The 56,907-nt window shown below is 60.3% G+C and carries 50 protein-coding genes and 4 tRNA genes (2 of these 54 cut by a window edge); 17 read left to right on the forward strand and 37 right to left on the reverse strand.

The genetic code is table 11. From position 1 onward, the window contains the following. Positions 1–1,751 carry the 3' portion of a zinc/cadmium/mercury/lead-transporting ATPase gene (locus ACTJJ6_RS13215; protein WP_016929477.1) on the forward strand. The gene continues 568 nt to the left of window position 1, outside the view, so only the last 1,751 of its 2,319 coding nucleotides appear in the window; its start codon lies beyond the left edge, outside the window; the stop codon is at positions 1,749–1,751. Between the two features lie 80 nt (positions 1,752–1,831). Here ACTJJ6_RS13215 and tusA read toward each other — a convergent pair whose 3' ends face one another. Continuing rightward, positions 1,832–2,077: a sulfurtransferase TusA gene (gene tusA, locus ACTJJ6_RS13220; protein WP_025304890.1), complete on the reverse strand. Its 246-nt coding sequence runs from the start codon at positions 2,075–2,077 to the stop codon at positions 1,832–1,834. Positions 2,078–2,297: 220 nt separating this feature from the next. On the opposite strand from tusA, the gene ACTJJ6_RS13225 reads away from it, so the two are divergent. From ACTJJ6_RS13225 to ACTJJ6_RS13235, 3 genes are all read left to right on the forward strand, one after another. Then, complete coding sequence (locus ACTJJ6_RS13225; protein WP_016929479.1) at positions 2,298–2,957, forward strand: 7-cyano-7-deazaguanine/7-aminomethyl-7-deazaguanine transporter; 660 nt, start codon at positions 2,298–2,300, stop codon at positions 2,955–2,957. 41 nt (positions 2,958–2,998) lie between these two features. After that, the gene (locus ACTJJ6_RS13230; protein WP_049299804.1) at positions 2,999–3,433 is read left to right on the forward strand and encodes a GNAT family N-acetyltransferase; all 435 of its coding nucleotides are present in this window, start codon (positions 2,999–3,001) and stop codon (positions 3,431–3,433) included. 80 nt (positions 3,434–3,513) lie between these two features. Next, complete coding sequence (locus ACTJJ6_RS13235; protein ID WP_016929481.1) at positions 3,514–4,077, forward strand: DcrB family lipoprotein; 564 nt, start codon at positions 3,514–3,516, stop codon at positions 4,075–4,077. Positions 4,078–4,110: 33 nt separating this feature from the next. Here ACTJJ6_RS13235 and glpC read toward each other — a convergent pair whose 3' ends face one another. From glpC to glpA, 3 genes are read right to left on the reverse strand one after another with little or no spacing between them, the layout of a single operon-like run. After that, entirely contained in the window at positions 4,111–5,310 is a 1,200-nt protein-coding gene (gene glpC / locus ACTJJ6_RS13240; protein WP_049299803.1) for an anaerobic glycerol-3-phosphate dehydrogenase subunit GlpC, read from the reverse strand. Next, on the reverse strand, positions 5,307–6,575 hold the full coding sequence (gene glpB, locus ACTJJ6_RS13245) for a glycerol-3-phosphate dehydrogenase subunit GlpB (RefSeq protein WP_049299802.1): 1,269 nt from the start codon (positions 6,573–6,575) through the stop codon (positions 5,307–5,309). Before glpB ends, glpC begins: the two co-directional genes overlap by 4 nt. Continuing rightward, positions 6,565–8,214: an anaerobic glycerol-3-phosphate dehydrogenase subunit A gene (gene glpA / locus ACTJJ6_RS13250; RefSeq protein ID WP_016929484.1), complete on the reverse strand. Its 1,650-nt coding sequence runs from the start codon at positions 8,212–8,214 to the stop codon at positions 6,565–6,567. Before glpA ends, glpB begins: the two co-directional genes overlap by 11 nt. A 364-nt stretch (positions 8,215–8,578) precedes the next feature. Between glpA and glpT the strand changes: the two genes are divergently transcribed. Then, the gene (gene glpT, locus ACTJJ6_RS13255; RefSeq protein WP_004934295.1) at positions 8,579–9,934 is read left to right on the forward strand and encodes a glycerol-3-phosphate transporter; all 1,356 of its coding nucleotides are present in this window, start codon (positions 8,579–8,581) and stop codon (positions 9,932–9,934) included. 82 nt (positions 9,935–10,016) lie between these two features. Then, the gene (glpQ, locus tag ACTJJ6_RS13260) at positions 10,017–11,096 is read left to right on the forward strand and encodes a glycerophosphodiester phosphodiesterase (RefSeq protein ID WP_015376272.1); all 1,080 of its coding nucleotides are present in this window, start codon (positions 10,017–10,019) and stop codon (positions 11,094–11,096) included. 43 nt (positions 11,097–11,139) lie between these two features. Here the strand turns inward: glpQ and yigL are convergent, their stop codons facing one another. Together yigL and pldB are read right to left on the reverse strand one after the other, a co-directional pair. Continuing rightward, positions 11,140–11,937: a sugar/pyridoxal phosphate phosphatase YigL gene (gene yigL / locus ACTJJ6_RS13265; RefSeq protein WP_440804283.1), complete on the reverse strand. Its 798-nt coding sequence runs from the start codon at positions 11,935–11,937 to the stop codon at positions 11,140–11,142. A 4-nt stretch (positions 11,938–11,941) separates the two neighbouring features. Beyond that, the gene (gene pldB, locus ACTJJ6_RS13270; RefSeq protein ID WP_016929485.1) at positions 11,942–12,985 is read right to left on the reverse strand and encodes a lysophospholipase L2; all 1,044 of its coding nucleotides are present in this window, start codon (positions 12,983–12,985) and stop codon (positions 11,942–11,944) included. Between the two features lie 148 nt (positions 12,986–13,133). Between pldB and rhtB the strand changes: the two genes are divergently transcribed. After that, positions 13,134–13,754, forward strand: a complete 621-nt coding sequence (gene rhtB / locus ACTJJ6_RS13275) for a homoserine/homoserine lactone efflux protein (RefSeq protein ID WP_004934282.1) — start codon at positions 13,134–13,136, stop codon at positions 13,752–13,754. Positions 13,755–13,801: 47 nt separating this feature from the next. Here the strand turns inward: rhtB and rhtC are convergent, their stop codons facing one another. From rhtC to pldA, 3 genes are read right to left on the reverse strand one after another with little or no spacing between them, the layout of a single operon-like run. Next, complete coding sequence (rhtC, locus tag ACTJJ6_RS13280; protein WP_016929486.1) at positions 13,802–14,422, reverse strand: threonine export protein RhtC; 621 nt, start codon at positions 14,420–14,422, stop codon at positions 13,802–13,804. A gap of 12 nt (positions 14,423–14,434) precedes the next feature. Continuing rightward, positions 14,435–16,267, reverse strand: a complete 1,833-nt coding sequence (gene recQ, locus ACTJJ6_RS13285; RefSeq protein WP_028127631.1) for an ATP-dependent DNA helicase RecQ — start codon at positions 16,265–16,267, stop codon at positions 14,435–14,437. 43 nt (positions 16,268–16,310) lie between these two features. Further along, positions 16,311–17,189, reverse strand: coding sequence for a phospholipase A (gene pldA / locus ACTJJ6_RS13290; RefSeq protein ID WP_016929488.1), 879 nt, complete (start codon positions 17,187–17,189; stop codon positions 16,311–16,313). Between the two features lie 203 nt (positions 17,190–17,392). Here pldA and ACTJJ6_RS13295 point away from each other — a divergent pair, with 203 nt between their 5' ends. Continuing rightward, the gene (locus ACTJJ6_RS13295) at positions 17,393–17,863 is read left to right on the forward strand and encodes a thioesterase family protein (protein WP_016929489.1); all 471 of its coding nucleotides are present in this window, start codon (positions 17,393–17,395) and stop codon (positions 17,861–17,863) included. Between the two features lie 66 nt (positions 17,864–17,929). After that, on the forward strand, positions 17,930–18,817 hold the full coding sequence (gene rarD / locus ACTJJ6_RS13300) for an EamA family transporter RarD (protein WP_016929490.1): 888 nt from the start codon (positions 17,930–17,932) through the stop codon (positions 18,815–18,817). 16 nt (positions 18,818–18,833) lie between these two features. Here the strand turns inward: rarD and corA are convergent, their stop codons facing one another. Next, positions 18,834–19,784, reverse strand: a complete 951-nt coding sequence (gene corA, locus ACTJJ6_RS13305) for a magnesium/cobalt transporter CorA (protein ID WP_004934262.1) — start codon at positions 19,782–19,784, stop codon at positions 18,834–18,836. A gap of 444 nt (positions 19,785–20,228) precedes the next feature. Here corA and ACTJJ6_RS13310 point away from each other — a divergent pair, with 444 nt between their 5' ends. Continuing rightward, complete coding sequence (locus ACTJJ6_RS13310; protein ID WP_016929492.1) at positions 20,229–20,702, forward strand: WbuC family cupin fold metalloprotein; 474 nt, start codon at positions 20,229–20,231, stop codon at positions 20,700–20,702. 46 nt (positions 20,703–20,748) lie between these two features. Here the strand turns inward: ACTJJ6_RS13310 and uvrD are convergent, their stop codons facing one another. From uvrD to lptM, 6 genes are all read right to left on the reverse strand, one after another. Next, positions 20,749–22,911: a DNA helicase II gene (gene uvrD / locus ACTJJ6_RS13315; RefSeq protein WP_025304874.1), complete on the reverse strand. Its 2,163-nt coding sequence runs from the start codon at positions 22,909–22,911 to the stop codon at positions 20,749–20,751. A 78-nt stretch (positions 22,912–22,989) separates the two neighbouring features. Continuing rightward, entirely contained in the window at positions 22,990–23,706 is a 717-nt protein-coding gene (gene yigB / locus ACTJJ6_RS13320) for a 5-amino-6-(5-phospho-D-ribitylamino)uracil phosphatase YigB (RefSeq protein WP_016929494.1), read from the reverse strand. After that, the gene (gene xerC, locus ACTJJ6_RS13325) at positions 23,706–24,617 is read right to left on the reverse strand and encodes a tyrosine recombinase XerC (protein WP_097102996.1); all 912 of its coding nucleotides are present in this window, start codon (positions 24,615–24,617) and stop codon (positions 23,706–23,708) included. Before xerC ends, yigB begins: the two co-directional genes overlap by 1 nt. Then, the gene (locus ACTJJ6_RS13330; RefSeq protein ID WP_004934247.1) at positions 24,614–25,327 is read right to left on the reverse strand and encodes a DUF484 domain-containing protein; all 714 of its coding nucleotides are present in this window, start codon (positions 25,325–25,327) and stop codon (positions 24,614–24,616) included. The genes xerC and ACTJJ6_RS13330 overlap by 4 nt, the downstream gene beginning before the upstream one ends. Beyond that, the gene (gene dapF, locus ACTJJ6_RS13335) at positions 25,324–26,148 is read right to left on the reverse strand and encodes a diaminopimelate epimerase (RefSeq protein WP_004934244.1); all 825 of its coding nucleotides are present in this window, start codon (positions 26,146–26,148) and stop codon (positions 25,324–25,326) included. The genes ACTJJ6_RS13330 and dapF overlap by 4 nt, the downstream gene beginning before the upstream one ends. 71 nt (positions 26,149–26,219) lie before the next feature. Beyond that, a complete protein-coding gene (gene lptM, locus ACTJJ6_RS13340; RefSeq protein WP_004934241.1) occupies positions 26,220–26,426 on the reverse strand; it encodes an LPS translocon maturation chaperone LptM in 207 nt (68 codons plus the stop codon). Between the two features lie 78 nt (positions 26,427–26,504). On the opposite strand from lptM, the gene cyaY reads away from it, so the two are divergent. After that, positions 26,505–26,825: an iron donor protein CyaY gene (gene cyaY, locus ACTJJ6_RS13345; RefSeq protein ID WP_004934237.1), complete on the forward strand. Its 321-nt coding sequence runs from the start codon at positions 26,505–26,507 to the stop codon at positions 26,823–26,825. A gap of 36 nt (positions 26,826–26,861) precedes the next feature. Here cyaY and ACTJJ6_RS13350 read toward each other — a convergent pair whose 3' ends face one another. After that, positions 26,862–29,414, reverse strand: coding sequence for a class I adenylate cyclase (locus ACTJJ6_RS13350; RefSeq protein ID WP_004934235.1), 2,553 nt, complete (start codon positions 29,412–29,414; stop codon positions 26,862–26,864). Between the two features lie 316 nt (positions 29,415–29,730). On the opposite strand from ACTJJ6_RS13350, the gene hemC reads away from it, so the two are divergent. The 4 genes from hemC to hemY are packed head-to-tail and all read left to right on the forward strand — an operon-like array spanning position 29,731 to position 33,756. Continuing rightward, positions 29,731–30,672 carry a hydroxymethylbilane synthase gene (hemC, locus tag ACTJJ6_RS13355; RefSeq protein WP_004934233.1) on the forward strand — a complete coding sequence of 314 codons (942 nt, stop codon included), beginning with the start codon at positions 29,731–29,733 and terminating at the stop codon, positions 30,670–30,672. Further along, positions 30,669–31,409 carry a uroporphyrinogen-III synthase gene (hemD, locus tag ACTJJ6_RS13360; RefSeq protein WP_033639013.1) on the forward strand — a complete coding sequence of 247 codons (741 nt, stop codon included), beginning with the start codon at positions 30,669–30,671 and terminating at the stop codon, positions 31,407–31,409. Before hemC ends, hemD begins: the two co-directional genes overlap by 4 nt. A 22-nt stretch (positions 31,410–31,431) precedes the next feature. Further along, positions 31,432–32,556 carry a uroporphyrinogen-III C-methyltransferase gene (gene hemX / locus ACTJJ6_RS13365; protein ID WP_097102998.1) on the forward strand — a complete coding sequence of 375 codons (1,125 nt, stop codon included), beginning with the start codon at positions 31,432–31,434 and terminating at the stop codon, positions 32,554–32,556. Between the two features lie 3 nt (positions 32,557–32,559). After that, positions 32,560–33,756: a protoheme IX biogenesis protein HemY gene (gene hemY / locus ACTJJ6_RS13370; RefSeq protein WP_004934228.1), complete on the forward strand. Its 1,197-nt coding sequence runs from the start codon at positions 32,560–32,562 to the stop codon at positions 33,754–33,756. 719 nt (positions 33,757–34,475) lie between these two features. Here hemY and ACTJJ6_RS13375 read toward each other — a convergent pair. The 19 genes from ACTJJ6_RS13375 to trxA form a co-directional block, all read right to left on the reverse strand. After that, a tRNA-Pro gene (locus tag ACTJJ6_RS13375) sits at positions 34,476–34,552 on the reverse strand. A gap of 74 nt (positions 34,553–34,626) precedes the next feature. Next, positions 34,627–34,713, reverse strand: a tRNA-Leu gene (locus tag ACTJJ6_RS13380). Between the two features lie 41 nt (positions 34,714–34,754). Further along, positions 34,755–34,830, reverse strand: a tRNA-His gene (locus tag ACTJJ6_RS13385). A 63-nt stretch (positions 34,831–34,893) separates the two neighbouring features. Beyond that, positions 34,894–34,970 (reverse strand) — tRNA-Arg (locus tag ACTJJ6_RS13390). A 135-nt stretch (positions 34,971–35,105) separates the two neighbouring features. Beyond that, complete coding sequence (gene thrP / locus ACTJJ6_RS13395; RefSeq protein WP_004934226.1) at positions 35,106–36,509, reverse strand: bifunctional threonine/serine APC transporter ThrP; 1,404 nt, start codon at positions 36,507–36,509, stop codon at positions 35,106–35,108. Positions 36,510–36,874: 365 nt separating this feature from the next. After that, complete coding sequence (gene wecG / locus ACTJJ6_RS13400) at positions 36,875–37,615, reverse strand: lipopolysaccharide N-acetylmannosaminouronosyltransferase (protein WP_048796346.1); 741 nt, start codon at positions 37,613–37,615, stop codon at positions 36,875–36,877. A gap of 14 nt (positions 37,616–37,629) precedes the next feature. After that, entirely contained in the window at positions 37,630–38,997 is a 1,368-nt protein-coding gene (wzyE, locus tag ACTJJ6_RS13405; protein WP_016929500.1) for an ECA oligosaccharide polymerase, read from the reverse strand. Continuing rightward, complete coding sequence (locus tag ACTJJ6_RS13410; RefSeq protein ID WP_016929501.1) at positions 38,994–40,079, reverse strand: TDP-N-acetylfucosamine:lipid II N-acetylfucosaminyltransferase; 1,086 nt, start codon at positions 40,077–40,079, stop codon at positions 38,994–38,996. The genes wzyE and ACTJJ6_RS13410 overlap by 4 nt, the downstream gene beginning before the upstream one ends. Then, positions 40,076–41,326, reverse strand: coding sequence for a lipid III flippase WzxE (wzxE, locus tag ACTJJ6_RS13415; protein ID WP_016929502.1), 1,251 nt, complete (start codon positions 41,324–41,326; stop codon positions 40,076–40,078). The genes ACTJJ6_RS13410 and wzxE overlap by 4 nt, the downstream gene beginning before the upstream one ends. Before the next feature lies 1 nt (position 41,327). Next, the gene (gene rffA / locus ACTJJ6_RS13420; RefSeq protein WP_033634227.1) at positions 41,328–42,458 is read right to left on the reverse strand and encodes a dTDP-4-amino-4,6-dideoxygalactose transaminase; all 1,131 of its coding nucleotides are present in this window, start codon (positions 42,456–42,458) and stop codon (positions 41,328–41,330) included. Then, positions 42,445–43,176 carry a dTDP-4-amino-4,6-dideoxy-D-galactose acyltransferase gene (gene rffC, locus ACTJJ6_RS13425; protein WP_016929504.1) on the reverse strand — a complete coding sequence of 244 codons (732 nt, stop codon included), beginning with the start codon at positions 43,174–43,176 and terminating at the stop codon, positions 42,445–42,447. Before rffC ends, rffA begins: the two co-directional genes overlap by 14 nt. Further along, positions 43,154–44,035, reverse strand: coding sequence for a glucose-1-phosphate thymidylyltransferase RfbA (rfbA, locus tag ACTJJ6_RS13430; RefSeq protein ID WP_016929505.1), 882 nt, complete (start codon positions 44,033–44,035; stop codon positions 43,154–43,156). Before rfbA ends, rffC begins: the two co-directional genes overlap by 23 nt. 48 nt (positions 44,036–44,083) lie before the next feature. Then, positions 44,084–45,151, reverse strand: coding sequence for a dTDP-glucose 4,6-dehydratase (gene rffG, locus ACTJJ6_RS13435; protein ID WP_049300314.1), 1,068 nt, complete (start codon positions 45,149–45,151; stop codon positions 44,084–44,086). Then, on the reverse strand, positions 45,148–46,410 hold the full coding sequence (wecC, locus tag ACTJJ6_RS13440; protein ID WP_016929507.1) for a UDP-N-acetyl-D-mannosamine dehydrogenase: 1,263 nt from the start codon (positions 46,408–46,410) through the stop codon (positions 45,148–45,150). Before wecC ends, rffG begins: the two co-directional genes overlap by 4 nt. Continuing rightward, positions 46,407–47,537 carry a non-hydrolyzing UDP-N-acetylglucosamine 2-epimerase gene (wecB, locus tag ACTJJ6_RS13445; RefSeq protein ID WP_028127626.1) on the reverse strand — a complete coding sequence of 377 codons (1,131 nt, stop codon included), beginning with the start codon at positions 47,535–47,537 and terminating at the stop codon, positions 46,407–46,409. Before wecB ends, wecC begins: the two co-directional genes overlap by 4 nt. An 85-nt stretch (positions 47,538–47,622) precedes the next feature. Continuing rightward, a complete protein-coding gene (wzzE, locus tag ACTJJ6_RS13450; protein ID WP_016929509.1) occupies positions 47,623–48,675 on the reverse strand; it encodes an ECA polysaccharide chain length modulation protein in 1,053 nt (350 codons plus the stop codon). Between the two features lie 20 nt (positions 48,676–48,695). Next, positions 48,696–49,793, reverse strand: coding sequence for a UDP-N-acetylglucosamine--undecaprenyl-phosphate N-acetylglucosaminephosphotransferase (gene wecA, locus ACTJJ6_RS13455; protein ID WP_028127624.1), 1,098 nt, complete (start codon positions 49,791–49,793; stop codon positions 48,696–48,698). A 289-nt stretch (positions 49,794–50,082) separates the two neighbouring features. Beyond that, on the reverse strand, positions 50,083–51,342 hold the full coding sequence (rho, locus tag ACTJJ6_RS13460; protein WP_004934188.1) for a transcription termination factor Rho: 1,260 nt from the start codon (positions 51,340–51,342) through the stop codon (positions 50,083–50,085). 400 nt (positions 51,343–51,742) lie between these two features. Beyond that, a complete protein-coding gene (trxA, locus tag ACTJJ6_RS13465; protein ID WP_004934187.1) occupies positions 51,743–52,069 on the reverse strand; it encodes a thioredoxin TrxA in 327 nt (108 codons plus the stop codon). Positions 52,070–52,200: 131 nt separating this feature from the next. Here trxA and rhlB point away from each other — a divergent pair, with 131 nt between their 5' ends. Then, the gene (gene rhlB, locus ACTJJ6_RS13470; RefSeq protein ID WP_015376249.1) at positions 52,201–53,487 is read left to right on the forward strand and encodes an ATP-dependent RNA helicase RhlB; all 1,287 of its coding nucleotides are present in this window, start codon (positions 52,201–52,203) and stop codon (positions 53,485–53,487) included. A 5-nt stretch (positions 53,488–53,492) separates the two neighbouring features. Continuing rightward, positions 53,493–54,989: an exopolyphosphatase gene (gene ppx, locus ACTJJ6_RS13475; RefSeq protein ID WP_016929512.1), complete on the forward strand. Its 1,497-nt coding sequence runs from the start codon at positions 53,493–53,495 to the stop codon at positions 54,987–54,989. 32 nt (positions 54,990–55,021) lie between these two features. Here ppx and rep read toward each other — a convergent pair whose 3' ends face one another. Then, on the reverse strand, positions 55,022–56,907 hold the 3' portion of the coding sequence (gene rep / locus ACTJJ6_RS13480; RefSeq protein ID WP_004934177.1) for a DNA helicase Rep. 139 nt of this gene lie beyond the right edge of the window; 1,886 of the gene's 2,025 nt are visible here — the last part of the coding sequence; the start codon falls outside the window, past its right edge — the gene reads right to left on this strand; it ends in the stop codon at positions 55,022–55,024.

Below are 56,907 nucleotides of genomic sequence, written 5' to 3' on the forward strand. Positions count from 1 at the left end.
CCTTTATCGCCACCACGCTGGTCGGGTTGGCGCCGGTCGCCGCCAAGGCGCTGCGTTTGATTCGTTCCGGTACGCCGTTCGCCATCGAAACGCTGATGAGCGTGGCGGCCATCGGCGCGCTGTTCATCGGCGCCACCGCCGAAGCGGCGATGGTGCTGCTGCTGTTTATGGTCGGCGAACTGCTGGAATCCTACGCCGCCAACCGCGCACGGCGCGGGGTGACGGCGCTGATGGAGCTGGTACCTGAAGATGCGCTGCTGCTGCAAGGCACGGAACGCAAACGCGTGCCGGTCGCCAGCCTGCGCCCCGGCGACGTGATTGAAATCGCGCCCGGCGGGCGCCTGCCGGCCGACGCCGAGCTGCTCAATCCGTTCGCCAGCTTCGATGAAAGCGCCCTGACCGGCGAATCGGTGCCGGTCGAGCGCCAACAGGGTGAGAAAGTGGCTGCCGGCAGCCTGTCCGTCGATCAGGCGGCGCAGATGAAGGTGATCTCCGAGCCTGGCAAAAACGCCATCGACCGCATTTTGCAGCTGATTGAAGAGGCCGAAGAGCGCCGCGCGCCGATCGAACGCTTCCTCGATCGCTTCAGCCGCTACTACACCCCGGCCATTATGCTGCTGGCGGTCGCGGTGATCCTGGTACCGCCGCTGCTGTTCTCACAGCCGTGGGAGACCTGGATCTATCGCGGCCTGACGCTGCTGCTGATCGGCTGTCCATGCGCGCTGGTGATCTCAACGCCGGCGGCCATCACATCCGGGCTGGCGGCCGCCACGCGGCGCGGCGCGCTGATTAAAGGCGGCGCGGCGCTGGAGCAACTGGGCCAGATTCAAACCATCGCCTTCGATAAGACCGGCACCCTGACCGAAGGCAAGCCGACGGTCACCGACGTGCTGCCTATCGGCGCGCTGACCGAACAACGGCTGTTGCAGCTTGCCGCCGCGGTGGAAGCCGGTTCACATCACCCGCTGGCGCAGGCGATCATCAACCGCGCCGCCGCAAGCGGGGCTGAGTTGCCGCTGGCGCAGGCGCGCCGCGCGCTGGCCGGCGTCGGCGTGGAAGGGATCGTGGACGGCAAGACCGTGCTGATCAGTGCGCCGGGCAAGCTGGCGCCGGGCCTGCTCGCCACCCAATGGCAGAACCAGGTAGACAAGCTGGAAAACGCCGGTAAAACGGCGGTGGTGGTGCTGGAAGACGGCGCGCCCATCGGTTTGCTGGCGCTGCGCGATACGCTGCGCGGCGACGCCAGGCAGGCGATAGCCGAACTGAACGCGCTGGGCATTCGCGGCGTGATGCTGACCGGCGATAACCCGCGCGCCGCCGCGGCGATCGCCGGCGAGCTGGGCCTCGACTATCGCGCCGGTCTGCTGCCGGAAGATAAGGTCAGCGCGGTCACCGAACTGAGCGAACTGCGCCCGACGGCGATGATCGGCGACGGCATCAACGACGCCCCGGCGATGAAAGCCTCCAGCATCGGCATCGCCATGGGCAGCGGCACCGACGTGGCATTGGAAACCGCCGACGCCGCCCTGACCCACAATCGGCTGGTGGGCGTCGCGGAGATGATCCGCATCTCGCGCGCCACCCACGCCAATATCCGGCAAAACATCACCATCGCGCTGGGGTTGAAAGGGGTCTTCCTGATCACCAGCCTGCTGGGACTGACCGGGCTGTGGCTAGCGGTGCTGGCCGACTCCGGCGCCACCGCACTGGTCACCGCCAACGCGCTGCGGCTATTGAGAAAGCGCAGCTAAGTTTGGAAACAAACACGGGCGCGGCATACCGCGCCCGTTGTCATTTGGGGGAGGGAACTTTTAACTCGGCCGCGCCGCCGTTAGACGCCTTTACGCAGCAGATAACGGTATGGCGCCTGCTCGGTCTCCTGCGCCACCAGCGTGTGCTCCATAAAGCGGCAGAACCCCGGGATATCGCGGGTGGTGGCCGGATCGTCGGCGATAATCAGCAGCGTTTCGCCGTTGTCCATATGGCGCACGGTTTTGCGCACCATCATCACCGGTTCCGGGCAACGCAGCCCCAGCGCGTCGAGCGTCTGGTCTGCCTGGGCAAATAAGTCAGTCATGCAATTTTTCTCGTTCAAAAACGATCGGCGAACGCTCGCCGCATCTCATTAGCGCCTAGTTTACGCCGGTAGTTTTTCTGCGCAAGATGCGTTAACGTTTGCGTTAAATTTAACCATTGCATTGGTTGCGCAAACGCGTATCATGCCGCCGCGCAGCGTTTTTTGCTGTTTTGACAAGACACACTGGGTTCCCTCACCCCACTGCTAAAAAGGCTACAACATGTATTCGTTTACCGCACAGCAGCGCTTCACCGCGTTGGTCTGGCTTTCGCTGTTTCATATCGCCATCATTACCTCCAGCAACTACCTGGTGCAGCTGCCGATCACCGTTTTCGGCTTCCATACCACCTGGGGCGCCTTTACCTTCCCGTTTATCTTCCTGGCGACCGATCTGACCGTACGCATTTTCGGCGCGCCGCTGGCGCGACGCATTATCCTGGCGGTGATGGTGCCGGCGCTGTTCATCTCTTATGTGATCTCCACCGTCACCTATCAGGGAGAATGGCAGGGCTTCGCGGCGCTGAGCAGTTTTAACCTGTTCGTGGCGCGCATCGCCGTCGCCAGCTTTATGGCCTATGTGCTCGGCCAGATCCTCGACGTACACGTCTTCAACCGCCTGCGTCAACGCAGCGCCTGGTGGGTGGCGCCGGCGGCGGCGATGTTCCTCGGCAACATCAGCGATACGCTGGCGTTCTTCTTCATCGCCTTTTATAAGAGCAGCGATCCCTTCATGGCCAACAACTGGGTGGAGATCGCGCTGGTGGATTACAGCTTCAAGGTGATGATCTGCCTGCTGTTCTTCCTGCCGATGTACGGCGTGTTGCTGAACATGCTGCTCAAACGCATCGCGGCGCGCAGCGGCGGCCTGCAGCCGGGCTGAGTCGTGTTATTCTGGGCGGCCTTATCCTTTGGAGGCCGCTCATGACCCCAATCGTCCGCACCGCCACGCTCGAAGACATCCACCTCCTTTACCAACGCATCCCCGAATTCGGCGGCCTGCATAGCCTGGCCGATCTGCAGCAACGTATCGGCGCCGCCCCCGCCAGCCTGTTGATCGCCGAGATAGCCGGACAGCCGGCCGGTTTCAAACTCGGTTATCAACGGCAGGAAACGGTGTTTTACAGCTGGCTGGGCGGCGTGCTGCCGGCATTTCGTCGCCACGGCGTGGCGCAGGCCTTGTTGGCTGAACAGGAACGTTGGGCGCGGGCGCAGGGCTATCGCCAACTGACGGTCAAAACCCGTAACCGGTTCCGCGCCATGCTGACGATGCTGATCGCCCACCACTATCAGATTGTTCAGCTGGAAAAGAAAGGCGAAGTGGCTGATTATCGGCTATTACTGGAAAAAAACTTGTGACAACATCTGCCTTGCATTTCAACCTGGAATAGGTTGCGATACGACAGTGAATCCCTACCGGAAAGGAAGAAGGAAGCCCGATGCGTAAAGTAGCGAAATTGATGGGTATCAGCCTGCTGGCGCTTGGCCTCGCGGCCTGCGACGGCGAAACCAAAGACACCAAGGCAGCGCCAGACGGCGCGGCGGCCAGCGCGCCGGCCGGGCAGCAGGTGAGCCTGCTGGACGGTAAACTGGCGTTCACCCTGCCGGTCGGCATGGCGGATCAGAGCGGCAAGCTGGGCAACCAGGCCAACAACATGCATGTTTACGCAGACAGCACCGGTCAGCGCGCGGTGATCGTCATCTTGGGCGACAAGACCGCCGACAGCCTGGAGACTCTGGCCAAACGCCTGGAGAATACCCAGCGCGCGCGTGACGCCAACCTGCAGGTGATCACCAACAAGGCGCTCGACGTCAACGGCGTGCCGCTGCGTCAGCTGGACAGCATCATCACCAGCGGCGGTGAAAAGGCTTATTCTTCCGTCCTGATCGGTTCGCTGAACAACAACATGCTGACCATCCAGGTAACGCTGCCGGCAGACAATCAGCAGCAGGCGCAGACTGAAGCCGAAGGCATCATCTCTACCCTGAAGCTGAAACAGTAATCCCGCAGGGGCCGGCCTGCCGGCCCTTTCGTTTTATGCCAACGCCTGCGCCAGCAGGGTGATCGGATGTTCGCAGCGCTTGCTGGTGGACATTTCTATCTGCCATTTGCAGGTCTCGCAGTCGGTCACCACCAGATCCACCCCGCTCTCTTCTATCTGCCGGAACAGCGGCGCGCCGATGCCTTGCGACGTGGCGTAGTTCTCCGATTTGAACCCGTAGGTGCCGGCGATGCCGCAGCACTGCGAATCCAGCACCACCAGCTCCAGCCCCGGTATCTGCCGCAGCAGCTCCAGGGTGTAGGCGGTCCAGCCCATCTTCTCCATATGGCAAGGCGTGTGATACGCCACCCGCAGCGACGTGCGTTTCAGCGGCAGGCTGCGCCCCTGATTGATCAGGCGATAGAGATAGCGCGTCGCCAGCTCCACCCGATCGCGCACCGGGGTGGTGTCTACGTCCAGCAAGTGGGGGTATTCGTCGCGCAGGGTGAAGGTGCAGCTCGATGAGGTCGCCACTACCGGAATGCCGCGCTCCAGCACCGTTTCATGCAGCGACTCGGCGTTAACCCTGGCCTGCTTCTTGGCCTGCTCGATAAACCCGTTGGCGATCAGCGGCACGCCGCAGCATTTCTCGCGCTTCAGCAGTTGCACGCCGATATCCAGCGCGTTGAACACCCGGACCAAATCCTTGCCCAGCTGCGGGTGGTTATAGTTGACGAAGCAACCGTGGAAGAATGCCACCTGCTCGGCGTAACGCTGCTGAGCCTGCGCCTGTTGCCGGTACCAGCGGCGGAAGGTGCCGAAGGAATATTTCGGCAGTTCGCGCCGGTGATCGATCTTCAGCGCCTTGTCCAGCAGCTTGCGCACCGGTTTCAACCCGGTGGCGGCGTTGACGATCGGCGCAAACGGCGTCGACAGCGAGCCCATGATATCGGTGTGGCTGAGGATGGCGTCACGCAGCGTCGGCTTGCTCTGGGCGAAGTCGGCGCGGGCGCGCTGAATAATGTCGCCGATTTTGACGTCGGACGGGCAGGCCACTTCACAACGCTTGCAGTTGGTGCAGTATTTCAGCGCTTCGTCGTACAGCGCCGGGTCTTTCAGCCGCAGCCGCTCGCCGTCCGGCCCCGCCTGTTTCGGCCCCGGATAGAGCGGGTTCACTTTGGCGACCGGGCAGTAGGTGGTGCAGACGGTACATTTGATGCAGCTTTCAAAGCTGTGGTCCTGATGCAGGCTCATACGCACTCCTCCGCGGCGATCTGCTGCGCGACGTGCAGCGCACCGATCAATGACACGCCGGCGCCGCAGCCCTGCTGCAGCGGATCGTAGCCGCCGGCGACCGCGCCGATGGCATACAGATTGTCGAACGGCATTCCCTGCTTCATCGCCCGCAGCCTGCCGTCGGTGCGCACGCCAAACTGCAGATAAGGCTGTGGCGCGAACAGCTCGCGCCGGCTCCAGTCGGCGCGATCGGCGCGGCTGTGCACGTCCAGCCCGAAGATCGGCTCGCGTACCCGGTCGAAATCGGCCACCAGCCCATTGCTGAAGAAGCTGCCGCTGGCCAGCACCACCTGCTGCGCCCGCAGCGGAATATCGCCGTGGTTGCGGGTGTACAAACCGGTGATGCGACCGGCCTCGCTCTCGGCGCGCAGCACGCTGTCGCCGGGCATGAAAACGCCGCCCAGCTGCTGAAAACGCCGCCGCAGCGCCTGATGCAAGCGCATGCCGGGCACCGAAGGCGGCAGCGTCGGCAGCAGCCGGATCGGCTTGCCGACCGCATCCTGCAGCACCGCCAGCGACGCGTCATCCTCCAGGCCCAGACAGGCCGGCAGGAAGAGCGCCTCGGCCTCGCCCGCCAGCCGCCGCAGCTCCTCGGCCATCGGCGGCAGGCTTTCCATCAAATCCAGAACCCGGGCGATGTTCACCGCGCGGAACTCGCTGGGGTTATTGCGCAATCTGTCCAGCGCCGGCATGTGCAGATAGGCTACCTCCGTCTCTACGCCGAGCTCGCGGCTCAAGGCGTCGGCGGCCATCTGCGGCTGGAAGTCGAGGAAACCCTCGATGCCGATCACCGCGATGCGCCGCCACGGCAGTTGGCCGGTCAGCGGCAGCGTCGGGATCGCCTGCGGGCTGAGCCAGGTGGCGCGGCGCGTGCCAAGCGGCGTAATGCGCAGATGGTTGTTGGCTCCCTCGCCCTGCAGGCGCAGCCCGCAGCGCTCCAGCAACCGCTGTGCGGCGGCGGACAGCGCCGCCACCCGGCCGGGCCCGATCAGGGCATACGGATGCTGCGGCGCCTGTTGCGCCAGCTGCGGCAACGCCGCCAGCGGCATCTCGACCGGCGTGCCGTCCGGCAATCTCGCCAGCAGATCGAGCGAGCCGGAGGAGAAGTAGAGCGCGCTCTGGCCGGAACTGACCACCGCACAGCGTTTGCCCAGTTCGGCCACGGCAATGGCGCAGCTCAGGCCCGCCAGGCCGCCGCCAATCACCACTACGTCAAATCGCATCATCCGCCTCCTGCTCTTTGTCTGCCTGGGCCTCAAGCCCGCATAATCCCTGGTAAACCCAACTGGTAAATTCACTCTCGCGCAGCGCGTCGCCCCAGGCGATCGGCCGCACGCCTTTCCAGCGTTCGTTGAGGAACTGCGACAGCTGCACGATGGATTGCTGCGGCGTGCTGACCTTGAAGCGCGTCAGCAGTCCGGCGGCGCGGCAGGCGCAGAGTTCCCCCTGGCAGGTGCCCATGCCGACGCGGGTGCGGCGACGCAGATCCACCAGGTTATTGACGGTCAGCGAATTGACCGCATAGCGCACTTCCCCGGCGGTCACCGCCTCGCATTCGCACACCAGGCTGGTGTCGAGCCGATCGGCCGCCGGCACCTGGCTGGCGCGATCGCCGTGCCGGTAGATCGCCGAGCCGCGAATGCTGGCGGGCAGTGAGACCACGCTGCGCACCGTTTCCTCCGCCGACTGGCGGGATCCGGGCAACGCGTCCTGCGCGGTGGTGCACGGGCGGTTTACGCCAAGCTTTTCGCACACCTTGTCGGTGGCCCACTCCGCCATCAGACGATAGGTCATCAGCTTGCCGCCGGTGATGGTGATAAACCCTTCCAGCCCGTCGCGGCTGGCGTGATCGAGCAGCACGATGCCGCGACTGACGTTGCGCCCGCTGGGATCGTCGTCGCTGGCCACCAGCGGCCGCACCCCGGCATAGGCGCGCAGAATGCGGGTCTGCGCCAGGGTGGGCGCCAGCAGCGCCCCTTCGCGGATCAGAATGTCCACCTCCTGCGGCGTCACCAGCATGTTATCGATTTGGTCGTAGTCGATATGGGTCGAGGTGGTGCCGATCAGCGAGATGGTGTCGCCCGGCACCAGGATGTCGGCGTCCGCCGGTTTGCGGCAACGGTTGATCACCATATTGTTGATGCGGTGACCGAGGATCAGCAGCGCTCCCTTGGCTGGGAACATGCGGATGCGCAAATCGGCGTATTCGGCGATCTGCTGGCCCCAGATGCCGGCGGCGTTGACCACCACCGGTGCGTGCAGCTCATAGCGCCGCTGATTCTGATGGTCGTAAACGCGCACGCCCGTCACCCGGTCGCCGCTGCGCAGCAGCCCCACCACCTGGTGGTAAGTCAGGATCTGCGCGCCGTGTTCGCGCGCGTCCAGCATGTTGGCGGCGGTCAGCCGGAAAGGATCGACGGTGCCGTCCGGCACCCGCACCGCGCCGATCAGCGCCGGGTTAGCCGCCGGCTCCAGCCGCAGCGCCAGCTGCGGGTCGATCGCCTCGGCGTCGATGTCGGCCTGGCGGCAGGCGGCGATAAACTGCTGCTGATAGTCCAGCGAGTCCTGCGGCAGGGTGATGAACAGCCCATCGGTGCGCTCGATACAGTGATGCGCGATGCGTTTCAGGATACGGTTCTCTTCGATGCACTCGCGCGCCGACTCGCCGTCGGTCACCGCATAGCGCGCGCCGCTGTGCAGCAAGCCGTGGTTGCGGCCGGTGGCGCCGGTGGCGATGTCGTGACGCTCCAGCAAAATGCAGCGCAAGCCGCGCCGCGCACAATCGCGGGCAATGCCTGCGCCGGTGGCGCCGCCGCCGATGATGATCACATCCGTTTCGCCGCCGTCAAAATAGCTGCTCATGTCGCTCCCTCAGGATCGGTAGTTATGAGCCTATTGAGCCACGGTTATTAGGGTCTTTGTTTGATAAGGAACAAGAACGAACATAAAACGAAATAAAAATGTCCACAAAAAACCATCAATGTGATCATAATCACGATTTTTGGACGTTTTTCTATTTCATAACGTTAACGAATCGCTCAAAATCCGCCGTGGTTTCATGAAAGTGTAACAATTGCGCCATTCGTCACAGCGACACCAGGCGTATTTGATGACAATGGCGCTCGTTATGGAACACAAAAACACCACATTCGATATCCGCTCAATCATCAAATGAACGTAAAAGGTCATATTGATGTGATAACAGATAAAGCCATCGGAGGCGCTCATGTTGAGTATTTTTAAGCCGGCCGCACACATCGCCCGTGTGCCGAGCGATAAGGTAGACCCGCTCTACCGTAAGCTGCGCTGGCAAATTTTCCTGGGGATCTTCTTCGGTTACGCCGCTTACTATCTGGTGCGTAAGAACTTCACCCTGGCCATGCCTTACCTGATCGAACAAGGCTTCAGCCGCGGCGACCTCGGCTTCGCGCTGTCGGGCATCTCCATCGCCTACGGCTTCTCCAAATTCATCATGGGTTCGGTCTCCGACCGTTCCAACCCGCGAGTGTTCCTGCCTGCCGGCCTGATCCTGGCGGCGGCGGTGATGTTGTTCATGGGCTTCGTGCCGTGGGCCACCTCCAGCATCGCCATCATGTTCGTCCTGCTGTTCCTGTGCGGCTGGTTCCAGGGCATGGGTTGGCCGCCGTGCGGCCGCACCATGGTGCACTGGTGGTCGCAGAAAGAACGCGGCGGCATCGTTTCCATCTGGAACTGCGCCCACAACGTGGGTGGCGGCCTGCCGCCGCTGCTGTTCCTGCTGGGCATGGCCTGGTTCAACGACTGGCACGCGGCGCTGTACATGCCGGCCTTCGGCGCCATCCTGGTGGCTCTGATCGCCTTCGCCCTGATGCGCGACACCCCGCAATCCTGCGGCCTGCCGCCGATTGAAGAGTACAAAAACGACTACCCGGACGACTACAGCGAAAAAGACGAAGAAGAGCTGACCGCCAAGCAGATCTTCATGCAGTACATCCTGCCGAACAAGCTGCTGTGGTACATCGCGGTCGCCAACGTGTTCGTCTACCTGCTGCGTTACGGCATTCTGGACTGGTCGCCGACTTACCTGAAAGAAGTGAAGCACTTCGCGCTGGACAAGTCTTCCTGGGCTTACTTCCTGTACGAATACGCCGGTATCCCGGGCACCCTGCTGTGCGGCTGGATGTCGGACAAAGTGTTCAAAGGCAACCGCGGCGCCACCGGCGTATTCTTCATGACGCTGGTGACCATCGCCACCGTGGTGTTCTGGATGAACCCGGCCGGTAACCCGACCGTAGACATGATCTGTATGCTGGTCATCGGCTTCCTGATCTACGGCCCGGTGATGCTGATCGGCCTGCACGCGCTGGAGCTGGCGCCGAAGAAAGCCGCCGGCACCGCCGCGGGCTTCACCGGCCTGTTCGGCTACCTGGGCGGCTCGGTCGCGGCCAGTGCCATCGTCGGCTACACCGTAGACTTCTTCGGTTGGGACGGCGGCTTCATGGTGATGATCGGCGGCGGCGTGCTGGCGGTTATCCTGCTGCTGCTGACCATGCTGAACGAAAAGAAACACCACGCGGAAATCGCAGCCGGCAAACGCGGCTAAGCGTCACACGACTTTTGCATGATTTAAAGGCCGCCCTGCGGCCTTTTTACTACCCTGCCCCCAACAACATGGAGAAAACGGAATGCGGACTCAAGTCAAAGCCCTGCTGACAGGGATCATTCTCGCCACCTCAATGGTCAGCGCCGCGCAGGCGGCGGACAAAGTGGTGATCGCCCACCGCGGCGCCAGCGGCTACCTGCCGGAACACACTCTGCCGGCGAAGGCGATGGCCTACGCGCAAGGCGCCGATTACCTCGAACAAGATCTGGTGATGACCAAAGACAACGAGCTGGTGGTGCTGCACGACCATTACCTCGATCGCGTCACCGACGTCGCCGAACGCTTCCCGGACCGCGCGCGCAAAGACGGCCGTTATTACGCCATCGATTTTACGCTGGCGGAGATCAAATCGCTGAAGTTCACCGAAGGCTTTGAAATCGAAAACGGCAAGAAAGTGCAGGGCTACCCTGGCCGCTTCCCGATGGGCAAATCCGACTTCCGCGTGCACACCTTCCAGGAAGAGATCGAGTTCGTGCAGGGTCTGAACCATTCGACCGGCAAGAACATCGGCATCTACCCTGAAATCAAGGCGCCGTGGTTCCACAAACAGGAAGGCAAAGACATCTCCAGCAAAGTGCTGGCGGTGCTCAAGCAGTACGGCTACACCGGCAAGAACGACAACGTCTACCTGCAGTGCTTCGACGCCAACGAGCTCAAACGCATCAAGAACGAGCTGGAACCGAAGCTGGGCATGGATCTGAAGCTGGTGCAGCTGATCGCCTATAACGACTGGCAGGAAACCTACGAGCAGAAAGCCGACGGCAAGTGGGTGGAATACGACTACGACTGGATGTTCAAACCGGGCGCGATGAAGAAAATCGCTCAGTATGCCGACGGCATCGGGCCGGACTACCACATGCTGGTGGTGGCGGATCAATCCAAGCCGGGCCACATCGTGCTGACCGACATGGTGAAAGAAGCGCACGCCAGCAAGCTGGCGGTGCATCCGTTCACCATCCGCGCCGATGCGCTGCCGAAGTATGTGACCGACGTAAACCAGCTGTATGACGTGATTTACAACCAGGCCGGCGTCGACGGCGTGTTCACCGACTTCCCGGACAAGGGCGTGCAGTTCCTGCAGAAGCAGGGCCAGCACAAGTAATGCCAAGGGCGCCGCAAGGCGCCCTTATTATTTAAAGGTTATTTCAGAGGAACATCTTGCGCAGGTAGTGCGGCACCGCGTTATCGACGTTGGAGCCGATCACTTCCAGCTCCGGCAGCATGTCCTTCAGGCGCTGATGCGCGTCGCGCATGATGCAGCCCTTGCCGGCCATCGACAACATCTCCAGATCGTTCATGCCGTCGCCGAAGGCGATGCACTCTTGCAGCGTATAGCCGATGATCTTGGCCACTTCTTCCAGCGCATGCCCTTTCGACACGCCGCCCGCCATTACTTCCAGGCAGGTCGAGAACGAGAAGCTGACGTTGACCCGATCGCCCCAGCGCGCGTTGATGGCGTCTTCCACCTGCAGCAACCGCTCGTGATCTTCACAGGTGAAGTAAACCTTGCAGACGCCGTCGGTTTCCAGCAGGCCCGGCTCAAACAGCTGATATTTGAACACCGACTCCTGGAAGAATTCTTCCTGCTCCGGGCTTTCGCGGTTGGTAAACCAATCGTCGTTACGGTAGACGTTGGTGGTGATATCCGGATCGTCGTGCAGCATGCCGTACAGATCGCGGGCGATATCTCCGTCCAGGTTGTGGCTGAAAATCAGTTCGCCGGCGGTGTTGTGCACCCGTGCGCCGTTGGAAGTGATCATAAAGGCGCTGATCTCCAGGCTGTCGCGGATCTGCGCCACGTCGATATGGTGGCGGCCGGTAGCGAACACGAAATGCACGCCGCGCTGAGTCAGCAACTTCAGCGTTTCTTTAGCGTACGGCGACAGGGTATGGTCGGGAGACAGCAGCGTGCCATCTAAATCGGAAGCGACGACGTGATACATAGCGTTATGTTCTAACCTCTGATGGAGTTGTCGGCGGCAGCGCGCCGCCTAAGTGTTGAGCAAAGAAGCGCAGAATTGCGTTCAGTGCTTCGGCGCGCAGCGCGTCCCGCTCGAACAGGATCTCATGGCGTGCACCGTTGATAACCCACGGGAGCCCCCCTTCGCAAGGGCGCCCCGCGTCTGACAGAGCCTGACAAAAAGCCTGGTGCGAACGGTTGTCAACTACCCGTTCTTCACCGGCCTGCAAAAGCAACAGCGGCGTGGTGATCTCCCCGGCCTGCGCGATAATCTGCCGGCCGGCGCGGATGCTCTCCCGCACCCAATGGTAGGTCGGCCCGCCCACCTGCAGCTCGGGGTAATCGGCATAATAGCGCAGGCTGCGCCGGTAACGCTCGCGGCTATGGGTCAACACGTTGACCACATAGGGCAACGGACGCCACTGGCCGGTGCCCACCGCGTAATAATCGCGGATCGCCGGGCGGATCTCCGCCCAGTCGAGAATGCGATCGGCCAGCCAACCCGGCATCGGCAACCGGATGCCGAACATCGGCGCGCAAAACGCCGCCGCGTCGAACGCCTGCGGCCGGCGCTGCAGGAACTGCGCCAGGATCGCGCCGCCCATCGAATGCGCCAGCGCGAAGCGCTGCCGATAACCGCGCGATTCGACCTCGCGCAGCCACAGCTGCTCGAAATCGTCCACGTAGTCGGCGAAGTTTACCACATGACCGCGGTGCGTATCCGCCAGTAAACGCCCGGAACGCCCCTGGCCGCGATGATCGACGATCACCACGTCGTAGCCGCAGTGGAACAGATCGTAGGCCACCTCGGGGTATTTCACATAGCTTTCGATGCGGCCGGGGCTGACCACCACCACGCGCTGATGCCGCGCGGAACTGAAGCGCACAAAGCGGATCGGCACGCCGTCCACGCCGCTGAATTCGCCTTCTTCGCGCTGCCGCCAGAAATCCAGCAGCGGCCCGGTGGCGAAGGCAGCGAACTGCGTTTCACGCGTTAACCAGTCATCGGAGCTGAGAGTGAACGAGGTCATCGAGAGCGTTTTCCCTGTGGGGCCGGCGGAAAAATGTGACCGCTGGCACAAGAAATCATACTAGCGTATTGTGATTCAATTCTTACAAAAACGGCGCCGCCTCGGCGCATTGTGGCACAAAACGACACTTTCAGGGAGCCGAAGCACCATGACCTTGGACTGGTGGTTAACCTATCTGCTGACCACGCTTATCCTGAGCCTCTCCCCCGGTTCAGGCGCCATCAATACCATGAGCACCGGCATCAGCCACGGCTATCGCGGCGCCGCCGCGTCGATCGCCGGGCTGCAGGTCGGGTTGAGCGCGCACATCGTGCTGGTGGGCATCGGCCTCGGCGCGCTGATATCGCAATCGCTGCTGGCGTTCGAGCTGCTGAAATGGCTGGGCGCCGCCTACCTGGTGTGGCTCGGCATCCAGCAATGGCGCGCCGCCGGGGCGCTGGATCTGCATGCGCTGGCGGGCAGCATGCCGCGCCGCCGTCTGTTCCGCCGCGCGGTGCTGGTCAACCTGACCAACCCGAAAAGCATCGTGTTCCTCGCCGCACTGTTCCCGCAGTTCATCTTGCCCAATCAGCCCCAGGCTGAGCAGTATCTGGTGCTCGGCGTCACCACCGTGGTGGTGGATATTCTGGTGATGATCGGTTACGCCACCCTGGCGACGCGCATCGCCGGCTGGCTGAGAACGCCGCGCCAGATGCAGCTGCTCAACCGACTGTTCGGTTCGCTGTTCATTCTGGTGGCGGGGCTGCTGGCGACCGCCCGCAAAGCCTGACAAAAAAGGCCGGGCATCGCTGCTCGGCCTTGGGCATTTCACTGTGGTTAGCGGGTAAATATCAGATGTAACCCGAAGCCGGTAAACAGCACGCCCGCCACCCCGTCTATCCACTTGGCCAACCGCTGATAGCCGCGGCGCATCGCCGGCAGCGCAAACACCACCGCCACCAGGCTGAACCAGACGAAGGTCTCGGCGACAATCAGCAAGAACAGCCCCCAGCGCGCTCCGGCGCCGACGCTGTCGCCGACGAACAGCGAGAACACGCTGCCGAAATAGATCACCGCTTTCGGGTTGGACAAATTGGTCAGGAAGCCGCGAATAAAGCTGCGCCCGGCCTTCGGCAACGCCACCTGGGCCTCCGCCGCCGGCTGCGCTTGCTGCGCCCGCGCGGAACGCAGCAGTTGCCACCCCATCCAGCACAGGTAAATGCCGCCGCCAACCATGATGATCTGATGCAACCAGGCCATCTTCTGCAGGATCAGATGCAGCCCCATCAACGCCACGCCGGCCCATACCACGATGCCGAGCGAAATGCCGACCACGCCCATCATCGCCTCGCGGCGCGAGCGGCTGGCGGCGGTTTGCGACACGAAAAAGAAGTCCGGCCCCGGGCTCATCAGCGCAATCAGATGCACCAGCGCCACGGTGAGAAACAGCATCAGCATGATATATCGCCCTCAGTCTTCGTCATTGTCGAGATGGTCGCGGATCATCGCCATAAAGGGCGCGCCGAAACGCTCCAGTTTGCGCTGGCCGACGCCGTTGACGCTCAGCAGATCGCCGGCCTTGATCGGCATCTGTTCGGCCATTTCCAGCAGCGTGGCGTCGTTGAACACCACGTAAGGCGGAATGTTTTCTTCGTCGGCGATCGATTTGCGCAGTTTGCGCAGCTTGGCGAACAGCTTGCGATCGTAATTGCCGCCGTAGGATTTCTGGTTGGCGCTGCTGCGCGACTTCAGGCTCTGAATACGCGGCACCGCCAGCTGCAGCGCCACCTCGCCGCGCAACACCGGACGCGCCGCCTCGGTCAATTGCAGCGCTGAGTGCATGGCGATGTTCTGGGTGATAAAGCCCAGGTGGATCAGCTGACGCAGCACGCTGGTCCAGTGTTCGGTGGTCTGATCGCGGCCGATGCCGTACACCGGCAGCTTGTCGTGACCGTATTCGCGAATGCGCTGGTTGTTGGAGCCGCGCAGCACTTCCACGATGTACCCGAGGCCAAAGCGCTGGCCGACGCGGTACACGCAGGACAGCGCCTTGCGCGCGTCCTCCAGCCCGTCATAGCGCTTGGGCGGATCGAGGCAGATATCGCAGTTGCCGCAGTTCTCGTGTTTGCCTTCGCCGAAGTAGTTGAGCAACACCAGGCGGCGGCAGGTTTGCGCCTCGGCGAACGCCCCCATGGCGTTCAGCTTGTGGCGCTCGATGTCCAGCTGTTGCCCGGCGGGTTTTTCCTCCAGACAGCGGCGCAGCCAGGCCATGTCGGCCGGATCGTACAGCAGGATGGCTTCGGCCGGCAGGCCGTCGCGCCCGGCGCGGCCGGTCTCCTGATAATAGGATTCGATATTGCGCGGGATGTCGAAATGCACCACGAAGCGCACGTTGGGTTTGTTGATGCCCATGCCGAAGGCGACGGTGGCCACCACCACCTGCAGATCGTCACGCTGGAACGCTTCCTGCACCTGGGCGCGGCGCTCGTTGTCCAGCCCGGCGTGGTAGGCGCCGACGCTCAGCCCGCGGCTTTGAAGGCGCGCGGCGGTGTCTTCCACCTTGGCGCGGCTGTTGCAATAGATAATGCCGCTCTTGCCGCGCTGATCCTGCACGAAGCGCCACAGCTGATCGAGCGGTTTGAATTTTTCCACCAGCGTGTAGCGGATGTTCGGCCGGTCGAAGCTGCTGACCTGCACCAGCGGATCCTGCAGCGACAGCAGGCGCACGATATCGCCGCGCGTGGCTTCGTCGGCGGTGGCGGTCAACGCGATCACCGGCATCGCCGGGAAGCGCTGTTTCAGCTGGCCCAGCGCGCGATATTCCGGCCGGAAGTCATGGCCCCACTGCGAGATGCAGTGCGCCTCATCCACCGCCAGCATCGCCGGCGGGCAGTGATCGAGCAGGTTGAGGAAGCTTTCCATCATCAGCCGTTCCGGCGCAATGTACAGCATCTTGATGGTGCCGTTGCGGCAGCCGGCCATGACATCCAACTGCTCCTCGCGGGTTTGCGTCGAGTTGTAGCAGGCGGCGGAAACGCCGTAGGCCAACAGTTGGTCGACCTGGTCCTTCATCAGCGAGATAAGCGGGGAAACCACCAGGGTCAGGCCGTCCATCACCAGCGCCGGGATTTGGTAGCACAACGACTTGCCGCCGCCGGTCGGCATCACCACCAGGCAATCCTGCCCGCCGATCGCGGCATTGATAATCGTTTGTTGGCCCGGACGGAATTGCTGGTAGCCGAAGGTATCGCGCAATACCTGCTCGGCCAGCAACTCTCTGTTAATCACTGCTGCGGTTGACACACACTTCCCCATTTTTTCATCGGTACACACCCACCGGGTATGATTACATAATATCGTTCAGCATGACACCAACGCCCACCCGTGTCTGCCGGAAGTTGTAGTCGATCAGCGATTCGCCGTAGCCGCTGAACACCTGGGTATAGAATCGCACGTTGCGGGTGATCGGGTAGCTCCAGCCCAGTTCCGCGCCGCCGTAGCCGCTGTTCCAGTTGTAGTGGCTGTCGACGCTGAACACGCTGTCGCCCCAGGCGTAACCGACCTTCAACCGGTAGTATCCCATGTATTTGGTGATGTCCGGGTTGTCGTCGTTGCTCGAGCTCTCCGAGAAACGGAACCAGGGCTTGAGATCCACCTGCCAATTGCCGTTTTGCGCCATCAGTCGCGCATAACCGCGATTCCAGCTGCGCGACGTCGGATCCGAGCGGCCGTTAGACTGATGGTTAACGCCGATTTCAACATCGCGCAGCGTCCAACCGGCAAAGCGGTAATCGGTCGCCCACCCCACGAACAGTTGCGGCTCGTAGTTGGTCTCGCGGAACGGCGAAGACTCGCCGCGGTTGGACAATTGCCACCAGGAGCGCTGAGTATAAGACGCGCCGAGCACCGAATTGTCGCCGGCAATGCCCCGCCACAGCGGAAATGCCAGGCTAAGCTGGTATTTCACCTCGTCCTTGCGCGCCTTGTCGGCCCAGTTGTACGTCTTGATGGCTTCTTTGTTGATATCGCTGGTGTCGGTGTACAACAGGTAATTGGGATCGTAAGGATACAGCGTGAACGGATTATCGTGCTCCTGCAGCAGGTTGGCGATAATGCTGCCGCGCACCGCCGGCCTATCGTGAATCTGCTGCTCTTTGGCTTCCTCAGCCAATGCCAGCGCCGGCATCAGCAGCGTGGCGGAAACGATCCCTGACAAAATGCGCATAACCTCTCCTCACTCCAACGAAAAAGGGCAAGCCCGGAAAAAATCAGGCCATTTTACACACAAAGGAGGCTTTACCGCAGCGCGGTCCGGTTTTATTGGAATAGTCTGGAAAGCAACAAAGGTTAAGCATAAAATCAACATTCCATTAACCTGGACTGACCAGTTAGCTCCCTTAAAACGCAAAAGAAAAACGGAAACCCGCTATGTCGACCACACCACTGACCCTGGAAGCCGCCCGCCGCAAGATCGGCGAAATTTTTGTCTACCACATGCCGTTCAACCGCGAGCTTGGCCTGGAGCTGCGCCGCTTCGACGATGACTACGTCGAACTGAGCTTCACCAACCAGCGCAAGCTGGTGGGCAACGCCGCACAGGAAATTCTGCACGGCGGCGTGATCGCCGCGGTGCTGGACGTCGCCGCCGGGCTGGCTTGCGCCGGCGGCGTGCTGACGCGCCTGGAACCGCTGATCGAAGAAGAGATCGCCGCCAAACTGTCGCGCATGGGCACCATCGATCTGCGCGTCGACTATCTGCGCCCCGGCCGCGGCGAACACTTCGTCGCCTCCGCCAGCGTGCTGCGCAGCGGCAACAAGGTCGCCGTCGCGCGCGTAGAACTGCATAACCACGACGGCCTGCATATCGCGACCGCCACCGCCACCTATCTGGTCGGCTGATGATTGTGTGCGGTGAGCGACTTCAGTACACTCACCGCATCTTACGTTCCCCACCAGAGTGACGTCATGGACGCAAAGCAAACGCGTCAGGGCATTTTCTTCGCCCTGGCCGCCTATTTTATGTGGGGCATCGCCCCGGCCTATTTCAAACTGATCCAGCAAGTGTCCGCGGACGAGATCCTCACCCACCGGATCATCTGGTCGTTTTTCTTCATGCTGGCGCTGATCTCGCTGGGCCGCAACTGGCCGAAAGTGCGCGCCGCCTGCCAAAACCGCAAACGGCTGCTGTTGCTGGCGGTCACCGCGCTGTTGATCGGCGGCAACTGGCTGCTGTTCATCTGGGCGGTGAACAATCACCATATGCTGGAAGCCAGCCTGGGCTACTTCATCAACCCGCTGGTTAACGTGCTGCTGGGGATGCTGTTTCTCGGCGAACGTTTCCGCCGCATGCAGTGGGTGGCGGTGGCGCTGGCGTTCACCGGGGTGCTGGTGCAGCTCTGGCAGTTCGGTTCGTTGCCGATCATCGGTCTGGGGTTGGCGTTCAGCTTCGCCTTCTACGGCCTGCTGCGCAAAAAAATCGCCATCGACGCGCAGACCGGCATGCTGATTGAAACGCTGTGGCTGCTGCCGGTGGCGGCGGGCTACCTGTTCCTGTTCGCCGACAGCCCCACCAGCCACCTGAGCGCCAACCCGTGGTCGCTGAATCTGCTGCTGGTCGCCGCCGGCATCGTCACCACCGTGCCGCTGCTGTGCTTCACCGCGGCGGCTACCCGGCTGCGCCTGTCGACGCTCGGTTTCTTCCAGTATCTCGGCCCGACGCTGATGTTCCTGCTGGCGGTCACCTTCTACGGCGAGACCATCGGCCAGGACAAGCTGGTGACCTTCGGCTTTATCTGGGCGGCGCTGATCCTGTTCACCCTCGACGCGCTCTATACCCAGCGCAAGCTGCGCTGAGCCCGGCGCCGCCGGGTTACAGCCAGTTCTTGCGCTTGAAGTACAGGTAAGGGGCCAGGCCCGCCAGGATCATCAAGGTGATGGCGCCCGGGTAGCCGAACGACCATTTCAGTTCCGGCATGAATTCAAAGTTCATGCCGTAGCTGGAGGCCACCAGCGTAGGCGGCAGGAACACCACCGACACCACCGAGAAGATCTTGATGATGCGGTTCTGTTCGATATTGATGAAGCCCATCGCCGCCTGCATCAGGAAGTTCACCTTCTGGAACAGCGATTCGTTGTGCGGCAGCAGGGATTCGATGTCGCGCAGCACTTCACGCGCCTGCTCCAGTTGGCCGGTCGGCAAACGCGCCTTGCGCACCAGGAAGTTGAGCGCGCGCTGGGTATCCATCAGACACAAACGCACCTTCCAGCCGATATCTTCCAGCTCCGCCAGCGTCGACAGCGCGGCGTCGTATTCGTCGCCCTGATGCCCTTCCATGATCACCCGGCTGAGCTGTTCCAGATCGCTGTAGATGTTCTCTATCTCGTCCGCCAGCTGTTCAATCTTGGTTTCGAACAAATCCAGCAGCAGTTCGTAGGCGTTGCCTTCGAGCATGGTCTGGTTGCGGGCGCGCATGCGGTACAGGCGAAACGCCGGCAGTTCACGCTCACGCAGGGTATACAGGCGGCCGTCGCGGATGGTGAAGGCCACCGTGGAGTTGCCGGCGTGATCTTCCGCATCTTCGAAGTAGAAGAAGGAGTGGATATGCAGACCGTCTTCGTCTTCGAAGAAACGGGCGGAGGCTTCGATGTCGTCCAGTTCGGGACGCGTCGCCAGGCTTTGTCCCAGCTCATTCTGCACGCGCTCACGCTCGCCCTCTTCCGGCTCGACCAGATCAACCCACAGCGATGACGTGAGATCATCCGAGTCGTCCAGTTCCAGACGGGACAAGCGGCGGTTATCTAATTTAAAAGCGCTCAGCATGTGCCAAAACTCCGTGAAGGTAACGGGTGCGGACAACGCGTTGAAGCACAGAAACAGAGGGGATGCGTATCACCGATTGTTTCAGACCATGAAGAGATCTGACTCATAGCGACGCTTTGCGGGGTCGCCGACAACCACGAAGGCTATCAGCAAAAACGGAGAGCCTTAGAAGTTATACCTGCGGCGCAGGTCAGTGAGCCAGTATCTACTGGGTGTGTCCAAGGCGTCTGTCCTCAATGATAATAGTGCGCGCATGTTACGCCGAGAAGAAAAAGCCTGTCAACACGTTAGGCGGGATAATTGCGCAACAAATCATCACGATGATCAATGGCAGAAATGGCGCTTAAACCGTACTGAAAAAGTCGCGGCGATCGCTTACCGCCACCAAGAATGTTGCTAAGATGACATCACCCTAATGGTACGACAAGCATGCGGATTTAAACGATGAAACAGATTACCGCCCATGAACTGACCGCGATGAGCGAACAGGCCGCCAGCGTGCCCCGCCTGCGCGCGCACCGCACCTTACACGAAGAGCTGAGCGACCCGGTGCAACGCCTGGCGATCGCCATGGAACCCGGCACCTATATCCGCCCGCACCGCCACCCGCAAACCTGGGAGCTGCTGACGCCGCTGCGCGGCCGTTTTGTCGTGCTGCAGTTCAACGATGACGGCGTCGTGACGCAGCGCACCCTGCTCGGCGAAGAAACCAAAGTGCTGGAGATGCCGGCATTTACCTGGCATGCGGTGCTGTCGGTCGATGCCGGCGGCGTGGTGTTCGAAGTGAAGCGGGGTCCGTATCAGGCGCTGACCGAAGAAGACTGCATGCCGTGGGCGCCGCAGGAAGGCGGCGAAGGCACCGAAGCGGTGATGCGCTGGTATGCCACCGCGCAGGTCGGCGATCGCTACCCTCACTGATGATGAACGATTGCAGGGGCTTAAACTCCTGCAAATCGCCCCTCTCTTATACCGTTTCCAGCCGAGCGTAGGCCGCCACCAGCCACTTGATGCCTTCGCCCGGGAAGGCGATCTGCAGCCGGCTGTGCTCGCCGCTGCCTTCCAGATTGACGATGGTGCCTTCGCCAAACTTGGGATGGCGCACGCGCTGACCCAGCTTGTATCCGGTGTCGTTCTCGCTGATCGGCGTGCCCATGCGGCGGTGATTGACCGGCCGCGATACGCTGGCGCGCAGGCGCACTTCTTCCACGCACTCCTCCGGCAGTTCGCCGATAAAGCGCGACGGCCGATGGTAAACCTCTTTGCCGTACAGACGGCGCGTTTCGGCGTAGGTCAGCGTCAGCTTCTGCATGGCGCGCGTTACGCCCACATAGGCCAGACGGCGCTCCTCCTCCAGACGGCCGCCTTCATCCAGCGACATCTGGCTCGGGAACATGCCTTCTTCCATGCCGACGATAAACACCAGCGGGAACTCCAGCCCTTTGGCCGAGTGCAGGGTCATCAGCTGCACCGCATCCTGATAGGCGTCGGCCTGGCCTTCGCCCGCTTCCAGCGCCGCATGCGACAGGAACGCCTGCAGCGGCATCAGATCCTGATCTTCTTCCTGATAGCTGAACTGGCGCGTCGCCGTCACCAGTTCCTCAAGGTTTTCGATACGCGCCTGCCCCTTTTCGCCCTTTTCCTGCTCATACATGATGAACAACCCGGAATCGCGGATCACCCGGTCGGTCTGCACGTGCAGCGGCATATCGGCGGTTTCATGAGCCAGCGACTCCACCAGCTCGATGAAGCGCTGCAGCGCCGACGCGGCGCGGCCGGCCAGAACCTTGTCCTGCATCAGTTCGCGCGTCGCCTGCCACAACGTCAGTTGGCGATCGCGCGCCGCCTGGCGCACCACGTCGAGGGTGCGGTCGCCGATGCCGCGCGTCGGGGTGTTGACCACGCGCTCGAAGGCCGCGTCGTCGTTGCGGTTGGAGATCAGGCGCAGGTAAGCCAGCGCATCCTTGATTTCCTGACGTTCGAAGAAGCGTTGGCCGCCGTAGATGCGGTACGGCATCGCCGTCTGCAGCAGCGCCTCTTCCAGCACGCGCGACTGGGCGTTGCTGCGGTACAAGATGGCGCAGTCGTTCAGCGCGCCGCCGTTGTCTTGCCAGGTCTTGATGCGGTTGACCACGAAGCGCGCTTCGTCGAGTTCGTTGAAGGCGCAGTAGAGGGAAATCGGCTCGCCTTCGCCGCCTTCGGTCCACAGGTTTTTGCCCATGCGCCCGTCGTTGTTGGCGATCAGGGTGTTGGCCGCTTTCAGGATGTTGCTGGTGGAACGGTAGTTCTGCTCCAGGCGGATGGTTTCCGCGCCGGGGAAATCCTTCAGGAAGCGCTGGATGTTTTCCACCTGCGCGCCGCGCCAGCCGTAGATCGACTGGTCATCGTCGCCGACGATCATCACGTTGCTGTTGCCGCCCGCCAGCAGACGGATCCAGGCGTACTGGATGCTGTTGGTATCCTGGAATTCGTCCACCAGCACGTTGGTGAAACGCTCGCGGTAGTGGTTGAGGATATGCGGCTTGTTCAGCCACAGCTCGTGCGCGCGCAGCAGCAGCTCGGCGAAATCCACCAGCCCCGCGCGATCGCAGGCTTCCTGATAGGCCTGGTAGATGCGCAGCCAGGTGGCCTCCACCGGGTTGTTGTAGGTTTCGACGTGCTGCGGGCGCAGGCCCTCATCTTTCTTGCCGTTGATGTACCACATCGCCTGACGCGGCGGCCACTGCTTCTCGTCGACGTTCAGCGCCTTGATGATGCGCTTGAGCAGCCGCAGCTGGTCGTCGCTGTCGAGGATCTGGAAATCCTGCGGCAGGTTGGCTTCCAGATGATGAGCGCGCAGCAGGCGGTGCGCCAGACCGTGGAAAGTGCCGATCCACATGCCGCCCTGGCTGGTGCCGATCAGATGTTCGATACGGTGACGCATTTCCGCCGCCGCCTTGTTGGTGAAGGTCACCGCCATGATCGAATACGGCGAGCAGTTCTCCACCGACAGCAGCCAGGCGATGCGATGCACCAGCACCCGCGTCTTGCCGCTGCCCGCTCCGGCCAGAACCAACAGGTTGCTGCGCGGCGCCGCCACGGCTTCACGTTGTTTTTCATTCAGGCTGTCGAGCAGATCGGAGACGTCCATAGGCACCACTAATGGTTAAGGGAAAACCCGCCGGTGACGGGTTTTTCACTGGAAATTTATACAGAGTTCTGGCAGGGATTATAACAATGCTGTCAGCGATGCCAACTGCGAAATCTCAATATGCGGCAGCAGGCGGCTGTCGGCGGCCTGCATCAGGCAGCGTTGCCGATCGTTGATCCAACAGGCCTGCAGCCCCGCGCGCAGCGCGCCGGCGACGTCGGTAGTCAGATCGTCGCCCACGTGCAGGATCTGCTCGGGCGCCACGCCCAGCCGTTCGACGGCCAGGTGATACATGTCTTGGTATGGCTTGGCGCGCCCGTCCGGCCCGGAACGCAACACGAACTGGAAGTAGCCGTCCAGGCCGCACTGCGCCGGATCGGCGTTGCCGTTGGTGATCGCCACCAGCGGGTAGCGCGCGGCCAGAGCCTTCAGCGTGGCGTGGGTCGCTTCCGGCACCTCGATGCGGCTGCGCCACAGCGCGAAGTTTTGCATCGCCGCATCGGCCCCGATCGCCGCTTCGGCGTCGCGCAGCCCCTGCCGGCTCAGCGCCAGATGAATGGCGCGCCAGCGCCACTGGGTGACGTCGTGGTAGATCTCCGGATCCTGCTCGCGCAGCTCCTGGCGCAGGCGGTGGAAATCCGCCGACTGGAAGCTGTTCAGGCCGGGATGGTAGCTCTGCAGGAAGGCCACCGACTGCTGCTCGGTTTGCCGGATCACCGGACGGTTGTCATACAGCGTGTCGTCCAGATCGAAAGTCAGCGCCGCCAGCGGGCGCAGCGGGCGATAAAAATGCATCAGGATTTCCCCCGTTTGGCGCGCGGATGCGCGGCATCGTACACGTTCGCCAGATGTTGAAAGTCGAGGTGGGTATAAATTTGCGTGGTGGTCAGGTTGGCGTGGCCGAGCAGCTCCTGCACCGCACGCAGATCGCCGCTCGACTCCAGCATGTGGGTCGCGAAGGAGTGACGCAGTTTGTGCGGGTGAATATGGCTGTTGACGCCCTGTTTCACGCCCCATTCGGCGAAGCGCTTTTGCACGTTGCGCGTCGAGATGCGCCGCCCCTGATTGGACAGGAACATCGCGTCATCTTCCGGCCCGAACAGATCGCGCATCGCCAGCCAGTGTTCCAGCCAGGTGACGGCGGTGCGCCCGATCGGCAGTTTACGCTCTTTGCTGCCTTTCCCCATCACCCACACCTCGCCGGCCGCCATATCGACATGGCGGCAATCCAGCCCCACCAGCTCGGAGAGACGCAGGCCGGCGCCGTACATCACCTCCAGCATGGCGCGATCCCGCACCGCCAGCGGATCGTTGAGATCGATCTCCAGCAGCTGGTTCATTTCATCGACGTCGATATTTTTCGGCAGATGGCGACCGCTGCGCGGCGTGCGGATGCCTTTGGCCGGGTTGGCGTGCAGCACGCCTTGGCTGACCAGCCAGTCGAGGAAACTGCGCAACGAAGAGAGCCGCAGCGCCAGGCTGGCGGACTGCAGGCCGGCGCGTTTGCTGCGCGCCGCCAGCATGCGCACCCGGGCGGCGTCCAGCGCCGCCCAGTCGGTGACGCCGATCTCCTGCGCCATGCGCATCAGCGCCGCCAGCTGGCGTGAATAGCTGAGCTGCGTCAGTGGGCTAAGTTGCCGTTCTACCTTGAGATAACGCAGAAAAGCGTCCACCGGCTGCTGCAGGCTGGGCGCAATCGGCGTCATGCGCGTTCGATCCAGCGTTCCAGCAGTTCCGGCAGCATGCGCGCCAGTTGATTGAGCATCACCGTGCCCATGCCCTGCTGATAGTGTTGCGTATCGCGGCTGCTGAAGATCACCATGCCCAGCTCGCCGTCGTCGCCAAGCATCGACAGCGCCACCGAACCAATCTGGCCGATCTGTTTGGCCTGCGGCAACAGCAGCAGCAGTTCGGGGCCGTTCAGGCCGCCGAGGTAGTGTTGTTCGCTGCCCAGCCGCTGGATGCGGAACGGCTCGAACGCCGAACGCGTCAGCGCCAGATGGGTGAAATCGGAAGGCGCGCCGATATTCCAGCGCTCGGCGAACAGGCGCACCGTGGCGCCGGCCAAACCGAAGCCGCGCGCCCAGCGCTGCAGCCGGTTGAGCATGTCCTGCAAGCTGTCGGCGGTGGCCAAATCGGCCTGCAGGTGCAGCAACCGGGCGAACAGCCCTTCGTTAGCGCTGGCCTGCTCCATCAGCAGCGTGATCTCTTCTTCCAGCCGTTCGATGTGATTGCGCTGGCGGGCCAGATGCCATTCCACCAGCGAAACGGTGCCGCGCACCGGGTGCGGCACGCGCATCTGCTCAACCTGGCGCGCGTTGCGAATAAAGAAATCCGGGTTCTGCAGCAGGTACTGCATCACGGTGTCGTCATCCAGCGCCAGGCCGGCGACGCTCTGTTCTTCTACGCTTTTCATAGATGAATAAATCCGTCATAGACATGGGTTGCCGGACCGGTCATAAACAGCGGGTTGCCCGGCCCTTTCCAGCGAATATGCAGGCTGCCGCCCGGCAGTTCTACATGCACTTCTTCTGACAGCAATTCCTGTTGGATCCCCACAGCCACCGCCGCACAGGCGCCGCTGCCGCAGGCCTGCGTTTCACCGGCGCCGCGCTCATAAACGCGCAGCTTGATGTGATCGCGGCTGACCACCTGCATAAAGCCGATGTTGGCCCGTTCCGGAAAGCGTTCATGCCCTTCCAGCACCGGCCCGAGCAGCTCCACCTTGGCGGTTTTTACGTCGTCCACCTGCAAAACACAATGCGGGTTGCCCATCGACACCACGCCGCACAACACGGTATGTTCCGCCGCGCGCATGATGTAGGTCTTTTCAGCCTTGGCGGCGCGGAACGGCACCGCCTGCGGGTCGAAATTCGGCTCACCCATGTTGACGCACACCAGATCGTCGTCGGTGACGCTGAGCACCATGCGCCCGGTTTGGGTGCTGACGCGGATGTCACGTTTGTTGGTCAGCCCTTTCAGCCGCACGAAACGCGCGAAGCAACGCGCGCCATTGCCGCACTGCGCCACTTCGCTGCCGTCGGCGTTAAAAATTCGGTAGTGAAAATCCAGTTCGGGATCGTAAGGCGGTTCTACCACCAGCATCTGGTCAAAGCCGACGCCCAGGTGCCGATCGGCCAGCCGGCGGATCAGCTCAGGTGAAAAATAGACATTCTGTGTAACGGCATCGACCACCATAAAGTCGTTGCCCAGACCGTGCATTTTGGAGAACTGCATATCATACTCCGCTATCTGGACGCGCTATCCGTCTTGATTTTACGGCGGCGCTCGCCACCGCAAACAGGGTGTTACTGGTCAACCATCGACGGTTTTTGCTGAGAGCCAGACTGCTCCTGCTGGTTCTTTTGCACCTGATCGCCCGTTTGCACCGGCGGCTTGGCCGGTTTCTGGCTGGCGGGATCGGCAGGCGGGAAGTAAAGCGGGCCTTTCAGACCACAGCCGGCGAGGCCGGTAACCAGAACTGCCATCAGCGCATAGCGTAGTTGTTTTTTCATTTGCATTAATGCCTGTAATTCATGCGTCCAAGGTCTCTATAATCGCAGGTGGATCATGAAAAGCAATAGGAATTGAATATGAACGACAGCGAGTTTCACCAGTTGGCCGACCAGCTGATGCTGAATATTGAAGAGACACTGGACGATTTTGACGGCGATGCGGACATCGATTACGAAACCAATGGCGGCGTGATGACGCTGAGCTTCGAAAACGGCACCAAAATCGTCATCAACCGCCAGGAGCCGCTGCACCAGGTATGGCTCGCCACCAAGGCCGGCGGTTACCACTTCAACTACCGCGACGGCGTTTGGCTATGCGATCGCAGCGGGCAGCCGTTTTATCAGCTGCTCAGCGAAGCGGCCAGCGCGCAGGCCGGCGAGGAACTGCATTTTTCCTGAAGCTAAGCAGGGCTCGGCAACCGAGCCCTTGCGGCGTCAATGCAGCTGGAACTGCTGCTTCAGCGGCTGAGCGGCGCCGTCGGCCACCGTCACGCACAGGCTGGACAGCACGTTGCTGCGGAACGGGATCACCTGCGTGCGCCCGTCGAGCTGCACAATCTGATAGAACTGCGGCAGATTGAAGTTGATGAAGCTGGAGCCGTAAGTGAAGCGATCGTGCGACGAGGAGTAGAAGCGGCTGACGTCGCGCACCAGCTCCTCTTTACTGCCCTCGCAGTGGTGATACACCTCAACCCGATTCGACTCATCCAGAATATAGATGTTGAAGCCCTTGTCGTCTGAGGTGTCTTCGAAGAAGAACTGGATGATCCCCTCGCTGGCGAAGCCATCCACCACCGGCGGCAGATGCACCTGATCGGTTTCCACCTTGATAGACAGGCCGTGCAGCTTGTTGTTGGAGATGGCGCCGTAAAACTCCACCGCATTCTCCAGCTTTTGCACCGATACGCTCAAGCGCTCGAAGAACAGCCCCCAGGTCTGCCCGGCGACGCGCACCGCCTTGAAGCGGCCGGGTTCCAAACGGGTACTGGACAGGCGCAGCTCGATGCACTCCGACACCAGCTGCTGGATACGGGTGCGGATCAGGCCGCGCAGGTGCTGGCTGTAGCAGAACACTTCCACCGACTCCGGCGGCGCGGCGTCCTGATGCATTTTGCCGAGAATGGTTTTCAGCGCTTCCAGCACCGACTGCTCACCGCTGAAATGCAGGGTGCGCACCTCGTTCCAGGAGTTGCGGTACAGCAGATCGATGCTGCCCACCAGACACTGCTGCTGCTGGCCGAAGCTGAACACGTCCAGCTTGCGGAAATCGAAGTGCACCACCTGATTGCGGAAGGCGGCGGTCGGATCGTTTTCCAGATTGACGATGATCGCCAGATGGCGAATCTCGCACGGGCTGTACAGCGCTTTCGGCGTCGGCGCCGGCAGGCGCAGCGGGAAGTGATGGGAAACGTCGGCCACCAGCTCCTGCAGCTTGGCGGTGTCGCACAGGTTGCCGCTCTTGATGTGCAGGCGGGTCTGCGGCGTCAGCAGGCCGTTGAAATAGGCCCAGGCCACCAGCTTGTTCAGGTAGCGGTTATATTCCAGCGGCTGATGGCTGACGATAGAATCCATGGCCGGCGCCTGATTGTACAGGTACCAGCCGGTGCGGTTGGCGCGGCCAACCGGCACGTGAATAAAGGTTAAATCGTTTTCCGACAGGTCCGGTGAAATCTGCGGGTTCACCAGCGTCACCTTGCCGGGCAGCGCTTCGAACGCCGCATACAGTTTGCGGGTCAGCACGCCGATATCCTGCGGGCTGGCGCTGACGCTGAGGTTGTTGCGGCGAGCGAAACGGATCAGGTTGCGGTAGCTCTGCATCATCGCGTCGAGCAGTTCGTTATGCGCTTCGCGCACCCGCTCGATTTTCCAGTTGGCGCGGTTGTCCAGCATCGCCAGACGCTCTTCGCTCCAGCCCCACTCGCTGACCAGCTGGCTGAGGATCTCGCGCCGCCAGCCGACGCAGGCCTTGGCCAGCGACAGCTTTTCACATACTTTCAGGTAAAAACAGCGGCGGGCCAGATCGAGGCGGGTGGTGTCGTTGATGTCGGTCAGGTAGCGGGTCACGCGCTCAAGCATCATGCAGTAGGCGTCGAGCCCGAAGCTGACGATCTCGCCCTGATGCAGCCGGTGTTTGATGTCCGTCGCCAGCAGTTGGGTATTGGGGTATTCCCAGGAATAGGCTTCCAGCAGCAGGGTCTTCAGCACCGCCTTGTAAGGCGAATCGATGCTCTTATACAGTTGCCACAGGCTGGCGCCAAAGTACTCTTCCGCCGACAGCGAACTCAGGCCGCCGAGATCCAGCCACTCGTTCGGCGTCAGCGCGCCCTGCGCGTACAGCGACAGCACGTATTCATCGTAGTGCGCTTCTTCTTCGCCCGGCACCATGTTCCACAGGATGCGTTTGCCGGCCAGGCGCACCGCGGTGCGATAGAATTCGTCGAGCAACAGGATGTGCTGCGTCGAGCCGCAATCTTCGCCGCCCAGGCTGCCGCTTTCATTATGGCGGAAACGGTTTTCATCGATCAGGAAGAAGCTGACTTCCACCCCCATCGAGGCGGCCCACTTCTCAAGCAGGCTGCATTTTTGCTGCAGGCGGGTGCGTTCTTCGTTGTCCAGCCAGGACTGGTGGCAGACCCAGATGTCGAGATCCGAGCTGCAGCTTTGGCCGATAGACGAGGTGCTGCCCATCGAGTAGACGCCGGTGATCGGCAGCTCGCCGCTGGCCGGTTTGTCAAACGGGCTGCCCCATTTGTCTTCTAAATCGTTCAGGTATTCTTGTTGAGTTTCATCAGGCGTGTAGAGGCAAATGCCGTGGGGAACGTTACCGTTCAGGTAACCCGGCATCAGCGGGTGGTGGTGGTGCAGTAAGGTGGGCAGCAGACTGTATACCCGTTGAAACGCGGGCTTCATAGCCGCCAGGGCGCGATCGACGCGTAGCTGATTGATCGCATCCAGTCTCTGCTTCAATGTCTCGATGTAGAGGTACAAGACGTCTCGCCTGATTATCCCGGTGTTTAGAAAAAAACCCGTATTCCATAAGCGCCGTTAGTGTAAGAAGAATATTTGGCGACTTATTGCTGGAAACGTGATCAATTTAACACCTTGCTGATTGACCGTAAAGGAGGTAACGCTTCACAATTATTGTAGCGCTTCCCTAAACGATTTACCCGCAGTGTTAACTGCCCCAAAGCACATCACACGTCCCTTTGATTCCGTTGTCCTTTTTCCGCCTCCGGCTTCTTGCACTGACAGTATTGGCTCTCAGTGGTAGGATGGATGGCGAAATATAAAAACGGTAACAAGCATGTTAGACAAAATTATTCGAATTGCCACCCGACAAAGCCCGCTTGCACTTTGGCAAGCACATTATGTGCAGCAACGTCTGATGGCCTGCCATCCCGGCCTGCAGGTCGAGTTGGTGCCGATGGTGACGCGCGGCGACGTTATTCTGGATACGCCGCTGGCGAAAGTCGGCGGTAAGGGCCTGTTTGTTAAAGAACTCGAGCTGGCGCTGCTGGAAGGCCGCGCCGACATCGCCGTGCACTCGATGAAAGACGTGCCGGTCGATTTCCCTGCCGGGCTCGGTTTGACCACCATTTGCGAACGTGAAGATCCGCGCGACGCTTTTGTTTCCAATCGTTTCGCCTCGCTCGATCAGCTGCCGCAGGGCAGCGTGGTCGGCACCTCCAGCCTGCGCCGCCAGTGCCAGCTGCGCGAACGCCGCCCGGATCTGATCGTGCGCGACCTGCGCGGCAACGTCGGCACTCGCTTGGCCAAGCTGGACAACGGCGACTACGACGCAATTATTCTGGCGGTGGCCGGCCTGAAGCGCCTGGGGCTGGAGCAACGCATCCGCAGCCCGCTGAGCGCCGAAGAGTGCCTGCCGGCGGTCGGCCAGGGTGCGGTCGGCATTGAATGCCGTCTCGACGACAGCGTCACCCGCGCGCTGCTGGCGCCGCTGAACCATGCGGCCACCGAAACCCGCGTGCGCGCCGAGCGGGCGATGAACACCCGCCTGGAAGGCGGCTGCCAGGTGCCGATCGGCAGCTATGCCGAACTGGATGGCGACAGCCTGTGGCTGCGCGCCCTGGTCGGCGCGCCGGACGGCAGCCAGATGGTGCGCGGCGAACGCCGCGGCCCGGCCGCCGAAGCCGAACGGATGGGCGTTGAGCTGGCGGAAGAGCTGCTGGCGCGCGGCGCGCGCGAGATCCTGCGCGAAGTTTATCAGGGAAATCCGCCGGCATGACGATCCTGGTAACCCGCCCATCGCCTTCGGGAGAGCAGTTAGTGAGCCGGCTGCGCGCACTCGGCCGGGTTGCCTATCATGCGCCGCTGATCGATTTCGCCCCCGGCGGCGATCTGCCGCAGCTGCCGCAGGCGTTGCAACAGTTGAACGCCGGCGATCTGGTGTTCGTGCTGTCGCAGCATTCGGTGAACTATGCCGATTCGGTCATTGGCCGCGCCGGGCTGAGCTGGCCCGCGCACCTGACTTATTACGCCATCGGCCGCACCACCGGGCTGGCGCTGCACCGCATCAGCAGTTTGCCGGTGGAATACCCGCGCGAACGCGAGATCAGCGAAACGCTGCTGCTGCTGCCGGCGCTGCAAAAGCTGGCGGGCAAACGCGCGTTGATTTTGCGCGGCAACGGCGGCCGCGAACTGTTGGGGTCGACGCTGAGCGAGCGCGGCGCCGACGTCAGCTATTATGAATGCTATCAACGCAGCCCGGTGCACTATGACGGCAGCGAGCAAAGCGCCCACTGGCAGCGCGCCGGTGTGGATACGCTGGTGGTGACCAGCGGTGAAATGTTACAACAGCTCTATACTTTAGTTCCTGATTACTATCGTTCTTCATGGCTGCTGCGTTGCCGCCTGGTAGTAGTGAGCGAACGCCTGGCTACCCTCGCCCGGGATTTGGGCTGGCGTACGATTCGGGTAGCTGACAACGCCGATAATGACGCGCTGATCCGCGCGCTACAATAATCTGACTATGGGATGTGCCACTATGACGGAACAAAATACCCCAGCCGCCCCGGTTGAAGAGCCAACCACCGCGGTTGAGAGCTCCCAGCAGCCAGCCGCTGCCAGCCGCAAAGGCAAGAACACCGGCCCGGTGCTCGGCGCGATCGCTATCGTGCTGGTCATCGCCCTCGGCGCGGGCGGCTATTACCACACGCACAAGCAGGCGCAACAGCTGATCGCCGCCAATCAGGCGCTGCAACAGCAGCTTGAAGGCGTGAAGCAGAGCCAACAGCAGGAAAGAAATGCGCTGGAAGGCCTGCTGCAGCAACAGGGTAAAACCCTGGACGCCGCCGATCGCGAGCAGGCGAACCTGGCGCGCCAACTGAGCGAGCTGCAGGAAAAAGTGGCGACCATCTCCGGCAGCGACGCCAAAACCTGGCTGCTGGCGCAGGCCGATTTCCTGGTGAAAATGGCCGGCCGCAAGCTGTGGAGCGATCAGGACGTGACCAGCGCCGCCGCGCTGCTGAAAAGCGCCGACGCCAGCCTGGCGGATATGAACGATCCGAGCCTGCTCGATGTGCGCCGCGCCATTACCGAAGACATCAGCACGCTTTCCACGCTGACCCAGGTCGATTACGACGGCATCATCCTCAAGGTCAATCAGCTGTCCAATCAGGTGGATAACCTGCGCCTGGCGGACAACGACACCGACGAAGCGCCGATGGATCAAAACAGCAGCGAGCTCTCCGGCTCGATCGGCGAATGGCGGCAGAACCTGGCCAAAAGCTGGCGCAATTTCATGGCCGACTTCATCACCATCCGCCGCCGCGACACCAGCGCCGAACCGCTGCTGGCGCCGAACCAGGACATCTACCTGCGCGAAAACATCCGTTCGCGCCTGCTGGTGGCCGCACAGGCCATTCCGCGTCACCAGAACGAGACCTACAAGCAATCGCTGGAAACCGTCTCCACCTGGGTGCGCGCCTATTTCGACACCACCGACCCGGCGACCAAGGCCTTCCTTGAAGAGCTGGACAGCCTGAGCCAACAGTCGATCTCGATGGACGTGCCGGATCAGCTGAAAAGCCAGCCGCTGCTCGAAAAAGTGATGCAGACCCGGGTGCGCAACCTGATGACCCAGTCCCCTGCCGCTCATCAGGAGGGTTAAGCCATGTTACGCGTGCTATTTCTGTTCCTGGTGGTGATCGCCAGCGTGGTGCTCGGGCCGATGTTGGCCGGGCATCAGGGCTATGTGCTGATCCAGACCGATAACTACAATATTGAAACCAGCGTCACCGGCCTGGTGATCATGTTGGTGCTGCTGTTCGTGGTGCTGCTGGCGATCGAGTGGATCCTGCGCCGCATCTTCCGTACCGGCGCCCGCACGCGCGGTTGGTTTATCGGCCGCAAGCGCACCCGCGCGCGCCAGCAAACCAAAGCCGCGCTGATCAAACTGGCGGAAGGCGACTACAAGCAGGTTGAAAAGCTGATGACGCGCAACGCCGACCACGCCGAACAGCCGGTGGTGAACTACCTGCTGGCCGCCGAGGCCGCACAACAACGCGGCGATGACTTCCGCACCAACCAATATCTGGAGCGCGCCGCTGAAGCCGCCGACACCGATCAGCTGCCGGTGGATATCACCCGGGTTCGTATCCAGCTGGCGCAGGGCGAGAACCACGCCGCGCGCCACGGCGTCGATCGCCTGCTGAACCAGGCGCCGCGCCATCCGGAAGTGCTGCGCCTGGCGGAACAAGCCTATCTGCGCACCGGCGCCTACGCGTCGCTGCTGGAAGTGCTGCCGTCGATGCGTAAAATCGAACTCCACAGTGAAGAGCAGTTGCAGGCATTGCAGCAACAGGCTTATATCGGGCTGATGAATCAGGCGATGGCGGACGAAGGCAGCGAAGGACTGAAGCGCTGGTGGAAAGATCAGAGCCGCAAGACGCGTCACGAGGTGCCGCTGCAAATCGCGATGGTTGAACACCTGATCGAATGCAACGACCACGAACTGGCGCAGGAGATTGTGCTCGACAGCCTGAAGCGCCAATACGACGAGCGTCTGGTGCTATTGCTGCCGCGGCTGAAGTCCGGCAACCCCGAGCAGCTTGAGAAAGCGCTGCGTCAGCAGATGAAACAACACGGCGCGACGCCGCTGTTAAACAGCACGCTGGGGCAACTGCTGATGAAGCACGGCGAGTGGCAGCAAGCGGCCGACGCCTTCCGCGAAGCGCTGAAACAGCGCCCGGATGCTTACGACTACGCCTGGTTGGCCGATACGCTGGAAAAACTGCATCGTTCGGATGAAGCGGCGCAGATGCGACGTGAGGGACTGATGTTGACGCTGAAACAGAACGGCGGCGAATAACGCCCTGCCCAAGTGAGAAAAGCGCGGCTCCGATGCCGCGCTTTTTTTGCCCAGGGTTTTCTGTGGCGCAAAAAAAAACACTTGCCGTATGGCAAGTGTATAAAGAAGCAATCAGGTCTAGGACAACAGGGGCGGTGCCTCACTCAACGTTTTGCCCTGAGCGTGATGACGGGTTAGTCATCGTTCTCGTGGGCGATAGGCACCCTAAATCGGCTCTGCGTCATTCCCAGGGTTTATGAAGCCTAAGGCGAACATAAGAGGTGGAATGAGCATCTACGCTATAGATATTGCATTTGACGTGCCAACTTTTAGATTGAGCCCATCTCCAATAGGAAATTTAATTCAATGCATTGAAATATAAATAATTTATACTTCCTCCCCACCCTCCCTGCCTGATACCTCTCCCTGGCATTCCATGCCAGCGGCCGTTATAAGAATGTCGCTTCAAAACGACGGCTTAAGCCAAATCCGGTTTTATCTTTTAAAATCAATAAATTATTTGTCTCAACCTGACGACAGCGCTGGATGGTCATGTCGCTGAAAACCAACACGCTCACAGGCAGGCACAAGATGCCAGCCCTCATGGATGCAAAAAGCCCGCACATTGCTGCGCGGGCCTGCCTTCTCGTCTCGCTTCGCGAGGCTCCTCCTGCGGAGGTACTCATCCTCATAAACGACAGACGAAAAAAAACCTGCTTTAAAAGCAGGTTTTTCGAATGTGGTCGGCGAGAGAGGATTCGAACCTCCGACCCACTGGTCCCAAACCAGTTGCGCTACCAAGCTGCGCTACTCGCCGATTTGTGTTGCTCATACTACCCGATTTATCAGACCGCTGTCCATATAAATCTTATATTTATCAGACATTTTGCGTGGTGCGAAGAGAGGGACTTGAACCCTCACGTCCGTAAGAACACTAACACCTGAAGCTAGCGCGTCTACCAATTCCGCCACCTTCGCACTGTCACAAAATACTGCTAAATCTTCACTTCATCAGGAAGTGGGGTGGCTAATGGGACTCGAACCCACGACAACTGGAATCACAATCCAGGGCTCTACCAACTGAGCTATAGCCACCATTACTACTTCTTCTTACTCACGCGGTAATATTACCACCGCAGCTCCTGCGCACAAACTTAATGGCGCGCCCGACAGGATTCGAACCTGAGACCTCTGCCTCCGGAGGGCAGCGCTCTATCCAGCTGAGCTACGGGCGCGTAGCGCCGTTGCGGGAGGGGATACTACGGATTTACGCCAATCCTGTCTAGTGCTTTTTCGCAGAAATGTTGCGTTTGATTACGCTTTGCTCACTCCTGCGCAGGAAAGCGCACTCCGTAGCCCCTTTTCACCGTTTATTGCCGTGTTTCTACCCGATTTTCAGCCGGATGATGTTTCTTATGCATGCCGAAAGCGAAGTAGCACAGGCTGACGCCCGCTAAGAAAATCGCCCCGACCAGCAGGGAAATTCGCGTATCCGGGTTGATTCCCATGCCGACCAGCACGCAAACCAGAAAAGCGATGGTCAGATAGTTCACATACGGGAACATGATCGACTTAAAGCTGTGGTTTTTGATCGCTTCCTTGTGCGCGCGGCGGAAATAGAGCTGGCTTATCAGCACCACGAACCACGGCACCATGCCCGGCAACACGCTGGCGCTGTAGACATAGACGAACACCTGCTCCGGATTAGGGATAATGTAGTTCAGCGCGGAGCCCACCAACAGGCAGCCAATGGTGACGGCGATACAGTTGACCGGCACGCCGCTGGCGGAAAGCTTGGTCAGCGCCGCCGGCAGTTGGCGATTCTTGGCCAGGGCGTACAGCATGCGGCCGCCGCTGTACATGCCGCTGTTGCAGCCGGAAAGCGCGGCGGTCAGCACCACGAAGTTGATGATGCCGGCGGCGGCGACGATGCCGATCTTGGCGAAGGTCAGCACGAACGGGCTGCCGGTGGTGCCGATGCCGTTCCACGGGAAGATGGTCACGATGACGAAGATCGCGCCGACATAGAAGATCAGGATGCGCCACAGGATATTGTTGATCGCGCGTTTCAACGTCACTTGCGGGTTTTTGGCTTCCCCGGCGGTGATGCCCACCAGCTCAACCCCCTGATAGGACGCCACCACGATGCACAGCGCAAACAGGAAGCCCTTCCAGCCGCCGGCAAAGAAGCCGCCGTGCGCCGTCAGATTGGCGAAACCGATAGGTTCACCGCCGTTGCCGAAACCGAAGAAGATCACCCCCAGCCCCACCAGAATCATCACGATGATGGTGGTGACCTTAATCATGGCGAACCAGAACTCCAGCTCACCGTACAGACGCACCGCCGCCAGGTTGGCCAGCGCCACCATCGCCACGGCAATCAGCGCGGGAACCCACTGCGGTATTTCCGGGAACCAGAACTGCACATACACCCCGATGGCGGTGATCTCCGAAATGCCGACGGCGATCCACATAAACCAGTAGCCCCAGGCGGTCAGGTAGCCGAAATAGGGATTCATGTACTTGTGCGCGTAAACGGCGAACGACCCGGCGACCGGCTCAAGGAATAGCATCTCCCCCATCGAACGCATAATGAAGAATACGAACAGCCCGGCGATGATGTAAGCCAGCAGTACCGACGGCCCCGCCCATTTCAGCGTACTGGCCGATCCCATAAACAGGCCGACACCGATGGTGCCCCCGAGAGCGATAAGCTCGATGTGCCGGGCCTCAAGGCCTCGGTGTAGCCCTTGCGGTTTCTCTTTGTGTGCCATAAATCCTCAATAGTTTTTCTCGGGTTGTGTTTGTCTGCCGGCCGCTGCCGGTCGTTATTGTCATTATTAAAAGAATAAATCATCCCCTGCCGTTCGAGTTGGCATCAACGGGTAGTCGGAGCGAAGTTACCGTGAGAAGAACATCGTTCAGCGCTGTCGCATCAGGCTTCAGCGGCCAGGGATAATTTCCGGGCGGTATCGTTTCGCATTTCGCCGCTATAAGCAAACCGCAATTTAAAACTTTATGGAATAAATGCGGCGGCGTTTAGGGCCGAGGGTTATAGATATGCGGGAGAAACGCGCAAAAGCAGATTATTGGTACAGCAGTCCGGAGCGGAACAGCACTTTCCACCCCGGATGAGGGGTTACATCTTGCCGCTGTAGTAGTAGCCGACAAACTTCAACAGCTTCAACTGTCGGCCGATGCGGCTGGGTTGGCTGAGCAGGCGGTAGAGCCATTCCAGACCGAGGTTCTGCCACACCTTGGGCGCACGCTTCACATGCCCGGTAAAGACGTCGTAGGTGCCGCCCACGCCCATATACAGCGCCTGCGGATACACCTTGCGGCAGTCGCGCATCAGGAGCTCCTGCTTCGGCGATCCCATCGCCACCGTCACGATAGCGGCGCCGCTGGCGCGAATACGCTCGAACAGCGCCTCTCGTTGATCCGGTTTGAAATAGCCGTCCTGGCTGCCCACCAGGTTGACATTCCACTGGCTGCGCAGCTTTTGCTCGGTTTCCGCCAAGACTTCCGGCTTGCCGCCGACCAGGAAGACCGGCGTGCCTTCGCGGCCTGCGCGCTGCATCAAGGCTTCCCACAGATCGGCGCCCGCGACGCGCGACACATCCGCCGCCGGGTATTTGCGGCGGATTGAGCGCACCATGCTGATGCCGTCGGCGTACTTGTACTCCGCTTCATCCAGCAACGCATGCAGCGCCTGGTCCTCTTCCGCCTTCAGGATCTTTTCCGCGTTCATCGCCACCAGCGTGCCCTGTTTGACCCGGCCGCCGTCGAACAGAAAGTCCATGCAATGCGCCATATCGCGAAAGCCCCACAGGCTGAAACCGCGCAGCTCATACTGCGGCACCGAAATCTTTGTTTCCATCGTTCTCATTACCCTTACAAAAGACCGTTGGCCCGAGGCGGAGACGCCAGCGCGCGGGCACGCGTCACTCTGGCCTTGATCAGCCCGGCGGTATCGAACAGCCAATACAGCAACTTCGCCAGCACCAGACAGGCGCCGAAAATAATGCAGAAGAACACCACGCGCGACACGAATGAGTCCACCCCTTCGCGCGCCAACACGATCATGTTGAACACCGCGCCGAAGCAGAATCCTTGCAGGATAGCCGCCTTATAGCGGTTCGGCTCGGTTTTGCCCAGCTCATACAGCCAGTCGAACCACTTGATGATCATGCCCACCAGAATCGCGCCGATCGGGATAAACAGCGCGCCGCCCATCACCACCAGCGAACCGATCAGCGTCGGCGAAATCGCCAGCCCGGAGTGGTTGTTCAGCACTTCCCAGGTGAAATAGTTGGCGGAGTTCAGCACCACGTCCGGCCGGCCCGGCCATAGCCAGGTTGGGATAAAGACGTAGAAATCACGCAAGATCGGCGCCAGGCCCTGGAAATCGATCTTGTCGTAATTTTGCAGCAACAGCGCCAGGTTTTCCCACGGAGAGAAGGTATCGCGGGTCAGATAGAGGAAGGTATAAAACGCTTCCGCGCCGCTGACGTCCAGGCTATAGCGCTTCAACGCCAGCCAGAACATGCCGACCACGCCGAATATGCCCGCCGCCGCCAGCATCCAGAGCGTGATCCAGCCGCGCACGATACCGATAAACAGGAACAGCGCGAAAGCGATGATAATGTTGGCACGGGTGCCGCCGACGATCACGTAGGTCAGAATGCCGAACGCCACCGTCGCCACCAGGAACAAGAACCAGGCGCGCAGATCCTGCCGCAGGAAATAGACCACCAGCATCGCCGGAATGAAGAAGTAGAAGAACCGCTTGAGCGCCACGCCGGACACGTCGCTGGAGAAGATCTGGCTGTAGGAATTGAGCTTGAACAGCAGGAAGCCGTTCTGCATGAAGAAGATGCCCACGGTACCGATCGCCACCAGCGCCAGCAGCACCCAGGTCATATGAGTCTCTACCCGGTTCATGGTAAACAGCGCCGCGCGCGGCTGAGTGCGGCGCTTGCGCAGCCGGGTCTTGTAAGTGACGTAATAGATGGCGTAAAACGCCGTCGCCGACAGCAGGGCGTACAGCAGAAACTCCACCGGCACCACCTCGACGTCAAACTGAAACACCAGCAGGCAGGTTAACGGGAAGCCGAAATAGAACGTCAGCAAATACAGCAGCGAGAAGAAGACGTTGAAGTTAAAGCGCACGCGCCGAAACTCCTGGTAGGTCAGCGTCAGGATAAACGTCAGGCTGACCAGATAGACGACAAACAGGCCGCCGAATTGCGCCAACGTCATGAATGCTCTCCCGCTGCCAACGCCAGGGCTTGCTGCCAGCCGTCAACATAGTTCGGATTGAAGAAGGCGATTGCCTGTTTATCCACCGCCGCCAGTTGACGCTGCGCTTCGCGCACCACCGCCTCATCGAGCGAGTCGCCGTAGAACAGCACCGGCAGGTGCTGTTCCGCCAAATCCTGCCAGAACGGGTTCTGCCGGCTGAGCACGAAAGGCACGCCGAACTGAATCAGCAGGCACAGGGTGCCAATCCCCTGCTGGCGATTGAAAATGAAATAGCCGAGATCGCAGGCGCGCAGAATATTGAGGTAGTCCTCAAACGCCACCTGCTGCGTGAGCAGTTGCAGGTTTTTCTCGCCGAACAGCGGCAATCCGGCGGCGCGCACCTGCTCGATGTAAGCATCGTTGTTGGCCGGATAACCCATCGGCAGGATCACGCGCACGTCGGCGCCGAACTGCTGATGAATCGCCTGCAGCGCTTCGATATGCCGATTGCTGCGATCGCCGGAGTTGCCCACCAGAATCGTCATCGGCCCGGCCAGGTTCTTCTCGACGTGAACGTCGGTCAGCGCCGGATCCATGCGGGTCGGGAAGTACAGCAGCGAGGCCGGCACCCGCGCATGGCGCTGCTGGTAGTGAATCACGTCGCCGCGGGTAGCAAACACATTCCCTACCCGCCCCTGCGCAATGCGGCGCAGCAGATAGAACAGCCGGAATTTCCAGCTGGCGGCGTCTTCATACAGATCGGCGCCCCAAATATGCCAACTGACCTGACGCGCCTTGATCTTGCCGCTCAGCAGCGCCAGCCACAGCCCCGGGTTGAACTGGCCGTGCAGGAAGAAACGCGTATCGCGATCGGCTTGGGCGCGCGCGATGACCGCCGCCGCCAGGCTTTTCTTATCCGCGTAGGGCTCAATGTTCAGGGCGGGGAAATCTCCCAGTGCCGCCACATCCTTGGCCGCCACCATAAAATGCCGCGTCTGCTCAGCCGGCAGACGCGGCGCCAGCACGTCATTGAAGAAGCGCAGCACCGTCTGGTTATGATGCGGGATATCGGATCCCAGAACGTGAATCAGTGTGGTCATACTCGTCTACGATAAATAAGAAACACGCAGCTACAGAGCGCGAAATACACGATGTAGGTTGCCATATAGGCCTGAGCCGCCCCCAGCGCGCCATGCAGCGGGATCAGCCAGTGCGAGAACAGCGTCAGCAGCAGAAACTGGCTGACTTCCGTCAGGATATAAAAGCGCAGCGACGCTTTGGCGATCACCAAATAGCCGAACACATAGGCCCCGACTTTCAGCACGTCGCCCACCAGCTGCCAGGCAAACAGATCGCGCATGGCGACGAATTTGTCCGAGAACAACAGCCAGATGGCGAAATCACGCAGCAGCCACACCGTAAAGCTCGCCGCCGCTACCGCCGGCAGCACGAATTTCAACGAGCGCACGATCTCCCGCGAGATGGCGCCCTTGTCCGTCAGCCGCGACAGCGTCGGCAGCAGATAGACGGTAAACGAGGCGGTGATGAACTGCAGATAGGCATCGGAAATGCTGCTGACGCCCTGCCAAATCCCCACCTCATCCCAACCGTAATGCGCGGCCAGCAGGTTACGCATCATCACATAAGCCACCGGCAGCGTCACCGAGGTGATCAACGCCATGAGGGTGAATTTGCCGAGGTTGCCGGCCACGAGTTTGTCCCAACGCGGCGCCAGATAGCGCAGCGGCAACGTTTTGCGCCGCCACAGCATCAGCCCGGCAGGCAACACCACCAACGCCGGCACCAGCGCCAGCCCCGCCAGCGCGCCTTCATAGCCCCCCAGCTTGAAGCACAGGTAATAAGCCACCACGCCAATCAGGCTGCCACCGATCACCGCCAGCGCATTGCCCATCGCGTCGCGATAGCCTTTCAGCACCGCCATGAACAGGTTGGCGTAGGCGATGCCCATCTGAATGAAAGCGACGGCACGCACCACGCCGACGTAATCGGCATGCCCGAACAGCCCAATGCTGATCGGTTCGGCGGCGAACAAAAACACCAGCGCCAGCAAGGTCGAAAAAACCAGCACGATGCTCGACGCGGTGCCCACCGCCAGACGCAGACGCTGTGGATCCTGGTGGTACTCCGCCACGTATTTGGTGATGCCGTTAAAAATGCCCGCGCCGGACAGCACGCCCAGCACGGTAATCAACTGGCGGAAGTTACCCGCCTGCCCCACCCCGCTGGGGCCAAACGCTACCGCCAGCAGTTTCACCACCAACAGCCCCACGCCGATTTTGATCAGCGTGGAGCCGGCAGTCCATATCGATGCTTTTGCCAACGACATATCAGGCAAAGAAGCTCAGGATGGTATTGATTACCGTACGCTGATTGACATCAGACATATTGTAGAACAGCGGCAAGCGCACCAGACGCGCGCTTTCCTGCGTGGTGTAACGATCTTCGCCGGCAAAGCGGCCGAACTGTTCGCCGGCCGGGCACGCGTGCAGCGGGATATAGTGGAACACCGCCATGATTTCGGCTTCCTTCAGGTAGTCGATAAAGGCCGTGCGCTCTTCGATATCACGCAGCTTGATATAGAACATGTGCGCATTGTGCTCACAGTCCGCCGGCACGATCGGCAACTCGATGCGCCCTGACTGCGCCAACGGCAGGAAGCTGTCGTAGTACTTCTGCCACAGAGCCAAACGGCGCTGGTTGATGCGTTCCGCCACTTCCAGCTGGCCCCACAGGTAGGCGGCCTGCAGGTCAGACATCAGATAGCTGGAACCGATATCGCGCCAGGTATATTTGTCCACCTGGCCACGGAAGAACTGACTGCGGTTGGTGCCCTTCTCGCGGATGACTTCCGCCCGATCGATCAGAGCCGGATCGTTCACCAGCGTCGCGCCGCCTTCGCCGCCGGCGGTGTAGTTTTTGGTTTCATGGAAGCTGAAGCAGCCGATATGGCCGATGGTGCCCAATGCCTTGCCTTTGTAGGTCGACATCACGCCCTGCGCGGCGTCTTCCACTACGAACAGGTTATATTTCTTCGCCAGCGCCATGATGGTATCCATCTCGCAGGCGACGCCGGCGTAGTGCACCGGTACGATCGCGCGGGTTTTATCGGTGATCGCCGCTTCGATTTTGGTTTCGTCGATATTCATGGTGTCCGGACGCAGGTCGACGAACACCACTTTGGCGCCGCGCAGCACAAAGGCGTTGGCGGTTGAAACGAAGGTAAAGCTCGGCATGATCACTTCGTCACCCGGCTGGATATCCAGCAGGATGGCGGCCATTTCCAACGACGCGGTGCAGGAAGGCGTCAACAACACTTTCGCGCTGCCGAAACGCTGTTCCATCCACTGCTGGCAGCGACGGGTGAAACCGCCGTCGCCGCACAACTTGCCGCTGCCCATGGCAGCCTGCATATATTCCAGTTCAGTGCCAACAACCGGTGGAGCGTTAAATGGAATCATGTCTACCTCTGTATAACCAATACGCGGTGCTTTCAATCACGGCACCCTGTCGTTGATAGAGTCGTAATGCGGCGATATTGCCTACCTGGGTCGCGACCCGCAGGCGCTGCATCCCTTGCCGTCGACATTCGGCGATCGCCGCCGTCATCAGCCTGGCGCCCACGCCCCGGCCGAATGCACCGGGGAAAGCCGCCAACAGGCCGATGCGCGTTTCCTGGCCGCCAATGTCACGCAGGCTGACAAAGCCTTCGGGTTGCCCCTGGTTGTTCAGTACCAGCAAACATTGATGATCAAAGGTGCCCAGCACCGCTTTTTCGATCCAGGCCGCATAGAATCGCCCACTATCGGCGCGATCGTACCACGGTGCACGAAACCGGCTGGCGGCGAACACCTCACCGGCGGCAGCCCGCAATGACGGGATATCCTCGGGAACGGCCAGACGCACCGCAGCCGCCGAAGCGACATCGGCCGTCGTGCTTTCAGACGCAACGTTCACTGCCAGGTCCACTTCCCCTTCGACCAGCCGGAATCCCAGCGCCGACAGCGCATCGGCCCACTCCAGGCGGCAAGCGGGGATTTTGGCCTGCACCAACGTATAAGCATCCAAATCAGCCTCGGCCACGGGCGCTGCCGAGCTATCGAAATGTAACTTGGCGCTTTTCAAGTGGAAGAAGTCGCTCTCCCAATTCAGCGGTTCAATACTGGCGTGGACGCGCATGCAATAAATCCAGTAAGTATTTGCCGTAACCGGTTTTGGCCAGCGTCTGAGCCGCGCGTTTCACGCCCTCATCATCCAGCCAGCCATTGCGCCAGGCGATCTCCTCGAGACAGGCGATTTTAAAGCCTTGGCGTTTCTCGACCGTCTGCACGAAGCTGCTGGCTTCCAGCAGACTGTCGTGAGTGCCGGTGTCCAGCCAGGCAAAACCGCGCCCCAACAGCTCGACGGCCAGCTCTCCGCGTTCCAGATACATCTGGTTAATGCTGGTGATTTCCAGCTCGCCGCGCTCAGAAGGCTTCACCTGTTTGGCAAACTCCACCACCTGGCTATCGTAGAAGTACAGGCCGGTCACCGCCCAGTTAGACTTCGGTTTAACCGGTTTTTCTTCGATCGACAGCGCACGGAAGTGGTCGTCAAACTCCACCACGCCAAAGCGCTCGGGATCCATCACCTGATAGCCAAACACGGTCGCGCCGGTGGTGCGCGCTGCAACGCTTTTCAGTTTGGGACTGAACCCCTGACCAAAGTAAATATTGTCACCCAATACCAGGCAGCTCGGCTCACCGGCCAAAAATTCTTCGCCGATCAAAAAGGCCTGAGCCAGGCCATCGGGACTTGGCTGTTCGGCATAGCTGAGATTAATGCCGAATGCTTCGCCGCTGCCCAAAAGCCTCTTGAATGAAGGCAGATCTTCCGGCGTGGAGATAATCAGAATGTCTTTGATTCCCGCCAGCATCAGCACCGACAACGGGTAATAGATCATCGGTTTGTCGTAGATCGGCAGCAGTTGCTTGGACACACCACGAGTAATCGGATGCAGACGCGTACCGGAACCGCCAGCCAGAATAATACCTTTCATACGTACTCCAAAACCCGCCGCGCCGCCGCAAAGCGGCGCGGCGTTAGATTAATCTGACAACCCCAAACGCTCGCCGGCATAAGAACCGTCTTGCACCCGGCGCCACCAGGTTTCGTTGTTCAGGTACCAAACCACGGTTTTGCGAAGGCCGCTTTCGAACGTTTCCTGTGGCCGCCAACCCAACTCGCGATCGATTTTGCCGGCGTCGATGGCGTAACGCATATCGTGGCCCGGGCGATCCTTCACGTAAGTGATCAGATCGCGGTAGTGCGCCACGCCCTGCGGCTTGTTCGGCGCCAGTTCTTCCAGCAGATCGCAAATGGTCTGCACCACTTCGATATTCTTGCGCTCGTTATGGCCGCCGATATTGTAGGTTTCGCCTACCACGCCTTCGGTCACGACCTGATAGAGCGCGCGCGCGTGATCCTCGACATACAGCCAGTCGCGCACCTGCGCGCCGTTGCCGTATACCGGCAGCGGTTTGCCGGCTACCGCATTCAGGATCACCAACGGAATCAACTTTTCCGGGAAGTGATAAGGGCCGTAGTTGTTCGAACAGTTGGTCACGAGGGTCGGCAAACCGTAGGTGCGCAACCAGGCACGCACCAGATGATCGCTCGACGCCTTGGAGGCGGAATACGGACTGCTCGGTGCATATGGCGTGGTTTCGGTGAACAGATCGTCGGTGCCGTGCAGGTCGCCGTACACTTCGTCGGTGGAGATATGATGGAAACGGAAAGACTGCTTCTTCTCCGCCGCCAACGGCTGCCAGTAATGGCGCGCCGCTTCCAGCATCGTGTAAGTGCCAACCACGTTGGTCTCGATAAAGGCCGCCGGGCCATCGATAGAGCGATCGACGTGGCTTTCCGCCGCCAGGTGCATCACCACGTCCGGCTGATACCGGGCAAATACCCGATCCAGCTCAGCACGATCGCAGATGTCGACCTGCTCGAAAGCATAGCGCTCGCTCTCGGCCACCACCGCCAGCGACTCGAGGTTACCGGCATAGGTCAGCTTATCCACTACCACCACGCTGTCGCCGGTGGCCTCGATGATGTGCCGCACAACTGCGGAGCCAATGAAACCGGCGCCACCGGTCACCAAGATACGCTTCAACGCCAGACTCCCTTGGTATCCACCACCCAGCTTTGCTTGATCTCTTCCGGCCGGATGGCCTTGAACTGTTGGTGATCGACCAACATCACGATCACATCGGCCTGCTGCAACGCCTCAGCGATTGGCATCAACGTCACATGGCCCGCCAGCGACTTCGGCAACTGTTCGACGTTCGGCTCCACCGCCAGCGTTTCGCCGACGTGCCATTCGGCGATCAGGTGCGCCACTTCTACCGCCGGGCTTTCACGCAAATCGTCGATATTCGGCTTGAAGGCCAGGCCGAAGCAGGCAATTTTCACCTCGGACGCGCGCTTATCGGTGGCGGCCAGGCAATCGGCCACCGCCGCTTTCACCCGGTCGACCACCCACAGCGGTTTTCCGTCGTTCACCAGGCGTGCGGTGTGGATCAGGCGCGCCTGCTGCGGGTTTTGCGCCACGATAAACCACGGATCGACGGCGATGCAGTGACCGCCTACGCCCGGCCCCGGCTGCAAAATATTCACCCGCGGATGGCGGTTCGCCAGGCGGATCAGTTCCCAGACGTTGATCCCCTGTTCGGCGCAGATCAACGACAATTCGTTGGCAAAGGCGATATTCACGTCGCGGAAGCTGTTTTCCGTCAGCTTGCACATCTCGGCAGTGCGCGAGTTGGTGATCACGCATTCGCCCTCGAGGAAAATCTTGTACAGCGCGCTGGCACGTTCCGAGCACTTCGGCGTCATGCCGCCGATCACGCGGTCGTTTTGAATCAGCTCTACCATCACCTGCCCCGGCAACACGCGCTCCGGGCAGTAGGCGATATTCACGTCCGCCGCTTCGCCCGCTTGCTGCGGGAAGCTGAGATCGCTGCGCGCCTGCGCCAACCATTCCGCCATCTGTTCGGTGGCGCCCACCGGCGAGGTGGATTCGAGGATCACCAGATCGCCTTTTTTCAGCACCGGCGCCAGCGATTTCGCCGCCGCTTCAACATAGGCCAGATCCGGCTCGTGATCGCCCTTGAACGGCGTAGGCACCGCGATCAGGAATGCATCGGCCGCCAGCGGCTTGGTCACCGCCTGCAGGAAACCGCCGTCGACGGCGGCCTTGACCACTTTGTCCAGATCCGGCTCGACGATATGGATCGCGCCGCGGTTAATGGTATCTACCGCATGTTGGTTAACATCTACACCCACCACTTTTTTCTTGCGAGAAGCAAACGCCGCCGCCGTTGGCAAGCCGATATAACCCAGGCCGATAACCGAAATAGTGTCAAAACTCATAGTGTCACCTGATGATTCTTTAAAGCTTCGAGGATACGCTGACAGGCATGCCCGTCGCCGTATGGGTTGTGCGCCCGGCTCATCGCGTGATATTCGCTTTCGTCCGTCAACAGCCGGGTCACCGCTTCAACAATTTTGGACACATCGGTGCCGACCAGGCGCACCGTGCCCGCATCTACCGCCTCAGGGCGCTCGGTGGTGTCGCGCATCACCAGCACCGGCTTGCCTAACGAGGGCGCCTCTTCCTGAATGCCGCCGGAGTCGGTCAGGATCATGTAAGCGTGGGTCATCAGATAGACAAACGGTAAATAATCCTGCGGCTCGATCAGCATGACGTTGTCGATGCCTTTCAAAATGCGATTCACCGGCTCGCTGACATTCGGATTGAGATGCACCGGGTACACCACCTGCACTTCCGGGTGGCTGCGGGCGATCTCCGCCAGCGCGCTGCAAATCCGCTCAAAACCGCCGCCAAAGCTTTCCCGGCGATGGCCGGTGACCAGAATCAGTTTTTTGTCGGCATCGAGGAACGGGTAACGCTGCGCCAGGCCAGCGCGCAGCGCAGCATCGCTCATCACGCGATCGCGCACCCAGAACAGCGCGTCGATCACCGTATTGCCGGTCACAAAAATACGGTTGTCCGGCAGCAGCTCGCGCAGCAGGTTTTGGCGCGAGTTCTCGGTCGGCGCGAAGTGGAACATCGCCAGATGGCCGGTCAGTTTGCGGTTGGCCTCTTCCGGCCAGGGAGAATACAGATTGCCGGTGCGCAGCCCGGCCTCGACATGCCCGACGGGGATGCGTTGATAGAACGCTGCCAGACTGGTCGCCAGCGTGGTGGTGGTATCGCCGTGCACCAGCACCACGTCCGGTTTAAAGTCTTCCAGCACCCCTTTCAGCCCTTCCAGGATGCGACAGGTGATTTCCGTTAGCCCCTGGCCGGGTTTCATGATGTTCAGGTCGTAATCCGGCGTGATCCCGAACAACCGCAATACCTGATCCAACATCTCACGATGCTGTGCCGTTACGCAGACTCTTGCTTCAAAAGCCTCATCCTGGGCCAGTGCATGTACCAGCGGTGCCATTTTAATGGCTTCAGGCCTGGTGCCGAAAACAGTCAACACTTTCACAGCGAATCTCTTTTGGTCGGTTAATCGCAGGCCCAGCCTGCGAATGGGGCGCTCACGCGCCCTGCATCAGATTATTATATTATTTTTAACTACGCGGCCGACGCGCCAAGGCAACACCCGCGCCAACCAAAGCGCCCATCGCGCCCCACAGAATCAGCCAGAATACCCGGCGCGGGCTGTCGCGTTTTACCGGCTCTTCCGGCGTGCGCAAATAACGGTAGGTCTGGAACTTCTCATCCAACGTCGGGCCAACGTTCAGCGTCGCCAACATTGCGCGGTTCTGATCGTAATCCAGATCGTAGGTCGGGCCGGAGGCCTGCAGGCCTTCCAGACGCGCCTGCAGCATTGGCCGGCCCAGCAAGAACAGATCCGAATCCGGCAACTGTTCTGCCGGGGTGTCGGTTTGCGTGCGGCTGATCCCCTGGCTCTCGGCGATTTTCAGCGCCTGCTGCGTGGTGTTCAGCTCGCGCTTGTAAACCGACTCCGCGACCGCTTCCTGGCGCTTGACCTGTGCCTTCATCGAGGTGGTACGAGCGGCCCACGCCCCCTGGATCTCTTCGTTCAGGTGCAGGGCAGCGCGGTGGCTGGCGAAGGTCACGTATTGACGCAGCAGGCGGTTGGCGTCCGCCGCGGTTTCCGCCGTCAGCTTCACGCCGTCGTTCGGGACTTTTTTGTCGTCGCGCGGCGTGAACAGGATGTTGTTGATCAGCTCGTCGAGCAGCGCCGCATCGGCGCGGGCATCCCCTTCCTGACGTTGCTTGTAGTAATCGCTCTGCAGCCAGAAATCGCGACGCGTATCGTAAGCCGCCAGTTGCATGATGAACTCATTGTACGCTTCATCCGCGATGCTCGGCTGATCGCCGGCCGTCGCCGGCAGCGTGCGCACATCCAGATTACGCAGGAACTGCTGCTGGGAGTAGTAACCGCCCAACGCATTCACCGTGGGTTTGTCTGTGATTGCGGTCGCGCTCCACTCTTGCTTAACCAGATAAGAGACGATCAACGCGACCGCCGCGAACAGCACCGCAATGCCGATAATCCACGGTTTGCCGCGCCACAGGGTGCAGCACAGGCCGCGGATATCGAGTTCGTTATCCACCGCCGGGGTATGCTTGTCAGACGTTGTTTCTGGATTCATCACAGCCAAAAAGCCTCTGGTTAAGATACTTGCTTGTTATCGCTCGAACGCCGCAGGCGACGCTTGATACGCTTAATGTACCGCGCAACCCGCCAGGCGCGCTTGATGCAGTAACCGTACAGGAAGAAAGCAAGCAAGAATAATGCCAACATAACCCACTCTGGGATAAAAGTCAGGCGCTCGCCGATCACGCCAACTGCAGCTAACAACACGGCAGCCAGAGTGATGAGCACAAAAGCCTGCCTTGGCGTAAAACCGGCGCGCATGATCAGATGGTGAATATGTTGACGATCGGGAGAGAAGGGACTCATTCCTTTGCGCAAGCGACGATACATGATCGCTATCATGTCCATCAGCGGAATCGCGATGATCCACAGCGCCGTCACCGGATTGATCGAGCGAGTGGCTCCCTGCGAACTTTGCAGCAGCAACCAAATGGCGGTAAAGCCGATCAGGGTGCTACCGGCATCACCCATAAACACTTTATAGCGGCGGCCGAGGATACCGAGGTTGAGCAAAATATAGGGAACGATGGCAGCGATCATCGCAAAGCACCAGAACGCCAGCTCGTTATGGCCGCTCAGGTACAGCAGCAGGCCCAGCGCACCGAAGGAGACACACGACAACCCACCCAACAAGCCATCAATGCCGTCAACCATATTGAAAGCATTGATAGCCGCCCATACCGCAAACAGCGTCACCAAATAGCCAAAGGGACCCAGTAAGACTTCCCAGTTCCCCAGTACATGGCCAAAGCTGCGCAGATACAAACCGGCGAACACCATCATGGCAATGCCTACCAATGCCTGAACTAACGCTCTGATCTTAACGCTGATATCAAAACGGTCATCCAAGGCACCGATGAACACTAAAATGCCCGCGCAGGTGAGGTAAAGTTCACTGTGTGCAATCTTTTGTTCCGATATAAAGAAAGCGAAACATAGACCGGCATAGACCGCAATACCGCCAACCAACGGAATTAATCCTTGGTGACGTTTACGATAGTTCGGCTTATCAACCAACCCAATGCGTTTCGCTACCTTACGGGCAACAAAGAGGAAAGCTAAGGAGAATAGGAAAACAAATAGAATTTCAGTACTCATAGTGAGTAGGTTCACAATTAACAGATCTCGTAAGAAGATAGGCAGCTTAACATGGGCGACAGGCTATGCCATGAGATCCCGTTGCCTTTCAGTCATTTCTTATGATGCGGGAATTCATTCTCATTCGCCCCAGCACCGCGGCCAATTCCGGCAGTAACATGCCGCATACTCAGATATCGAAAACAAGAAGAATTCTCAATAAGTCGTAGAAACAACTTACTTTTCCATTACCGCTACTTATCGTATCCGCCAAAAGCAAAAAACGCCACGACTAGGCGTGGCGTTCAGCGAATTTTTTAACGAATTATGAGCGTTTCATCATATCGAAGAATTCATCGTTGGTTTTGGTCATCGCCAACTTATTAATGAGGAACTCCATCGCGTCAATCTCACCCATCGGGTGAATGATTTTGCGCAGGATCCACATTTTTTGCAGCTCTTCGGAGGTGGTGAGCAGCTCTTCTTTACGGGTACCGGAACGGTTGTAATCGATCGCAGGGAATACGCGTTTCTCGGCGATTTTACGCGCCAGGTGCAATTCCATGTTGCCGGTGCCTTTAAATTCTTCGTAGATCACTTCGTCCATCTTCGAACCGGTATCAACCAGCGCAGTCGCGATAATGGTCAGGCTGCCGCCCTCTTCCACGTTACGCGCCGCACCGAAGAAACGCTTCGGACGGTGCAGGGCGTTGGCGTCCACACCACCGGTCAGCACCTTGCCAGAGGCCGGCACCACGGTGTTGTAGGCGCGCGCCAGACGGGTGATGGAGTCGAGCAGAATGATCACGTCTTTCTTGTGCTCAACCAGGCGCTTGGCCTTCTCGATCACCATTTCGGCCACTTGCACGTGACGCGAAGCCGGCTCGTCGAAGGTCGAGGCGATCACTTCGCCCTTCACCAGACGCTGCATCTCGGTCACTTCTTCCGGACGTTCGTCGATCAGCAGCACCATCAGCACGCAGTCTGGGTGGTTGTAGGCGATACTCTGCGCGATGTTCTGCAGCAGCATGGTTTTACCGGCTTTCGGCGGTGCCACGATCAGGCCACGTTGGCCGCGGCCAATCGGCGCCGCCAGATCCAGTACGCGCGCCGTCAGGTCTTCGGTCGAGCCGTTGCCGCGCTCCATCCGCAGACGGGAATTGGCGTGCAGCGGCGTCAAGTTCTCGAACAGGATCTTGCTGCGGGCGTTTTCCGGCTTGTCGTAGTTGACTTCGTTGACTTTCAACAGGGCAAAATAGCGCTCGCCTTCTTTTGGCGGACGAATCTTACCGGAAATGGTGTCACCTGTGCGGAGGTTGAAGCGGCGGATTTGGCTAGGGGATACGTAGATGTCGTCGGGACCGGCGAGGTAGGAACTGTCTCCAGAGCGGAGGAAACCGAATCCATCCTGCAATATCTCGAGCACGCCGTCGCCGAAGATATCTTCTCCGCTTTTCGCATGTTGCTTCAGAATGGAGAAGATAATGTCCTGCTTGCGCATGCGGGCAAGGTTTTCCAGCCCCATATTTTCGCCGAGAGTAATCAGCTCAGAAACCGGCGTATTCTTTAATTCGGTAAGATTCATAGTGGTGGGTTCTTAAACTCGGGGTATGTCTCGAACTTGTATCGTGAATGGTATGGCAGCGAAATGCGTGCCTGTTTACTGGACGTTCGATCACCGGGCGCAGAGCCGTCGCGGTAAGAAATGGCTTACATCGGGCGCACGCATTGACGGTTGAAGATCGAAGGTACCTTAAAAATGATTTTTGCAAAACCGTTTGATTGCCAAAACATGGGCTGAGTTCAGTTTACTTTCAACGCCAGTGGTTCGACACAGAGTATAGCTTTAGATTCAAACTCTTTAGATTTAAAACTTCGGGCAAGTTCTATATGCAGTGTGGTTAAACTTAACACGCTTCTTGGCAGGCGTCTAGCGGTGAATTGAACATCACCGCCAGGCGCCTGATACTGGGCTTCCCGCCCGATTACAGATTCGCGTTCAGGAAATCTTTGAGCTGACCTTTGGACAACGCGCCAACCTTGGTCGCGGCCACTTCACCGTTCTTGAACAGCAACAGCGTAGGGATGCCACGGATACCGTACTTAGGCGCGGTAGCCGGGTTCTGATCGATATTCAGCTTGGTGATGGTCAGTTTGCCTTCGAACTCTTCGGCAATCTCATCCAGAATCGGAGCAATCATCTTGCACGGCCCACACCATTCAGCCCAGAAATCGACCAGGATCGGCCCTTCCGCTTTCAGCACGTCAGCTTCGAAGCTGCTGTCAGTCAGGTGAATAATTTTATCGCTCATGTTCTACTCCACAGGATTATGTCTACCTTGTTGGTGTAGCATTAACCAACTCAAGGTGATTTTATTGCACCGCGTTTATTTCAACGGATGTGCTTTCGTAAAGCAATAGTTAGCTGATATTCTACCACACTATGAGCAAAACACACTTGACCGAACAGAAGTTTTCCGACTTCGCCCTGCACCCGTTAGTCCTTGAAGCCCTTGAGAAAAAAGGGTTTCATAATTGCACGCCCATCCAGGCGTTAGCATTGCCGCTCACGCTCTCCGGGCGTGACGTTGCAGGTCAGGCGCAAACCGGTACCGGAAAGACGCTGGCGTTTTTGGCGTCTACTTTTCACTATTTGCTGACTCACCCGGCGAAACAGGATCGCCAGACCAATCAGCCGCGCGCCTTGATCATGGCGCCTACGCGTGAACTGGCGGTGCAAATCCACTCTGATGCGGAAGCGCTCTCCCAGAGCACCGGCCTGAAACTGGGCCTGGCCTACGGCGGCGACGGCTACGACAAGCAGTTGAAAGTGCTGGAAAGCGGCGTGGACATTCTGATTGGCACCACCGGCCGTTTAATCGATTACACCAAACAGAACTATGTCGATCTCGGCGCGATGCAGGTCGTCGTGCTGGATGAAGCCGATCGCATGTACGATCTTGGCTTTATCAAAGACATCCGTTGGCTGTTCCGCCGCATGCCAGCGGCCGATCAACGCCTGAACATGCTGTTCTCCGCTACCCTGTCCTATCGCGTACGCGAACTGGCCTTCGAGCAGATGAACAACGCCGAATATGTTGAAGTGGAACCGGAACAGAAAACCGGCCACCGCATTAAAGAAGAGCTGTTCTACCCGTCCAACGAAGAAAAAATGCGCCTGCTGCAGACGCTGATTGAAGAAGAGTGGCCGGATCGCGCCATCATCTTCGCCAACACCAAGCACCGCTGCGAAGACATCTGGGGCCATCTGGCCGCCGACGGTCACCGCGTGGGCCTGCTGACCGGCGACGTGGCGCAGAAAAAACGCCTGCGCATCCTCGACGACTTCACCAAAGGCAACCTCGATATTCTGGTCGCCACCGACGTCGCCGCGCGCGGTCTGCACATCCCTTCCGTCACGCACGTCTTCAACTACGATCTGCCTGACGACTGCGAAGACTACGTGCACCGCATCGGCCGTACCGGCCGCGCAGGCGCCAGCGGCCACTCCATCAGCCTGGCGTGTGAAGAGTATGCGCTCAACCTGCCGGCGATCGAGACCTATATCGACCACAGCATTCCGGTGAGCAAGTACAACAGCGATGCGCTGCTGACCGATTTGCCGGCGCCGAAGCGCCTGTCGCGCCCGCGCGGCGGCAACGGCCCACGTCGCAACTCCGCGCCTCGTCGCGGCGGCGCGCCGCGCAACAACCGTAAACGTTCGAGCTGATCGCCATGCTCAGTTCCAGCACGCTTTATGCTGCCATCGATCTCGGCTCCAACAGCTTCCACATGTTGGTAGTGCGCGAGGTGGCCGGCAGCATTCAGACTCTGGCGCGGATCAAGCGCAAAGTGCGCCTGGCGGCCGGGCTGGATCAGAACAATCACCTGTCGCATGAAGCCATGCAACGCGGCTGGCAGTGCCTGCGGCTGTTCTCCGAACGCCTGCAGGACATACCGCGCGAGCAGATCCGCGTCGTCGCCACCGCCACGCTGCGTCTGGCGTCCAACGCCGATGAGTTCCTGCAGGCCGCCGAGCAAATCCTCGGCTGCCCGGTACAGGTGATCAGCGGCGAAGAAGAGGCACGGCTGATCTATCACGGCGTCGCGCACACCACCGGCGGGCCGGATCGCCGGCTGGTCGTCGACATCGGCGGCGGCAGCACCGAACTGGTCACCGGCACCGGCGCACAGGCAACGCAGTTGTATAGCCTGTCGATGGGCTGCGTCACCTGGCTGGAACGCTACTTCAGCGATCGCAACCTCGGGCAAGAAAACTTCGAGCGCGCCGAACAGGCCGCGCGCGACATGGTGCGGCCGATCGCACCGCAATTGCGCCAGCAAGGTTGGCAGATCTGCGTCGGCGCTTCCGGCACCGTGCAAGCGCTGCAGGAAATCATGGTGGCGCAGGGCATGGATGAGCGCATCACCCTGCCCAAACTGCGCCAGCTGAAACAGCGCGCCATTCAGTGCGGCAAGCTGGAAGAGCTGGAGATCGAAGGGTTGACGCTGGAGCGCGCGCTGGTGTTCCCGAGCGGCCTGTCCATTCTGTTGGCCATCTTCCAGGAGCTGGGCATCGAGAGCATGATGCTGGCCGGCGGGGCGCTGCGTGAAGGCCTGGTTTACGGCATGCTGCATCTGCCGGTGGAGCAGGATATTCGCATCCGCACCATCCGCAACCTGCAGCGCCGTTACCTGATCGATACCGAGCAGGCCGAGCGCGTCAGCCAGCTCGCCGCCAACTTCTCGCAGCAGGTCGCCAACGAGTGGCAGTTGGATGCGCGATGTCGCGAGCTGTTGCACAGCGCCAGCCTGATTCACGAACTCGGCCTCAGCGTCGATTTCAAGCAGGCGCCGCAACACGCCGCCTACCTGATCCGCCACCTGGACTTACCCGGCTTTACCCCCGCGCAGAAAAAACTGCTGGCCACCCTGCTGCAAAACCAGAGCAACACCCTCGACCTGTCGCTGTTGAACCAGCAAAACGCCCTGCCGCCGCGCACCGCGCAGCGTCTGTGCCGCATTTTGCGCCTGGCGATCATCTTCGCCAGCCGCCGCCGCGACGACACGCTGCCGGCGGTGCGTTTACGCGCCAATCAGGACGATGAACTGACGGTGATCTTGCCGCCGGGTTGGCTGGAGCAGCATCCGCTGCGCGCCGAGGCGCTGGAGCAGGAAAGCCACTGGCAGAGCTACGTCCACTGGACGCTGCGGTTGGAAGAACAACGTTGACATGACAAGGGCGCGATGAGCGCCCTTTCTTTTTAATTCCCGCCTTTGGCCTTGGCCAGCTGGGCGCGGATATTGGCCAGATGGCTCTGCCCCTTCTGCATCCGCTCCTGCGGGCTCACCACTTTGCGCTCGGTTTCCCACGCCAAATCGTCCTGCGGCAGCTCCAGCAGGAACCGGCTCGGCTCCGGCCGCACCAGCTCGCCGTACTGACGGCGCTCGCGGCACAGGGTGAAAATCAGCTCTTTTTGCGCGCGGGTGATCCCCACATAGGCCAGACGCCGCTCTTCATCGACATTGTCTTCGTCGATGCTGCTCTGATGCGGCAGCAGACCCTCTTCCATGCCCACCAGGAACACATAAGGGAACTCCAACCCTTTGGAAGCGTGCAGCGTCATCAGCTGTACCTGATCCAGCTCCTCTTCACTTTCGCCGCGTTCCATCATGTCGCGCAGAGTGAAGCGCGTCACAACCTGGGTCAGCGTCATCGGCTCGTCCAGATCGTTGCCTTCCAGCATTTCCGTCATCCAACCGAACAGCGTGTTGACGTTTTTCATCCGCATTTCGGCGGCCTTCGGGCTGGTCGAGGTTTCAAACAGCCAGCTCTCATAATCCACGCCGCGGATCAGATCGCGCACCGCCGCCACCGGCTCACGCTCCGCCTGCTGGGCGATGCCGCCCAGCCAGTGGGTGAAACGCTGCAGCGATTCCAACCCGCGCCCGGTCAGATGCTGGCTCAGCCCCAGATCGAAGCTGGCATGGAACAAACTCTTGTTGCGCTGGTTGGCCCACTCGCCAAGCTTCTGCAGCGTCGCCGGGCCGATCTCGCGCTTGGGGGTATTGACGATGCGCAGGAAGGCGCTGTCGTCTTCCGGGTTGGTCAGCACGCGCAGGTAAGCCAGCAGATCCTTGATCTCGGGGCGAGAGAAGAACGACGTACCGCCGGAAATCTTGTACGGGATGCGGTTCTGCATCAGCATCTTTTCAAACACCCGCGACTGGTGGTTGCCGCGGTACAGGATCGCATAGTCGCCGTAATTGGTCTTTTTCACGAAGTGGTGGGCGATCAACTCCCCCACCACCCGCTCGGCTTCGTGATCCTCATTGTTGGCGGTCACCACCTTCAGCTCTTCGCCATACCCCAGTTCAGAAAACAGCCGCTTTTCAAACACGTGCGGGTTATTGGCGATCAGAATGTTGGCCGCCTTCAGAATGCGCTCGCTGGAACGGTAGTTTTGTTCCAGCTTGATCACCTGCAGCGCCGGGAAATCTTCCTTCAGCAGCACCAGGTTCTGCGGCCGCGCGCCGCGCCAGGAGTAGATCGACTGGTCGTCGTCGCCCACCACGGTAAAGCGCGCGCGGTTGCCCACCAGCAGCTTCACCAGCTCGTACTGACTGGTGTTGGTATCCTGGTACTCATCCACCAGCAGATAGCGGATGCGCTGCTGCCAGCGTTCGCGCACCTCTTCGTTGCGTTGCAACAGCAGCGTCGGCAGCAGGATCAAGTCATCGAAGTCCAGCACGTTGCACGCCCGCATATGGGCGTGGTACAGGCCGTAGCAGTGGGCGAACAGCTTGTCGCGCTCCGAGCGCGCCAGCTCCGCCGCGCGCTGGGGATCGATCAGGTCGTTTTTCCAGTTGGAGATGGTCGAAATCAGCTGCGCCACCAGCGTTTTATCGCTTTCCAGCCACTTTTCGGTCAGCTCTTTCAACAGCGCCAGCTGATCCTGGTCGTCGAACAGCGAGAAGTTGGACTTCATGCCCAGCGCCACATATTCCCGCTTGATGATTTCCAGCCCCAGGGTGTGGAAGGTGGAAATCATCAGCCCGCGCGCCTCTTTGCGCCCCAGGGTTTGCGACACGCGCTCTTTCATCTCGCGCGCGGCTTTGTTGGTAAAGGTCACGGCGGCGATGTGCCGCG

This window comes from Serratia sp. 22278, assembly GCF_052045405.1.
Taxonomy (GTDB): domain Bacteria; phylum Pseudomonadota; class Gammaproteobacteria; order Enterobacterales; family Enterobacteriaceae; genus Serratia; species Serratia marcescens.

Excerpts from the sequence above, each read along its gene's own strand:
- tusA (WP_025304890.1), bottom strand. The coding sequence starts at position 2,077 with ATGACTGACTTATTTGCCCAGGCAGACCAGACGCTCGACGCGCTGGGG.
- ACTJJ6_RS13225 (WP_016929479.1), top strand. The coding sequence starts at position 2,298 with ATGTATTCGTTTACCGCACAGCAGCGCTTCACCGCGTTGGTCTGGCTT.
- ACTJJ6_RS13230 (WP_049299804.1), top strand. The coding sequence starts at position 2,999 with ATGACCCCAATCGTCCGCACCGCCACGCTCGAAGACATCCACCTCCTT.
- ACTJJ6_RS13235 (WP_016929481.1), top strand. The coding sequence starts at position 3,514 with ATGCGTAAAGTAGCGAAATTGATGGGTATCAGCCTGCTGGCGCTTGGC.
- glpC (WP_049299803.1), bottom strand. The coding sequence starts at position 5,310 with ATGAGCCTGCATCAGGACCACAGCTTTGAAAGCTGCATCAAATGTACC.
- glpB (WP_049299802.1), bottom strand. The coding sequence starts at position 6,575 with ATGCGATTTGACGTAGTGGTGATTGGCGGCGGCCTGGCGGGCCTGAGC.
- glpA (WP_016929484.1), bottom strand. The coding sequence starts at position 8,214 with ATGAGCAGCTATTTTGACGGCGGCGAAACGGATGTGATCATCATCGGC.
- glpT (WP_004934295.1), top strand. The coding sequence starts at position 8,579 with ATGTTGAGTATTTTTAAGCCGGCCGCACACATCGCCCGTGTGCCGAGC.
- glpQ (WP_015376272.1), top strand. The coding sequence starts at position 10,017 with ATGCGGACTCAAGTCAAAGCCCTGCTGACAGGGATCATTCTCGCCACC.
- yigL (WP_440804283.1), bottom strand. The coding sequence starts at position 11,937 with ATGTATCACGTCGTCGCTTCCGATTTAGATGGCACGCTGCTGTCTCCC.
- pldB (WP_016929485.1), bottom strand. The coding sequence starts at position 12,985 with ATGACCTCGTTCACTCTCAGCTCCGATGACTGGTTAACGCGTGAAACG.
- rhtB (WP_004934282.1), top strand. The coding sequence starts at position 13,134 with ATGACCTTGGACTGGTGGTTAACCTATCTGCTGACCACGCTTATCCTG.
- rhtC (WP_016929486.1), bottom strand. The coding sequence starts at position 14,422 with ATGCTGATGCTGTTTCTCACCGTGGCGCTGGTGCATCTGATTGCGCTG.
- pldA (WP_016929488.1), bottom strand. The coding sequence starts at position 17,189 with ATGCGCATTTTGTCAGGGATCGTTTCCGCCACGCTGCTGATGCCGGCG.
- ACTJJ6_RS13295 (WP_016929489.1), top strand. The coding sequence starts at position 17,393 with ATGTCGACCACACCACTGACCCTGGAAGCCGCCCGCCGCAAGATCGGC.
- rarD (WP_016929490.1), top strand. The coding sequence starts at position 17,930 with ATGGACGCAAAGCAAACGCGTCAGGGCATTTTCTTCGCCCTGGCCGCC.
- corA (WP_004934262.1), bottom strand. The coding sequence starts at position 19,784 with ATGCTGAGCGCTTTTAAATTAGATAACCGCCGCTTGTCCCGTCTGGAA.
- ACTJJ6_RS13310 (WP_016929492.1), top strand. The coding sequence starts at position 20,229 with ATGAAACAGATTACCGCCCATGAACTGACCGCGATGAGCGAACAGGCC.
- uvrD (WP_025304874.1), bottom strand. The coding sequence starts at position 22,911 with ATGGACGTCTCCGATCTGCTCGACAGCCTGAATGAAAAACAACGTGAA.
- yigB (WP_016929494.1), bottom strand. The coding sequence starts at position 23,706 with ATGCATTTTTATCGCCCGCTGCGCCCGCTGGCGGCGCTGACTTTCGAT.
- xerC (WP_097102996.1), bottom strand. The coding sequence starts at position 24,617 with ATGACGCCGATTGCGCCCAGCCTGCAGCAGCCGGTGGACGCTTTTCTG.
- ACTJJ6_RS13330 (WP_004934247.1), bottom strand. The coding sequence starts at position 25,327 with ATGAAAAGCGTAGAAGAACAGAGCGTCGCCGGCCTGGCGCTGGATGAC.
- dapF (WP_004934244.1), bottom strand. The coding sequence starts at position 26,148 with ATGCAGTTCTCCAAAATGCACGGTCTGGGCAACGACTTTATGGTGGTC.
- lptM (WP_004934241.1), bottom strand. The coding sequence starts at position 26,426 with ATGAAAAAACAACTACGCTATGCGCTGATGGCAGTTCTGGTTACCGGC.
- cyaY (WP_004934237.1), top strand. The coding sequence starts at position 26,505 with ATGAACGACAGCGAGTTTCACCAGTTGGCCGACCAGCTGATGCTGAAT.
- hemC (WP_004934233.1), top strand. The coding sequence starts at position 29,731 with ATGTTAGACAAAATTATTCGAATTGCCACCCGACAAAGCCCGCTTGCA.
- hemD (WP_033639013.1), top strand. The coding sequence starts at position 30,669 with ATGACGATCCTGGTAACCCGCCCATCGCCTTCGGGAGAGCAGTTAGTG.
- hemX (WP_097102998.1), top strand. The coding sequence starts at position 31,432 with ATGACGGAACAAAATACCCCAGCCGCCCCGGTTGAAGAGCCAACCACC.
- hemY (WP_004934228.1), top strand. The coding sequence starts at position 32,560 with ATGTTACGCGTGCTATTTCTGTTCCTGGTGGTGATCGCCAGCGTGGTG.
- thrP (WP_004934226.1), bottom strand. The coding sequence starts at position 36,509 with ATGGCACACAAAGAGAAACCGCAAGGGCTACACCGAGGCCTTGAGGCC.
- wecG (WP_048796346.1), bottom strand. The coding sequence starts at position 37,615 with ATGGAAACAAAGATTTCGGTGCCGCAGTATGAGCTGCGCGGTTTCAGC.
- wzyE (WP_016929500.1), bottom strand. The coding sequence starts at position 38,997 with ATGACGTTGGCGCAATTCGGCGGCCTGTTTGTCGTCTATCTGGTCAGC.
- ACTJJ6_RS13410 (WP_016929501.1), bottom strand. The coding sequence starts at position 40,079 with ATGACCACACTGATTCACGTTCTGGGATCCGATATCCCGCATCATAAC.
- wzxE (WP_016929502.1), bottom strand. The coding sequence starts at position 41,326 with ATGTCGTTGGCAAAAGCATCGATATGGACTGCCGGCTCCACGCTGATC.
- rffA (WP_033634227.1), bottom strand. The coding sequence starts at position 42,458 with ATGATTCCATTTAACGCTCCACCGGTTGTTGGCACTGAACTGGAATAT.
- rffC (WP_016929504.1), bottom strand. The coding sequence starts at position 43,176 with ATGCGCGTCCACGCCAGTATTGAACCGCTGAATTGGGAGAGCGACTTC.
- rfbA (WP_016929505.1), bottom strand. The coding sequence starts at position 44,035 with ATGAAAGGTATTATTCTGGCTGGCGGTTCCGGTACGCGTCTGCATCCG.
- wecC (WP_016929507.1), bottom strand. The coding sequence starts at position 46,410 with ATGAGTTTTGACACTATTTCGGTTATCGGCCTGGGTTATATCGGCTTG.
- wzzE (WP_016929509.1), bottom strand. The coding sequence starts at position 48,675 with ATGAATCCAGAAACAACGTCTGACAAGCATACCCCGGCGGTGGATAAC.
- rho (WP_004934188.1), bottom strand. The coding sequence starts at position 51,342 with ATGAATCTTACCGAATTAAAGAATACGCCGGTTTCTGAGCTGATTACT.
- trxA (WP_004934187.1), bottom strand. The coding sequence starts at position 52,069 with ATGAGCGATAAAATTATTCACCTGACTGACAGCAGCTTCGAAGCTGAC.
- rhlB (WP_015376249.1), top strand. The coding sequence starts at position 52,201 with ATGAGCAAAACACACTTGACCGAACAGAAGTTTTCCGACTTCGCCCTG.
- ppx (WP_016929512.1), top strand. The coding sequence starts at position 53,493 with ATGCTCAGTTCCAGCACGCTTTATGCTGCCATCGATCTCGGCTCCAAC.